The sequence below is a fragment of the Bacillus sp. FJAT-29814 genome, from assembly GCF_001510715.1.
Taxonomy (GTDB): domain Bacteria; phylum Bacillota; class Bacilli; order Bacillales; family Cytobacillaceae; genus Neobacillus.
The window spans coordinates 86,700-143,408 of sequence record NZ_LMTJ01000001.1 but is presented as its reverse complement, the minus strand read 5'-3'; the positions used below and the strand labels follow the sequence as shown (position 1 = coordinate 143,408).

General features: G+C 38.9%; 57 protein-coding genes, 2 pseudogenes and 1 riboswitch (1 of these 60 cut by a window edge). Of the genes and pseudogenes, 14 read left to right on the top strand and 45 right to left on the bottom strand.

The annotated features are described in order from the left end of the window. A partial coding sequence (locus AR334_RS29800) for a hypothetical protein (RefSeq protein WP_172799134.1) occupies positions 1-215 on the bottom strand: 215 nt, incomplete at its 3' end. Positions 216-640: 425 nt separating this feature from the next. Here AR334_RS29800 and AR334_RS00720 point away from each other — a divergent pair. Genes AR334_RS00720 through AR334_RS00710 form a run of 3 tightly spaced genes read left to right on the top strand, consistent with a single transcriptional unit; the run spans position 641 to position 4,361 of the window. Further along, the gene (locus AR334_RS00720) at positions 641-1,732 is read left to right on the top strand and encodes an endospore germination permease (protein ID WP_082692712.1); all 1,092 of its coding nucleotides are present in this window, start codon (positions 641-643) and stop codon (positions 1,730-1,732) included. Continuing rightward, positions 1,722-3,170: a spore germination protein gene (locus tag AR334_RS00715; protein WP_066303855.1), complete on the top strand. Its 1,449-nt coding sequence runs from the start codon at positions 1,722-1,724 to the stop codon at positions 3,168-3,170. The genes AR334_RS00720 and AR334_RS00715 overlap by 11 nt, the downstream gene beginning before the upstream one ends. A gap of 3 nt (positions 3,171-3,173) precedes the next feature. After that, positions 3,174-4,361 (top strand): Ger(x)C family spore germination protein, encoded by a 1,188-nt coding sequence (locus AR334_RS00710; RefSeq protein WP_066303852.1) that lies wholly within the window; start codon positions 3,174-3,176, stop codon positions 4,359-4,361. A 69-nt stretch (positions 4,362-4,430) separates the two neighbouring features. On the opposite strand, the gene AR334_RS00705 is transcribed toward AR334_RS00710, so the two are convergent. From AR334_RS00705 to AR334_RS00690, 5 genes are all read right to left on the bottom strand, one after another. Further along, complete coding sequence (locus AR334_RS00705) at positions 4,431-5,048, bottom strand: hypothetical protein (protein ID WP_066303851.1); 618 nt, start codon at positions 5,046-5,048, stop codon at positions 4,431-4,433. Then, complete coding sequence (locus AR334_RS30545; RefSeq protein WP_301337143.1) at positions 5,015-5,149, bottom strand: hypothetical protein; 135 nt, start codon at positions 5,147-5,149, stop codon at positions 5,015-5,017. The genes AR334_RS00705 and AR334_RS30545 overlap by 34 nt, the downstream gene beginning before the upstream one ends. Positions 5,150-5,217: 68 nt before the next feature. Further along, a complete protein-coding gene (locus AR334_RS00700; RefSeq protein ID WP_066303850.1) occupies positions 5,218-5,580 on the bottom strand; it encodes an epimerase in 363 nt (120 codons plus the stop codon). A 147-nt stretch (positions 5,581-5,727) separates the two neighbouring features. After that, positions 5,728-6,159 (bottom strand): hypothetical protein, encoded by a 432-nt coding sequence (locus AR334_RS00695; RefSeq protein WP_066303846.1) that lies wholly within the window; start codon positions 6,157-6,159, stop codon positions 5,728-5,730. Positions 6,160-6,455: 296 nt separating this feature from the next. Then, on the bottom strand, positions 6,456-6,953 hold the full coding sequence (locus AR334_RS00690) for an ATP-binding protein (protein ID WP_066303842.1): 498 nt from the start codon (positions 6,951-6,953) through the stop codon (positions 6,456-6,458). Between the two features lie 413 nt (positions 6,954-7,366). Between AR334_RS00690 and AR334_RS29265 the strand changes: the two genes are divergently transcribed. Beyond that, positions 7,367-7,528 (top strand): hypothetical protein, encoded by a 162-nt coding sequence (locus AR334_RS29265; protein ID WP_156431134.1) that lies wholly within the window; start codon positions 7,367-7,369, stop codon positions 7,526-7,528. A 1,064-nt stretch (positions 7,529-8,592) separates the two neighbouring features. Here AR334_RS29265 and AR334_RS00685 read toward each other — a convergent pair. From AR334_RS00685 to AR334_RS00675, 3 genes are all read right to left on the bottom strand, one after another. Next, positions 8,593-9,726, bottom strand: coding sequence for an aminotransferase class V-fold PLP-dependent enzyme (locus AR334_RS00685; protein WP_066303841.1), 1,134 nt, complete (start codon positions 9,724-9,726; stop codon positions 8,593-8,595). 133 nt (positions 9,727-9,859) lie between these two features. After that, positions 9,860-10,624, bottom strand: a complete 765-nt coding sequence (locus AR334_RS00680; protein ID WP_066303837.1) for a hypothetical protein — start codon at positions 10,622-10,624, stop codon at positions 9,860-9,862. Next, on the bottom strand, positions 10,624-11,124 hold the full coding sequence (locus AR334_RS00675; RefSeq protein WP_066303835.1) for an RNA polymerase sigma factor: 501 nt from the start codon (positions 11,122-11,124) through the stop codon (positions 10,624-10,626). The genes AR334_RS00680 and AR334_RS00675 overlap by 1 nt, the downstream gene beginning before the upstream one ends. 394 nt (positions 11,125-11,518) lie before the next feature. Between AR334_RS00675 and AR334_RS00670 the strand changes: the two genes are divergently transcribed. Then, positions 11,519-11,713, top strand: coding sequence for a hypothetical protein (locus AR334_RS00670; RefSeq protein WP_066303833.1), 195 nt, complete (start codon positions 11,519-11,521; stop codon positions 11,711-11,713). After that, a complete protein-coding gene (locus tag AR334_RS00665) occupies positions 11,713-11,910 on the top strand; it encodes a YwbE family protein (protein WP_066303828.1) in 198 nt (65 codons plus the stop codon). Before AR334_RS00670 ends, AR334_RS00665 begins: the two co-directional genes overlap by 1 nt. A 269-nt stretch (positions 11,911-12,179) precedes the next feature. Here AR334_RS00665 and AR334_RS00660 read toward each other — a convergent pair whose 3' ends face one another. From AR334_RS00660 to AR334_RS00645, 4 genes are all read right to left on the bottom strand, one after another. After that, positions 12,180-12,599 (bottom strand): GNAT family N-acetyltransferase, encoded by a 420-nt coding sequence (locus AR334_RS00660; RefSeq protein ID WP_066303827.1) that lies wholly within the window; start codon positions 12,597-12,599, stop codon positions 12,180-12,182. Between the two features lie 60 nt (positions 12,600-12,659). Continuing rightward, a complete protein-coding gene (locus AR334_RS00655; protein WP_066303826.1) occupies positions 12,660-12,854 on the bottom strand; it encodes a hypothetical protein in 195 nt (64 codons plus the stop codon). Between the two features lie 599 nt (positions 12,855-13,453). Continuing rightward, complete coding sequence (locus AR334_RS00650; RefSeq protein ID WP_066303813.1) at positions 13,454-14,002, bottom strand: NADPH-dependent FMN reductase; 549 nt, start codon at positions 14,000-14,002, stop codon at positions 13,454-13,456. A gap of 29 nt (positions 14,003-14,031) precedes the next feature. Beyond that, positions 14,032-14,946: an NADP-dependent oxidoreductase gene (locus AR334_RS00645; RefSeq protein WP_066303811.1), complete on the bottom strand. Its 915-nt coding sequence runs from the start codon at positions 14,944-14,946 to the stop codon at positions 14,032-14,034. Positions 14,947-15,281: 335 nt separating this feature from the next. Here AR334_RS00645 and AR334_RS00640 point away from each other — a divergent pair, with 335 nt between their 5' ends. After that, on the top strand, positions 15,282-16,199 hold the full coding sequence (locus AR334_RS00640) for a LysR family transcriptional regulator (RefSeq protein WP_066303808.1): 918 nt from the start codon (positions 15,282-15,284) through the stop codon (positions 16,197-16,199). A gap of 487 nt (positions 16,200-16,686) precedes the next feature. On the opposite strand, the gene AR334_RS00635 is transcribed toward AR334_RS00640, so the two are convergent. The 4 genes and pseudogenes from AR334_RS00635 to AR334_RS00620 form a co-directional block, all read right to left on the bottom strand. Further along, on the bottom strand, positions 16,687-17,442 hold the full coding sequence (locus tag AR334_RS00635; protein ID WP_066303807.1) for a bifunctional 2-polyprenyl-6-hydroxyphenol methylase/3-demethylubiquinol 3-O-methyltransferase UbiG: 756 nt from the start codon (positions 17,440-17,442) through the stop codon (positions 16,687-16,689). A gap of 194 nt (positions 17,443-17,636) precedes the next feature. Continuing rightward, a complete protein-coding gene (locus AR334_RS00630; protein ID WP_066303805.1) occupies positions 17,637-18,332 on the bottom strand; it encodes a hypothetical protein in 696 nt (231 codons plus the stop codon). A gap of 484 nt (positions 18,333-18,816) precedes the next feature. Continuing rightward, complete coding sequence (locus AR334_RS00625) at positions 18,817-19,341, bottom strand: DUF2199 domain-containing protein (RefSeq protein ID WP_066303800.1); 525 nt, start codon at positions 19,339-19,341, stop codon at positions 18,817-18,819. Between the two features lie 156 nt (positions 19,342-19,497). Further along, a pseudogene (locus AR334_RS00620) lies at positions 19,498-19,750 on the bottom strand (CPCC family cysteine-rich protein). Positions 19,751-20,044: 294 nt separating this feature from the next. Here AR334_RS00620 and AR334_RS00615 point away from each other — a divergent pair. Both AR334_RS00615 and AR334_RS30200 read left to right on the top strand, forming a co-directional pair. Continuing rightward, positions 20,045-21,262 carry an IS110 family transposase gene (locus AR334_RS00615; RefSeq protein WP_066303796.1) on the top strand — a complete coding sequence of 406 codons (1,218 nt, stop codon included), beginning with the start codon at positions 20,045-20,047 and terminating at the stop codon, positions 21,260-21,262. 321 nt (positions 21,263-21,583) lie between these two features. Continuing rightward, a pseudogene (locus AR334_RS30200) lies at positions 21,584-21,690 on the top strand (DUF4256 domain-containing protein); the annotation flags it as partial. A 106-nt stretch (positions 21,691-21,796) separates the two neighbouring features. Here the strand turns inward: AR334_RS30200 and AR334_RS00610 are convergent. From AR334_RS00610 to AR334_RS00590, 5 genes are all read right to left on the bottom strand, one after another. Then, positions 21,797-22,720: an RNA polymerase sigma-70 factor gene (locus tag AR334_RS00610; protein ID WP_066303794.1), complete on the bottom strand. Its 924-nt coding sequence runs from the start codon at positions 22,718-22,720 to the stop codon at positions 21,797-21,799. Between the two features lie 360 nt (positions 22,721-23,080). Further along, the gene (locus AR334_RS00605; protein ID WP_066303792.1) at positions 23,081-23,644 is read right to left on the bottom strand and encodes a glycine/sarcosine/betaine reductase selenoprotein B family protein; all 564 of its coding nucleotides are present in this window, start codon (positions 23,642-23,644) and stop codon (positions 23,081-23,083) included. A 307-nt stretch (positions 23,645-23,951) separates the two neighbouring features. Then, positions 23,952-26,555 (bottom strand): phosphoenolpyruvate synthase, encoded by a 2,604-nt coding sequence (ppsA, locus tag AR334_RS00600; RefSeq protein ID WP_066303791.1) that lies wholly within the window; start codon positions 26,553-26,555, stop codon positions 23,952-23,954. Between the two features lie 388 nt (positions 26,556-26,943). Further along, positions 26,944-27,141 (bottom strand): sporulation protein Cse60, encoded by a 198-nt coding sequence (locus AR334_RS00595; protein ID WP_066303790.1) that lies wholly within the window; start codon positions 27,139-27,141, stop codon positions 26,944-26,946. Positions 27,142-27,354: 213 nt separating this feature from the next. Next, the gene (locus AR334_RS00590) at positions 27,355-27,831 is read right to left on the bottom strand and encodes a CarD family transcriptional regulator (RefSeq protein ID WP_066303785.1); all 477 of its coding nucleotides are present in this window, start codon (positions 27,829-27,831) and stop codon (positions 27,355-27,357) included. A gap of 253 nt (positions 27,832-28,084) precedes the next feature. Between AR334_RS00590 and AR334_RS00585 the strand changes: the two genes are divergently transcribed. Continuing rightward, positions 28,085-28,384, top strand: coding sequence for a hypothetical protein (locus tag AR334_RS00585; protein ID WP_066303783.1), 300 nt, complete (start codon positions 28,085-28,087; stop codon positions 28,382-28,384). Positions 28,385-28,554: 170 nt separating this feature from the next. On the opposite strand, the gene AR334_RS00580 is transcribed toward AR334_RS00585, so the two are convergent. The 15 genes from AR334_RS00580 to AR334_RS28605 all read right to left on the bottom strand — a co-directional run bounded on the left by AR334_RS00580 (position 28,555) and on the right by AR334_RS28605 (position 44,361). Further along, complete coding sequence (locus tag AR334_RS00580) at positions 28,555-29,172, bottom strand: AmiS/UreI family transporter (protein WP_066303781.1); 618 nt, start codon at positions 29,170-29,172, stop codon at positions 28,555-28,557. A 101-nt stretch (positions 29,173-29,273) separates the two neighbouring features. Further along, positions 29,274-30,455 carry a NupC/NupG family nucleoside CNT transporter gene (locus AR334_RS00575; protein ID WP_066303780.1) on the bottom strand — a complete coding sequence of 394 codons (1,182 nt, stop codon included), beginning with the start codon at positions 30,453-30,455 and terminating at the stop codon, positions 29,274-29,276. A gap of 63 nt (positions 30,456-30,518) precedes the next feature. After that, positions 30,519-30,917 carry a cytidine deaminase gene (locus tag AR334_RS00570; RefSeq protein WP_066303779.1) on the bottom strand — a complete coding sequence of 133 codons (399 nt, stop codon included), beginning with the start codon at positions 30,915-30,917 and terminating at the stop codon, positions 30,519-30,521. Between the two features lie 68 nt (positions 30,918-30,985). After that, positions 30,986-31,660 (bottom strand): deoxyribose-phosphate aldolase, encoded by a 675-nt coding sequence (gene deoC / locus AR334_RS00565; RefSeq protein WP_066303778.1) that lies wholly within the window; start codon positions 31,658-31,660, stop codon positions 30,986-30,988. 19 nt (positions 31,661-31,679) lie between these two features. Further along, the gene (locus AR334_RS00560; protein ID WP_066303775.1) at positions 31,680-32,981 is read right to left on the bottom strand and encodes a pyrimidine-nucleoside phosphorylase; all 1,302 of its coding nucleotides are present in this window, start codon (positions 32,979-32,981) and stop codon (positions 31,680-31,682) included. A 244-nt stretch (positions 32,982-33,225) separates the two neighbouring features. Next, the gene (locus AR334_RS00555) at positions 33,226-34,440 is read right to left on the bottom strand and encodes a sugar MFS transporter (protein ID WP_066303773.1); all 1,215 of its coding nucleotides are present in this window, start codon (positions 34,438-34,440) and stop codon (positions 33,226-33,228) included. A 221-nt stretch (positions 34,441-34,661) separates the two neighbouring features. After that, entirely contained in the window at positions 34,662-35,588 is a 927-nt protein-coding gene (locus AR334_RS00550; protein WP_066303772.1) for a DMT family transporter, read from the bottom strand. 170 nt (positions 35,589-35,758) lie between these two features. Continuing rightward, a complete protein-coding gene (locus AR334_RS00545) occupies positions 35,759-36,700 on the bottom strand; it encodes an HD-GYP domain-containing protein (protein ID WP_066303770.1) in 942 nt (313 codons plus the stop codon). 171 nt (positions 36,701-36,871) lie between these two features. Further along, positions 36,872-37,930 (bottom strand): glycosyl hydrolase family 18 protein, encoded by a 1,059-nt coding sequence (locus tag AR334_RS00540; RefSeq protein ID WP_253701138.1) that lies wholly within the window; start codon positions 37,928-37,930, stop codon positions 36,872-36,874. A gap of 114 nt (positions 37,931-38,044) precedes the next feature. Further along, positions 38,045-38,677 carry a bifunctional 2-polyprenyl-6-hydroxyphenol methylase/3-demethylubiquinol 3-O-methyltransferase UbiG gene (locus AR334_RS00535; protein WP_066303766.1) on the bottom strand — a complete coding sequence of 211 codons (633 nt, stop codon included), beginning with the start codon at positions 38,675-38,677 and terminating at the stop codon, positions 38,045-38,047. 556 nt (positions 38,678-39,233) lie between these two features. Beyond that, positions 39,234-39,884: a FusB/FusC family EF-G-binding protein gene (locus tag AR334_RS00530; protein WP_066303764.1), complete on the bottom strand. Its 651-nt coding sequence runs from the start codon at positions 39,882-39,884 to the stop codon at positions 39,234-39,236. Between the two features lie 140 nt (positions 39,885-40,024). Continuing rightward, positions 40,025-40,294 carry a CD3324 family protein gene (locus tag AR334_RS00525; protein ID WP_066303763.1) on the bottom strand — a complete coding sequence of 90 codons (270 nt, stop codon included), beginning with the start codon at positions 40,292-40,294 and terminating at the stop codon, positions 40,025-40,027. Positions 40,295-40,660: 366 nt separating this feature from the next. Continuing rightward, a complete protein-coding gene (locus AR334_RS00520) occupies positions 40,661-40,891 on the bottom strand; it encodes a hypothetical protein (RefSeq protein WP_066303762.1) in 231 nt (76 codons plus the stop codon). Positions 40,892-40,919: 28 nt separating this feature from the next. Beyond that, positions 40,920-41,003, bottom strand: a riboswitch (cyclic di-GMP riboswitch). 234 nt (positions 41,004-41,237) lie between these two features. Further along, on the bottom strand, positions 41,238-43,124 hold the full coding sequence (locus AR334_RS00515) for a Xaa-Pro dipeptidyl-peptidase (protein WP_066303760.1): 1,887 nt from the start codon (positions 43,122-43,124) through the stop codon (positions 41,238-41,240). Positions 43,125-43,581: 457 nt separating this feature from the next. Then, positions 43,582-44,361, bottom strand: a complete 780-nt coding sequence (locus tag AR334_RS28605) for a helix-turn-helix transcriptional regulator (protein ID WP_082692711.1) — start codon at positions 44,359-44,361, stop codon at positions 43,582-43,584. Positions 44,362-44,736: 375 nt separating this feature from the next. Between AR334_RS28605 and AR334_RS00505 the strand changes: the two genes are divergently transcribed. Continuing rightward, complete coding sequence (locus AR334_RS00505; protein WP_066303758.1) at positions 44,737-45,171, top strand: PAS domain-containing protein; 435 nt, start codon at positions 44,737-44,739, stop codon at positions 45,169-45,171. A gap of 126 nt (positions 45,172-45,297) precedes the next feature. On the opposite strand, the gene AR334_RS00500 is transcribed toward AR334_RS00505, so the two are convergent. Genes AR334_RS00500 through AR334_RS00485 form a run of 4 tightly spaced genes read right to left on the bottom strand, consistent with a single transcriptional unit; the run spans position 45,298 to position 49,369 of the window. Then, positions 45,298-45,495: a hypothetical protein gene (locus tag AR334_RS00500; protein ID WP_172799133.1), complete on the bottom strand. Its 198-nt coding sequence runs from the start codon at positions 45,493-45,495 to the stop codon at positions 45,298-45,300. A 26-nt stretch (positions 45,496-45,521) separates the two neighbouring features. Beyond that, positions 45,522-46,697 carry a Ger(x)C family spore germination protein gene (locus AR334_RS00495; RefSeq protein WP_066303754.1) on the bottom strand — a complete coding sequence of 392 codons (1,176 nt, stop codon included), beginning with the start codon at positions 46,695-46,697 and terminating at the stop codon, positions 45,522-45,524. Further along, on the bottom strand, positions 46,694-47,785 hold the full coding sequence (locus AR334_RS00490; protein ID WP_066303752.1) for an endospore germination permease: 1,092 nt from the start codon (positions 47,783-47,785) through the stop codon (positions 46,694-46,696). The genes AR334_RS00495 and AR334_RS00490 overlap by 4 nt, the downstream gene beginning before the upstream one ends. Before the next feature lie 24 nt (positions 47,786-47,809). Continuing rightward, on the bottom strand, positions 47,810-49,369 hold the full coding sequence (locus AR334_RS00485; RefSeq protein ID WP_082692710.1) for a spore germination protein: 1,560 nt from the start codon (positions 49,367-49,369) through the stop codon (positions 47,810-47,812). A 226-nt stretch (positions 49,370-49,595) separates the two neighbouring features. Between AR334_RS00485 and AR334_RS00480 the strand changes: the two genes are divergently transcribed. Genes AR334_RS00480 through AR334_RS00470 form a run of 3 tightly spaced genes read left to right on the top strand, consistent with a single transcriptional unit; the run spans position 49,596 to position 53,273 of the window. Next, a complete protein-coding gene (locus tag AR334_RS00480; protein WP_066303751.1) occupies positions 49,596-50,681 on the top strand; it encodes an endospore germination permease in 1,086 nt (361 codons plus the stop codon). Further along, complete coding sequence (locus AR334_RS00475) at positions 50,678-52,108, top strand: spore germination protein (RefSeq protein ID WP_066303750.1); 1,431 nt, start codon at positions 50,678-50,680, stop codon at positions 52,106-52,108. Before AR334_RS00480 ends, AR334_RS00475 begins: the two co-directional genes overlap by 4 nt. Position 52,109: 1 nt before the next feature. Next, a complete protein-coding gene (locus AR334_RS00470) occupies positions 52,110-53,273 on the top strand; it encodes a Ger(x)C family spore germination protein (RefSeq protein WP_066303746.1) in 1,164 nt (387 codons plus the stop codon). 91 nt (positions 53,274-53,364) lie between these two features. Here AR334_RS00470 and AR334_RS00465 read toward each other — a convergent pair whose 3' ends face one another. The 4 genes in view from AR334_RS00465 to AR334_RS00450 are tightly spaced (at most 31 nt apart) and all read right to left on the bottom strand, a layout consistent with a single transcriptional unit that may run on beyond the window. Next, positions 53,365-54,447 (bottom strand): 4Fe-4S binding protein, encoded by a 1,083-nt coding sequence (locus AR334_RS00465; RefSeq protein WP_066303741.1) that lies wholly within the window; start codon positions 54,445-54,447, stop codon positions 53,365-53,367. Between the two features lie 31 nt (positions 54,448-54,478). Then, entirely contained in the window at positions 54,479-55,282 is an 804-nt protein-coding gene (locus tag AR334_RS00460) for a DmsC/YnfH family molybdoenzyme membrane anchor subunit (protein WP_066303737.1), read from the bottom strand. Continuing rightward, on the bottom strand, positions 55,282-55,845 hold the full coding sequence (locus AR334_RS00455) for a 4Fe-4S dicluster domain-containing protein (RefSeq protein ID WP_066303736.1): 564 nt from the start codon (positions 55,843-55,845) through the stop codon (positions 55,282-55,284). The genes AR334_RS00460 and AR334_RS00455 overlap by 1 nt, the downstream gene beginning before the upstream one ends. Positions 55,846-55,857: 12 nt before the next feature. After that, positions 55,858-56,709 carry the final stretch of a molybdopterin-dependent oxidoreductase gene (locus tag AR334_RS00450; protein ID WP_066303735.1) on the bottom strand. Its footprint extends 1,344 nt past the window's final position, so 852 of the gene's 2,196 nt are visible here — the last part of the coding sequence; its start codon lies off the right edge, out of view; its stop codon occupies positions 55,858-55,860.

Genomic DNA, 56,709 nt, shown 5'->3' with positions numbered 1-56,709 from the left:
ACAACCATGATTGGAACAATCATCACCCGCATTCTCATAATAACTGGAACAACCATGATTGGAACAATCATCACCCGCATTCCCATAATAACTGGAACAACCATGATTGGAACAATCATCACCCGCATTCTCATAATAACTGGAACAACCATGATTGGAACAATCATCACCCGCATTCTCATAATAACTGGAACAACCATGATTGGAACAATCATAACCCGTAATCACATAATAACTGGAACCATAATTGTAACAATCATAACCCGCATTCAAATAACAACAGACATGGGTAGTTTAACAAAGTAGTTTTAGATTAGATTCAGAATAAAAAACTATTAGATTAAGAAAACAAAGATAAAAAATATAGAAAACATCAAATTGTTTTATTACAAAATTTGATGATTGGAAATTAAAAGCCCTCTCATGGGCTTTATTTATTCATCATTTGCTTGATAAACGTTAATCAAAAGAAGAACCATTTTATTCCCCTTGGTAATGAGAACTTCTTCAGCTAAAACTGACTTTTACTTGACTAAGAAAAAGGCTTTACTCCATATAAAAGTAGAGCCCCCGTTCGCATAAAAACGCCGGATATGCAAACAATAAAAAAAATCATGCCCATACATTGGTTTGGGTGTAGGTGGTGAAGTGTTTGAACAAAACGAGAGCAAAGGAAGTTCTCTTTCTTTTTATCCTTTCGACCGGGTTATTGAATCATGTCATTATTATACCTGCCTTATTGGAAGCAGCAGGACGAGATGCCTGGATAAGTGTGGTTTGTGTGATTGGTCCTTATATTCTTTATTTATTACTCATTTTTTACATATCTAAAAATATAAAACAGAAAAGTCTCTTGAAATGGATCGAAGAAGAGTATGGGAAATTCACTCTAGTATTATTTTCTGTTCCCATGTTCCTATTATTATTTTCGGATACGTATATTACCCTTGTAGATACGTCCATTTGGGCAAAAACGTATTTTTTACCTGAAACACCCTACCTACTTATACTGTTGATTTTTATTTTCTCTTGTTTTTGGTTATCTACTAGAACCTTTAAGCAATTAACCCTAATGGCAACCATTGTCCTTCCTATTGTTGTGTTTTTAGGATTTTTTATTATGACCGCAAATTTCAAACACAAGGATTGGGAAAATTTATTCCCCTTATTTCTTAATGGGTATAAGCCGATGTTAAAAGGAATCCTGTATTCTTTTTCCGGCCTCATCGAAATATTTTTTCTCTTATTAGTGCAAAATCACTTAAAAAGTACTTTCAAGTTGAAACAAATTGTATTTCTTGGTTTGATCTTCGTTGGGTTAACTTTAGGACCGTTATCGGCCTCAATCATGGAGTTTGGACCCGTGGTTTCATCCAATTTAGGATATCCAGCATATGAGGAATGGAAGTTACTGCAGTTGGGGGATTTTATTTCTAGAATGGATTTTTTGGCAATGTTCCAGTGGATGAGTGGAGCATTGTTTCGAATAAGCCTTCTAATGTTTATTCTTTCAAGCTTTGTAAAAGAAAAGAGTAGAGTCAAATTCCTGTCTATATTTTATCTATTCTTACTTGGTGCAGCGCTCATACCCATTAGTAGGTTCCAGTTACATGGGCTTCTATATAATTACTTTTTACCGATAAGCTTGATAATTATTTTTTCCCTTTCAATTATTCTGTTTTTTTTAGTGCTTATTAATAAAAGAAAGGATCGCTCACAAAATGCAGGATAAATGGAACCAGCAAAAGCTAGACAACCCAATCATACCACTTTTACAAAAATCATTTAATCATTGTGAAGATATAGTATTTAAAAAAATCGACATGAAAGAATGCTCTATCACTCTGATCTACGGGGAATATCTAATTGATCCATCCTTTATTGACAAATATATTATGACTAAGCTGGACAATATCCCCTGCTTTCCCGAGGATATTGATGAGTATTTAATGAAAGAAATTCAATTGGAGAAGCTCACGTATTCAAAGGAAGAGGATATTCAGCTAAAAATCTTAAATGGATATATTTTAATTCATATAAATAATGTCCTGTTCGCTGCTTCCGCTAATAATGTCCCAAAGCGGACACCAGAAGAGCCCACTACGGAGCCGTCCATTCGCGGACCAAGGGATGGGTTTATTGAAGATTTAGGTAGTAATATTGCTTTAATCCGGAAACGGTTAAAATCGAATGAACTCAAAGTGGAAAAATTCCTTATAGGAAAGAGAAGCAATACGACCATAGCCATTTTATATATAAACGACATTATTAATAAGGATATACTCTCTACCATTCATAGCAAAATCAAAAAAATTGATTTAGATATAGTCAGTAGTATTCAACAAATTGAATCAGTGATTTCCGATCAACCCATCGCGCTTATCCCAACCTTTGATACGACTGGGAGGCCTGATTTTGCCGTGGAGTGTTTAAATCAAGGGAAATTTTTAATATTAATGGATGGGCAACCGACAGCATCGATTGCACCCGTTCAAATTGCCAATTTATTCAAGTCTCCAGAAGATGCCAATTTGAATTTTATATATGTTTCTTTTGAACGATTACTACGTTGTTTTTCGTTATTTATTTCTATTTTATTACCAGGAACATGGGTAGCACTCACCACCCATAATATTGAACAAATCCCATATTTACTTGTAGCAACCATTAGTGTCAATCGTTACGGAATCCCATTATCCAGTCCATTTGAGATGTTATTAATGCTTATCTTATTCGAATTATTCAATGAGGCCGGATTACGATTACCACGAGGAGCTGGCCAAACCGTTAGTGTATTAGGCGGCTTGATCATTGGGGATGCAGCCATTAGAGCGGGAATCACCTCCCCTCCCATCCTCATTATGGGAGCACTCACGTTTATTAGTGGGTTTACACTGGTTAATCAAACTCTCTCAACTAGCGTGACTCTGTTTCGCTTTTTTATCTTTTTCCTTGGTGCCATGTTTGGGATTTTTGGAGTGGTATTAGGATTCTTGCTCATCATATCCTATCTGGTTTCTTTAACATCCATAGGCGTTCCGTTTTTGTCGATGGCATACCCATTTACTTTTTCAAATGTCATCCGTTCATTTTTGAAGGAACCATGGAAATTATACAAAACAAGGGGCAGTTTAGCTTCGCCAGAAGATAGAACGCGTCAGGAGGAATAACAGATGATAGCAAGATCAGCCATCTTCATTGTAATTTTCAGTCTGTTCCTGACAGGCTGTTACGGACAGAAGAATATTCAAGATCTTACCTATGTTGTTGCCTTCGGTATTGATTATGATGATAAAAAGGATGAAATGAGGATTATAGCCCTGGCTTTAGATTTCACAAATGTGGCCAAACAAGAAGGTGCGAAATCCCTTCCCCCTCCACCCGAATGGATTGGCGAAGGAAAAGGAAAAACAGTGGAAGAAGCCATCTCTAAGTTATATGAGGACAGCCAGCCCGACTTGTTTCTGCAGCATGTTAAAGCCATTATTATTACCGAAAATGCGCTTACCCATAAATTTAAAGAGATTAATGAGAGTGTAGGGAGAAGTAATTTTTTTCGATTTTCCGTTTTTATGTTCTCAACCAATGAATCACTTGATGACATTTTTAAAACAAAAGCCCTGTTTTTTTATCCCCAAATATTCACGGTATATATTAAACCGCGGAAAGAAGAAGGGGAATCCAACATGTTATCACCAAAAAGCTACAGAGAATTTTTATCGGAATACTTTGAACCAGTAGGAGCAACGTATCTTCCCTCTTTAGGGATTTATCACAATGCATGGGTACAAGACAATAAAAAATATCCACTTGTGCAAATCAATGGAGCCCATTTCTTTGAAAATCAAAACTATCAAGGACACCTATCAATACATGACATCCAAGGAATGAAATGGGAAAATGAGGAAAAAAAGAAGAAAACCTATATTCTCGAAAATCCGTCTCAGAAAAGAACAGTAGTTAGAATATCAACATCCAACCTTACCATTCATACCACAGACCCAACCAAACCATCATTTCAACTACGTGTAAAAGGAACGGCAGAAATATTAGAAAATGTAAACAATCTTTCTGAAAAAGAAATAGAAAACAAAATGGAGAAGTTGATTCGAGAAGAAATAAAGAATACGTATGTAAATGGCCTCAAAATTCACTCAGACCTATTTAGACTCGGTACAAACTGGTTTCGCTTTTATAAAGAAGATTATCAGAAGTTCACGAGAAAACATCCTGGAAACTACTATTTAAAAAAGGATTCCCTCCAAGATATAAAGGTAACGGTCCATATACGAACATCTGATAATTATAAAAGTAAAACCCATTCGAAAATTTATGATACCAAATCAATCTATGGAAAATGAGGGTAGCCACGGGGCGGTTCTCGCGGCTTTTTCAGTCAATCTGAACCGTTCGGGAGCTGCCCCTTCGACCTAGAACAGGAACTTCCCCACACTGATTAAACTACTTAAAATACCTATTCCATTCATCGTGCCTTTTCCCATTTTAAATATGCCATCAAATATTCCCGGCTCGCCACTTCCTCCGTTATTCCCCCATCCCATGGGATTTACTTGTCCCCCCCAGGCCGCAGGATTTCCAAAACCTCCGAAGTTCGCAGGCTTCCCATTGGCACCAAAGGCAAAAGGATTGAAGAACGGTGGCTGTATAGCGGCGAGATGTCCTTGAGGGTACATCCCCTGATGGTTGACCGCTTGTTGTGCCCAAAGGAAGGGTTGATTTTGGGGATTGACACCCACCTGGCCGGGGAATGGAGCCCCACTAGTCGGATGTCCTTGTGTCATCAGCCCTGAATGATGAATTGGTTGCATCGACTGTTTATGGGGGGTCAACCCTGCATGGCTAGCTATTGGAGCCCCGCATAGAGGCTGTCCTTCTGCGAACATCCCAGCTTGGTTCATCGGTTGCGCCCAGGAAGTGAACTGTCCTTTAGTCGCAATCCATTGATGATTGGGAAGCTGCGGCCAAATGACAGGCTGCTCTTGCGACTCCCAATCTACCTGGTCAACGAGCGGCAGTGAATTCCCCATTTTTTTTGAGACGCGGAACCCGCATGGTCAACAGGCTGCGGCCAGTTGTTGGCAGGCTCCACCTTCGACTCCCATTCGTCCTGGTCAACGATCTGTATCAAGTTCCCCTCATTGTGTCCATGAGGTGTAACGTTTTCAATTTCAACCTGTGTGATCCAAGCGGAAGACTCTATTTGTTCTTACTACTGAAACGGGAAATCCAACCGTCTTCCGTATAGAGTTCTCCTGCTAATCCGTCACTAATTTCTTTTATACTTATTTGTTTGCTATCTCCGTTTGCAACAATATCTATCAACTCATTTTGTTCAAATGTCCATAATAAGTGATGTAAAGTTGTATCAACAATTTTAGGAACTAAATCATTAAACAATTCACTTTGACCGCTTGAAGAAATTTGTTTATATAATCTTTGGCTTTCTTCACTTTTCAACTCGCCGTGGATAGTCTTTTCCCACTGTTCAATCGCTTCGTCTCGAACTCTTTTTATCAGAATTTCACCAAATACATCAAGCAACATATTTTTATCCTTCATCTATACTTTCCCCTCATTTTTTAAAATTTTTATCACATTTTACCAAAATCCCTTCTTCAAGTAACCTGCCCGTTAGTACAAAAAGAAAGAGGGAACGCCGCAGCATCCCCATCATTAACTCTTGCCCCCGTTACTTCAATAAGAAAATTAGTTATTTCCTGATATTGTCCCAAAAGATGTTTCATTACCATTATTAAAAAGTTTAATATCCTTATAGCGTTTATCTATATTCACTTTATAGAAAAGCTCGTGTTCTAATGATGAATTTGAATAATCAGATGTTTCATCACTCTTATATAATAAGTTTAATTTGTCATTTTCGCTTTCAATATCAAAGCCAGTAAAGTAGACAGCTTTTTCATCTTGAATAACATTTGACCCATTTAAGTATACAAATACAGCGTTATTCTTTTTATCAAGGTAAAGATGAACTCCATTTTCTTCTTTAACACCTTGAAAAAATGTTTGAATATCTTTGCTGATACTCTCTTGACTTACTTCTAAGAAGGACAAAGATGAGTTTGCATTACATCCTGATAATGTAACAATACTCAACAGTATTATCAATATATTTTTCAATATAATCCCCCTTTATTTTACTTTCATTATCCCCACTTTATGGTGTATATTCTTCATCCAACTTTCATATACCTTCTTCCACTAACCTGCATCGTTACTTCAATAAAGTTCAACAAAAAGAATCGTTAATCCTTCTTGGATCAAAGACCCCGTTTGTTTAAGTGTACCAATTCACAAAGTTACATCGATTCTAACATATATACATTGAAACTTTTCTTACTCACATTTCCTTTATTATCATATAAAGCACCTCCCAGAACAAAAGGTACTCTATACACAAGAATCATTGACTCTTGTTATTCTTTTCCGCTAAACTCTAAAATATTTAAACCCTCGAATGCCTCTGGTGCTTCAAAAAAACTAGTAACATGATTAAACACCGCTTCAGTGTCAAAAGCTGCTCTTTCGGGTTGTTCGTCACGCCTTTGTGCAATTTGACGTAAGCATTGCTCGTTATTTAGATTAAGGAAAATTAGTTGATGGCTTGCATTGACCTCTGACGCGATATCCAACAACCACTTCCGCTGTTTTTGAGTGTTGCCCGGAAAATCCATTACTACATCTATACCGACACTTAATATGTTTTGGACATGCTTTTTCACTAAGGGTTTGAGCTGAACTGAGAATTTGAGATAGTCATCAAATGATGTAATCTGATTGGGATAAAGAGATGAAAGCCATTCATCCTCAGACAACAGTACCGCCTGTTTTTCTATCGCTATTTGTTTTGATTTAGTTGATTTTCCAGCTCCCATTTTTCCACAGAAAAAGTATAGCGTCCCCAATTGTTTCATATTTTTTAACCCCCCTCGATTATTTTAGTTTAAACTTTTTACTTTGTTCATTCCGATAGACATTTTCTCTAATTAATAGTTAGACGTTAAGATTTACCAATTTACTTATTATACCATTTTCATATATATTCCTTCTTTAACAAAGCTCGTTAGTCGAATAAGAAACAATGTTTATATTGCGAATTTAGTTAATCTAAATTACTAATTATGGAACACATGAACAATGGGTGTATGGTAATGGTAATTACCTATACTTTGATGAGGGTATTTTAACTTCAATTCAAAATTAATTACTATTTTGGAGTGGCTTTATATGTCACTCTTTTTACCTTTCTTTTTTCCCAATAGACATTTGAAATGGATATATGGTAAGATTCAGAAAATTAGGTAAATTATGATTAGGAGTGTTCTAGATGAAAAGGATACCTGTTATCTATAAAGGAAAAGAATATTTCTTACTTATTCAGTATGCATCTGGTTACTGTGAAATTGTGGAGGATGAAGAAAATACTTATAATCGTGTGAAACTGGTACATTTTTCTGAAATAACATATAAACAGTTGCAAGAAAATTAAAAATTGCTCATTGTATTTACATACTTAATTCGGATTCATGAACTAAAATAATTTCACCTAGACAACTAATTTCATAGAATCCGTTTCCATAGTTCCAAATGACTTCGCAGTTTAAATTTTTATATAAAACTTCTTTATTCAAAATAAGCAATTCCTTCCTTATATTTAAAATCACACAATATTCATTTTAACAAATTTTTCAGTTTCTTTTAAGAATATCTTTTCGACATTAGAAAGATTTTTTATACCAAAGCATATTATGATAAATAAAAAAATGTTAAAGGAGTGGCTGAACTGCTACTCTTTTTTTAAATTAAAATGCTCTGTTAAAGTTTAATGTTGAAATAAGGTGAAAAAATACCACTTCCAATTATATGGTAGTGGTAATTCGTAGTATAGTCTTATTCAACTATAGCCCCCGTTAAAGAAGGTCTATTAATTTTCATCTTTTTTATATGCTTATTTCAATCTATTATAAAACTAAAATAATGACCTAATAGATAGGAAAATACATATTACAGAAACAGCATAGAAGAGTAAAGCCGTTTTAAAATTCCTCCTAAATTTAATAGCATAAGCACAAAAGAAGATAGCCGCAGCTAATTTGGAACAACTTCGTAAATAAGGATGATTTGAAAAAAATGAATTGCTTAAAATAATTGAAGCAAGGAAAGTTATAGAAATTAGTATTTTGAACCACAAAGGTTCATTCAGGAACATTTTAATCATAAATTTTATCCGTTGCATGAGGGTACAACTCCCTTTAATCTTACTAAGTACGACACAAGTAATAGAGCTATACCAATAACCATTAATCCGTAATCCATCTTTACCCCTCCCAAAACATAATTATTTTTTGTTACCCTTTATACTACATAGAAAGGAAAAGGTTTCCTTTCTTCCACTAACCTGCTCCGTTACTTTAATAAGAAGAACTACTCCTTATTGAAGTAAAGCACCCGTTCGATAAAAGAGTTGTCTAAGCAATCCATGTTCCGCTAAAGCACCCTATAATGGAATAACAAAGCAATCCTTAATTCAGGTTTGTTTGAGTAAGTTTTTGCTTAATCCCCATTTGTTAAGATTACAAGCTCATCTATTGCACATTTTATCTCATCTTTAATGTTATAGAAATGAGGGGCAATTCTTATTACATCTTTTCTTGCAGAAACAATAATTTTTTTGTCTCTTAACATGGCTTCCACTTTCGATGCATTTGCAACATGAAAAGACATCAGGCTCGTCCTATTATCAGTAGATAATGGTCCAATGAGATGTAAACCTTTTTCTTTTCCATAATGTATGGTGAATTGGGTTAGCTCTTTTAAATGGGTTTCAATATAACTTATCCCAACCTCAAGTAGCAATTTTAGTGCCTCATAAGCCGCATAAACACTTATAAAAGAAGGTGTACCTGTTTCAAATCGACGAGCCCCCATTGCAAAAACAGGATTATGAATGTTAAATGAAGATGCTTGTTCTTGTCCCAGCCATCCAGTAACTCTTGGTTTTAATTGCTCTGCTAGTTCTTTTTTTATATACAAAAACGCTACGCCAGGAATTCCTAGCATATATTTACGAGTTCCCGTTGCTAATATATCAATCTCCATCTCTTTCACATCAATCGGAATATGTCCTGCTGATTGGTAAGCATCGACGAATAAAAGTGAGCCTTTTCTATGAGCAATAGCAGCAATCTCTCTAATGTTTTGCTTATATCCATTGTAATAATTAACATGGGGAATACACGTAATAAGCGTATCAGTGGTTATTTCCTTTTCATACTGTTCTAGGGGTATTTCGCCATTGGAAGAACGAATTACGGAAATATTATCCTTAAATGGTTCTTGTGCAAACCATATATGACCGACAGTTGGAAAATCTATATCCGTAAATATGATTTTATTTTTCTCTTGCTGATAAGGAAGGGAAGTTGCAATAGCAGAAATAGCATCAGAAACAGAACATAATACAGCAACCTCATCTGTTTCGGCTCCAATAAGTTCAGCAAATTTCATCCTAGTCTCATCTACTTTACTTATCGCTTCATTCCAATTACTCCCTAACAGAAGTAGGCTATTATGATATTCCTCAATAGCTTTTGAAACAGACTTTGCCAATGCACCTTGGGAACAACTAGCTAGATGTGTGTGGGTAGCTAATGTAGGAAATAATGAGCGATAAAAATCATGATTCAATTCTATTCCTCCCCCTTTTCTTCACATCAAATAATTCTGTCTGTAAATTTTAAAATCCTTCTTCCACTATACTGCCAGTTAGCTCAATAACAAAAAAGCGGAAGACAAACATACAATCTTCCACTTTGAGTCCTCAGTTGTTGATTACACCAATTACATAGCCTTCATACAGATTTTGAACGTCGTTTCCCCAATTAAGACCGACATTCGCCAATAACTCAACGTTTTCAGCTGGAAACTTTCCTGACCTCGATCCGGAATTAATCATTTCCGTTTCAATTTTCTTTGGCTGCGGATCATATACTGCTTCCGTTTTATTGACTTTCGTAATTAAATAGTTAATAGGGTCAATTTCTACAAACATTTGTAGGAGAACCTTACCCTTTTTTGTTTGAATTTGACGAAAAAACAGCTTTTCCTTATCGTGACCAATTGATTCACCGTAAGTGTACAAGGCTTTCCCAGATTCTTTATCCTTGATGTCAACAAAGATGTACTTGTCTGTGGTTCTCTTCGTGATTCTTACATCTTGTTTTTGAAAGGGAATCTCCACATAAAGATCGTTTATAGCCACTTGGTGAACAGTTAATCCGGGAGGATCTATGTATTTGGATACTATTCCTGGCTGTGATTGAGTACTGTGTTCTGGTATACTTCCTGGACTAGAATTCTTATCAGGAATTTGATTAAAGGTCAGAACTGATATAAGGATTATTGCCGCTATTGTTACCGCACCTAAATATAATTTTTTCATAGCATTCTCCCACTTTTTTTGTTTATTGTATTTATTTGAGAAAATATGAATGTGATTAAGCATTTGCTCCTGCTTTTCAGTTGTCAGGACGGGGTGGGGGAGTTCTTTTAACTTTTGCTGAATTTCAGCGTGTTTCTCCGACATTACATAAACCTCCCTTTATCATTTTGTAAAGCCTTTATTGCCCGATGGTAGGAGAGCCTGACCTTCTCTTCTTTCCAGTTTAAAATCTCAGCTGTTTCCTTGATTGACAGGTCTTTTATCCCACGTAGAACAATCACATCCCGATAATTCCTATTTAATTTCTGAATAGCTTGGAACAATTGTTGATTTGTTTCATTTAGTTCAAGAATCTTTTCGGGAGTTTGATCGTCAAACGGCCGTTGTTTTTCTTTTAAAAGTAGGTTTTTGATTCTTCTTCTTTGTTTTCTTCGAATTTCATCAATGGCCAAATTCCTAGCGATACTAAAAAGCCAAGTTTTGGGGGTGGAGCTATCCTGAAATGAATCTTCATTTTTTATGGCTCTGATAAAAACCTCTTGGACCAAATCCTCTACATCAACCGAGCCCAAGTAATAAATCAAAAACTGATAGACATCATTGCTGTATTGGTAAAACCAATCACTTATCCTGCTGTTGGACATTTTTCTAAACTCCCCACTTCTTTAACTACTCATTAGTCGAACAACTCGCTCATTTGTTTCATCTCTTTTTAATTTCGGCGAAAATAAAAATGAGAATTGCCTAACTAATCACTGATAGCCAGCCATTATCCCAACGCATTTTACATATCCATTGTTTTCTCCGCATCACTTGTATAATTCTTTTTTAACTAATCTGCCCCGTTAGTCGAATAAGGAAATAGTTTCTGAACCACTCATTAGACTTTATATTTTTCATTTCTTCCTACTTCGAATCGTAACAATGATTTAAATTATTTAACATAGAAAACCATAATTTTCTTTCGATGTTCTTTCACAAAAAAACGAAAATAGACTATAATGGACTAACCATCATATTCAAAAAGGAGAAATTCCTATGACTGAAAATAATCAATCCGAAGCACAAAAAAAGAAAATCAGCCTACAAGAGGCAATGAAGCAGCAGCTTGAAAACAAAAAGAACCAGACATACTCTGATAAAGGAAAAGCGAATGCCGACCTTTCAACAAAAAAAATGAAAAGCCAGCAAACGAAAAAGCCAAGCAATACCCGCAGAAAAATGGGTGTATAATGAACGGACAAAATCGGAAAGACGTATTACCAGGCATAGCTGTTGATATTGTTTTAAAAAAGGATCAAAAAACGGGAAAGCTTACCAGGGGCATCGTGAAAGATATTCTCACCAAATCAAGCACCCATCCCCACGGTATCAAAGTCAGACTTACAAATGGACAGATTGGACGCATACAGGAAATTCACTTTAAATAAAAGTTGAGAAAAGCATTCAAGGATCAGTTCTCTGAATGCTTTTTTAATTATTATTTTTGAGAGGAACCTCATTTTTTACATTATCTGACTACAATTAGCTCATTTCTATCACCATAAAAATCACAACAAATATCCCTAATTCAACCTTTTTTCATTTTATTAGAAATTTATTTCTCCAATCTTAAACATTATTCTTCAAGTATCCTGCCCTTTCAATAAAAAATGGCTACAAGCCTGATCTTTAATTCTCGCATCCGTTGAACAAGAACTTATTTAGATTTAAAGTAAATTATCTCAGGATCACCTTCATCTAAATTTTCAACATATCCACTTTTGATGAATCCATTTGCTTTAAAAACTTCTTGCATTCTTATATTTGATGTATTGGTTGAGGAAAAAATTTTCTTTGTTGGGGAAATGTTTATTAAATACTCAATAAGTGATGTAGCGTATCCTTTTCGTCTTTCAGTTGGTTTAGTAATTATCAGTGAAATGAAGTTACAGTCAAAGAAATGTGTATCAAATATTAAAAAACCAACGATAAGATCCTTATCATTAGCAATTATACATCTCTCTTCTTCAATGGATTTCTTAATAAATTCACATCTGCTAATGTTACCGATTACTTCTTCATCAATTTTTACTATATCATCTAAATCAATTAATTGAGCCATTTTTAGGGATTCAATAAAGTAGCCTCCTTAACTTTTTAGATTCCTAAATTCGCTACTATATAAAACAAGTCCTTCTTACACTGCCTTTCCTCTATCACCAAATTCAACAGCTTTTCTGTCCCAATTAATTGTTTCAAAATCATTTACCTTAACAAAATCAGGAATACCTTTGGGTAAAATTATCCTACTTTCAACTGTTACAGTTGTTGAGCACCCTACAACCCAAAAAGACATACACAAGAAAATAAATACCATAGACCTTATTTTCAAAAAATCCCCCCTAAAACAAGACATATATTACTTATATTGTCAATTATACCGAATTTACACTGTGTTTCTTAAACTAAACTGCCAGTTATCTTAATAACTTTAACAAAAAAAGCGTTAATCTTTCTTCGATTAACGCCCCTTTTAGCGACACATTGCTTTTATTCGTATAGACCTCTGAAGATTAAATTCGCGGTCACTGGTTCCCGTCCAAGTTCTCGCGCCCTATTGCTGAAAATCTCGTTATTAAAGAGAAGCATCCGTTATTTGAATAATAAGCTCCATGTTTGATTATTTGATAATAAACAAACTATCCTGTTGTTTATACAGGTTTAAAATGAAGTTTGATGAAAATATACCCTCAAACCCCAATTTAGCAAAAATCAGAGCCTGCTTTTGAAAAAAAGATTGATCAAAACAGGCTCTTAATATATTTTTTATGCCAGAAAATTCTTATGAAAAAGTTTGATTATTTTATACTTCTGTGCTTCTATTAAGGACCCAATTCTATACTAGCAGGAGCATTAAGTTATTCAAAACTTGCGCCCAATTGCCTACAAAGAAAGACATATTTTTAACATGCTCTACTATGTTCAGTGTAGCTATAATTTCCTTACTGTTTTTAGAGCCCGGCTCCATAATAGGATTTGATCTAACATCTTGGCGACATAATTAGTATGATAGTCAGCAGGTTTAAACACTTTAGATTTTGTGAAATCGGTAAAAATGGATAAGGTTGGATGGGCGCTAACTGTCGCGACTGATAATTCCCCTAGGATTCCGCGTAAATGCTCAGCGGCACGAGCCCCGCCTGTAGAACCATAACTTACTATTCCTGCTGCTTTATTGTTCCATTCTTCATATGCTGAATCGAGTGCATTTTTCAATGCTCCGGTTATACTGTGATTGTACTCTTGAACGATAAAGACGAATCCATCCATGCTGGAAAGCTTTGTTTTCCAGGCAATGATCCCTCGTTCTTTCCCCGTTCCCGTTCCTAAAAATGGCAAATTATAGTCGACTATATCGAGAATTTCATAATTAACGTCCTCATGTTGCTGAGCTATTTCTTTTACCCATTTTCCGACTTGTGGGCTTACACGACCTTGACGTGTGCTTCCTAAAATAATGCCAATATTTATTTTTTTCATATTACTCCTCCTCGTATCGTATTAACTTTCTAATCCACAGTGAGGACAATTTTCCCTCGAACGTGACCGGTCTCTACAGCTCTGTGAGCATTTGCAGCTTGGTGTAATGGAAATATTTGTGAAATGACAACACGAAGCAGCCCTTGTTCGTACATCTTGGTGAGTTCGGATAACCTTGATACGCTTCGCTTACTACGGATCGGAATGGTTCCAAGCTCTTCTGAAAGATCGAAAGCAACGATTTTACCGATCCGTTTTTTGTCGTGTACAAGTTCTACAGAGGCTCGTAGGGCTTCCTCGCCTGCTGCATCAAGGGCAACATCGACCCCTTTAGGTGCAAGTTCGCGTACTCGTTCAACAAGTCCCTCTCCATATGAGACTGGAATAGCTCCTAATGAGCGCAGGTAGTCATGGTTACGTGGGCTTGCAGTACCTATCACAGTTGCACCCCATGCTCGTGCTAATTGAACGGCGAACGTTCCAACTCCTCCTGCAGCTGCGTTTATAAGTACGGTGTCTCCTTTACTGATTCCGAGTTCCTGCAGTGCCGTATGAGCAGTCTGCCCTGAAGCGGTGAGTACACCAGCTTCTTCCCATGGCATATTTTTAGGCTTTCTAACGAGTTGAGATGTTGGGACGACCACATATTCAGCATAGCTAAATAGAAGAGACCAACCAATAACTTCATTGCCAACAGAAAAGCTCTCAACCCCATCACCAACCACGTCGATGATACCAGCAAATTCATTTCCTAGTATTTGAGGGTATCGGATTTCCACTCCTGGTGGACTAAAACCTTGCCCTCGAATCGCACAGTCAGCGGGCTGTACGCCGGCTGCTTTTACTTTTACTCGAACTTGCCCAATCCCCGGAACAGGAGGATCAAATTCCATTATTTGCAATACGTTCGGTGTTCCTGGTGAATGAAAAGCTACTGCCTTCATTTTCATCAGCTCCTTAAATTTTTTTATGTTAATTTTGTTGATAACTCAATGGTGTTCTATATCCAAATCTAATGATGTAAATCAAGATCAAGCCTACATATGAAAGCGAGAGAATCAAATAAAGATTGCTATAAATTAGTTCGATTGTTGATTCTATCACGTTTGTAGGTACTGTTCCCCATGTATCACTTCACCTAACTGTTTACCTCCTCCCATGTATAGCAGTACTGTTGTTGGCTAGCTACCTTCATTATATAATTGAAAATAGATAATCAAAAATACATGTTTTGCTATATGTGCATATACTGAATGTAATGAATAGGAGGGAAAACTGGATGGAACTTCTACAACTTAAGTATTTTTTAACCGTGGCTAAATTAGAACATATGACTAGAGCCGCACAAGAACTTCATATCGCCCAACCTGCCTTAAGTAGAACGATTCAGCGCTTGGAAGAGGACTTAGGGGTACCATTGTTTGATCGTAAAGCAAGGCAAATTCGTTTGAATCCTTTTGGAAAGGCATTTGAAGCAAAAGTGAAGGCCGCAATCCATTTGCTCGAAGAGGGGTGTCGAGAAGTAGAAGATCTATCAGGCTTAAAACAAGGTCGTATTTACCTGGCAGTTATGAATATGGAACAGGTTAGAGAACCTTTGCAGAACTTTTTGGCTGAACATCCAGAGGTTAATTTCCGGATGTTTCAATCGTCTATGGAGGATTTTGAGAACATAGAAACAAACCATGAGGTAGACTTCTATTTAACTTCGTTTTCGATTCAACAAGAAGGATTCAGTGAAATTCCATTGGTAAAGGAAAAGCTCTATCTCGCTGTGCCGCACGGACATAAATATGCAAACAGCAAAGCAATTAACCTTAGTGAAGTATCAGCTGAACCTTTTGTTGGATACAAAGAAAATTCTCCTTTACGGATTATGAATGATGACCTTTGTGATAAAGCGGGTTTTCGTCCGAAGATGGTGTGTGAAACAGAAGATCCAGCTAGTATCGTAGAACTTGTTCGTTCTGGATTTGGTGTTTCCATTGTCGGTGGCTGTAAAAGTGGAGAGGAGCTGAACTTAGTGAAACTGCCAATCGAAGATCCTGCAGGTGAAAGGATTTTTCGGATAGCCTGGCAGAAAGATCGTTATTTATCACAGGCAGCGATTGCATTTCGAGATTTTATCGTCACCTATTTCAGGGATGAAGAACACACAGTAGGAAGCGAGGGTAGGAAAGCATTGAAGTTACGATAGAAGATGACCTATTAGGGCTCGCGTCAGAAAATGCCATTATTTAAAAGCCCAATTTATTGAATATGAGAAATTGGGCTTTTTGTTACTTCACAAGTCAGGCCTGATTGTTGAACACAAGTTAAACAACACTCTTTAACTATACTGCCCGTTCAATAAAAAAGGCTGCCGTATTGACAGCCCGATCTTTAACTCTTGCACCCGATAGTTGAACAAGAAAAATTACTCCAAATACTCATCATTTAGATTTGCATTTGAATACCTTGCCATTCCAGTTTTCAGCTTTTTTAATCCAAGTTTTCGATAAAATCCCTCATTACCAGTTGTTGATATTAAATGTAAACAAGAAATATTACTTAATTTATAAAGTAAAAACCCCCTAATTTTTTTAGCAATTTACGCCCCCATATAAATGGCATACCATAGTTTATAAATTTTATCATAATTTCCGCATCTCTTATTGAACTAAACTGCCAACTCAAAAGGAGGATCATTCTTTAATGCATTTGATAATCATAGTAGTCGGAAATTTCCTTGCCTTGTATAGAGAATAATAACGATTAGATATTTCTTCACCAACTGTTTCAAATTCAGTTGAAACATCACTTTCTATGACAGACTCAATTGTAAAACCTGCTCTTATTAGCTCATTTATGTAAGTCGCCATCTTTCTTTTAGGAATTACAACTGGTGCATCTTCTCCCTTAAAGTTGGAATATCTAATAACCCCTTCATCTTGATAAGAACCAATAAGATAGATTTGACCGTTCTGACTTTTTAAATGAGCGTAGAGAGGATGATCCCAACTAAATATAAAGTATCCACCAGGCTTCAGATAAGAATGGATAAGCCTAAAAGTAGCAGCAAGATCTGTCGTCCATCCAATAGCATATATCGAATAAACCACGTCAAAGTATTGCTTAGGTATCCCAATGTCTTCTTCCATCGGAGCACAGAATAAATTGACTTTTACATCCTTAATAGTATCTTTTGCTGCTTTAATTTGAGCTTCCGATAAATCAATACCCCAAAGTTCACTGGCACCTTTATCTGCCATATATCTCAATGAATGACCGCTTCCACAACCAATATCAAGAACTTTTTTATTTTTTATTTCATCAAAGAGTCCTATCTCGTCTTCAGTTTGTGCAAAAGGACCATAACTAGGTAATGCATCCTTCCCATTAAAATGATGTGCTACTTTATCCCAGCTTTTTTTGTTTTGTTTAAGAATTTCAGTGGACAATCAACTTCCCCCATTTATTAACTTCATATATTAACGCCTCATTTATTAACTCAATTTGTAATTGACAACCACATTTTTTAAAAATATTTTTCACAATCCTGGTAATTTTCGGATAATAGTAACCACTTAAACGTTTTTATTTAATAACCCCTATTACTCTGCCTTGTAAGAAATAAGTAACATATGCCATCTCATTATTTAAGTATAAATTTTCTTTTCCCATTATCATTCTGCAATTTAAATAATGTTGGTTTACTAACGAAGCGCTCTAGAAGTTCATAGGCCCTATCATCCGTTATTTCATCAGGAATAGTAATACCGCTAAATGACGTAGATGAAATTAATGTATGAAAATCATATCTGAACTCGTAATCACCTGTATAAACGAGAGCCACCTTACCCTTCCAATCAATTTGATAAGACTGGTCTTCTACCTTAGTAAACTTAATATTATGAAAGGCTGTTGCATCGTGACCGAGCAAATAAACATCAAATGCAGTCAAATCTAGATCCAAGTTTTCCTGTTTATCCTTGGATAAATAGTCAATTGCATATTCCTTCCCATCTAGTGTTTCTAAGTCAAATGGTGCCTCATCACTTCCTACACGAAAACCTTTATTATCCCAGTATTGAGATGACATGGTACAACTATGATAGTTGCCCCATACAATCTTAGCGTGCCAATCGTCTACTCCTTCGTATTCTTCGCTTTCAGCCTCATCTAAATCTTCTTCATAATATTCCGCAGTCTTCAGATGTAAATCAAAATACAATCCTGTTCTTTCTTTCAATTCTTCCTCTTCTTCATATTTAAAATGTGCACTCCACTTAAAGTTGATGATTCGATGACCATTAGACCAAGGGTTATCTACAAAATAAATTCGATCCAAAATAATACGCTCCCTATCATAATAGTAATTGGTCTATCCTACCTTGTGTCCTCTTATTAAACTACTACGCAACTTAAATTAAACAACTAACTTTCCTACAAAGATCCAATTGACTTATTAATGTAACTGCTTCGTTAGCTTAATAAGAAAAAGCTGCCAGAAAGACAGCTGTTTTTTGCAATCGCCCTCATAGCTCTATTTCGACTAACTGCTTCACCAAATGTTTCCTATTAAGCGAATGATCATTCTTGGTATAAACATTAAGATATTCCAAACCACTTCAAATATAAACTCAATTAGGGTATCTTTAAAAAAGCCGTCTTTATTTCTTTTATGATTTCTCATCATCTAACTCCCAATTAATCAATCGTTGTTTAACTATTCTGACTCGGCATAACAAATTCAATCCTTAAAAATAAATTCTACTTTTATTTTCTATTTCCTTCTTCAGCTAATCTGCCTTTAGTTGAAGAAGAATGGGGTATTATTGTTCCTCCTCATTACAGAGCTCTTCAGCAATCTGCTTTATACGCTTCATTGTTATCCCTTTTCTTTGTTCAATAGCTAAGGGATGCTTGGTCGGTTCTAACTCAATGTAAGGTCGTTCTCCTAATGAACGAGTATGGACATTTGTTTTTAAATTTATTGTTTCGGGATAACAAGGAATATCAGTTGATAACCAGCCAAACATCGGTTCCAGTTTTTCTTCTCTTCCTTCCACATCCCAATAGTCATTGGTAATATTAAAATTTGTTTCACTTAACGAAACCCAGACATCCCAAATAAACGGTCCTTCTCCGTCTTTTACAGGAATTTCAATACATCCACGTATAAAAAAATGTTCATCGTCGATGATGCACAAATCATCATTCATTTCTATCCGTTTTTCTTTCTCTTCTGATGGTATATGGTAACAATAGTCAGGAACAGGACTACCATAACTCATAGGGAGTTCATCGTGAAACTTTCCACAACATCTACATAAATAACCTTCACTATATTTACTCATTATATATCCTCCATAAAATCGATATTTAATTAATACGATATTATATCAACTGTTTCCTTCTTAAACTTAACTGCCCCTTTCATTGAATAAAAATGGCCACAGTAATGGCAGCCGGATCTTAAAGGGACGCCTCCGTTACTTGAATAATGTACATAATCATAACGGCTTCCAGTTCGGGTCTTTAGTGTCTTCTTGATTTGGTTGTCTTACAAACCTAATACTGCCTACATCACAAGCCCCAAATTTAATAAAATTTTGTTGTGCTTGTTTTAATGAAACCCCATTTGCACCACCTTCATAATCAGGGTCTATATATTGAACTCCAAAAACAAATACCGCAAATATCATATGTTCCTGGTAGTTCTTCATCTAATGTTTTATACCCACAACAAGGACAAGTATATTTCACAAACTTCACCTCTATTAAAGAAATGCCCCCTATAGCCATCCATGAATCGCCAAAAATCAGCTTTTCACCACAAAGAATGAAAATGTATTGAATCCGTCCATACTTGTTCTAAGGCTGGGAGAGGAAGGTCGATAAACTATGGTGCCTTAGAGCCCATCCTATAGTCTGACTCCAACGACCACGGTGCATCACAAACTGTCGCTCCCTTGCGGGAAGCACTCATGGTAGATTAATCCTTATTCTGATTGTTGCACCAGCCCTCCAACTTTTTTTGCCTAGAAAGGAAGATTTTCAATGGACGTAATCATTGAAAGAGCGTGTGGTTTAGATGTCCATAAGGACAATATCACTGCTTGTATTATGACACCCGATGGAAAGGAGGTCCAAACGTTTTCCACAAAGACTGTTTTTCTATTAAAGTTATTGGATTGGATCAAGGAGAATTCTTGTACTCACGTTGCCATGGAAAGCACAAGTGTATACTGGAAACCTATTGTTAACTTATTAGAGTCTGAAGGAATAGAGTTTTTAGTTGTGAATGCCCAACACATGAAGGCACTCCCCGGTCGTAAGACCGACGTAAAGGATGCAGAGTGGATTGCGCAACTCCTTCGCCATGGTCTTCTCAAAGCTAGTTTTATTCCGAATCGTACTCAACGGGAATTACGGGAACTAGTTCGCTATCGCCGCAGTATTATTGAGGAACGCGCTAGACAACATAATCGAATTCAGAAAGTTTTAGAAGGAGCCAATATCAAACTTGGATCAGTTGTATCTGATATTATGGGCGTGTCAGCTAAAGATATGCTTCGAGCTATCGCGGATGGTGAAGAGGATCCTGAAAAACTAGCAAATTTCGCCCGGCGTACGATGAAAAAGAAAAAAGAAGAGCTTGAATTAGCACTTCAGGGCTATGTTAATCCACATCAACGATTAATGCTCAAAACGATTTTAGCTCACATTGATTTTCTCACCGCCCAAATTGAAATGTTAGATCAAGAGATAGCAGAACGTGTTAACTCGTATGAAGAAGATATTGAAAGACTAGATTCTATTCCTGGAATAGCCAGAAGAATGGCTGAACAAATCTTAGCTGAAATCGGCACTGATGTTAAAAGTCAATTTCCAACTGCCGCTCATCTTTGTTCATGGGCAGCTCTCGTACCAGGTCATAACGAAAGCGCAGGGAAAAGAAAGTCCACTAGATCTAAAAAGGGGAATAAGTATTTAAGATCAGCATTAACTGAAGCAGCTCAATCAGTGAGAGGTTCAAAAAACTATCTTGGTGCGTTGTATAGACGAACAGCAGGACGAAAAGGCAATAAAAGAGCAGCTATTGTAGTTGCCCATGCGATATTGCGGATCGCATATTACCTATTAACTAGAAAAGAAATGTATGTAGACTTAGGTGAAGACTACTTTGATAAGCAAAGACAGGTATCAATTGTCCGCCATTCGGTTCGAAGACTAGAAAACTTAGGCTATACGGTTACAATAACAGAAGCTTCCTAATCCATTAAACAAATTAAAAACACCAAAGATCAGACGCTCCACCCTTTTTAAAAAGATGAATGAGCTGCGTCTATTTAAGTATTGCGATTTTTCGGATCTCACAGAAGTTTAATTTTCATGGTAGTTTAAATAGAAATCTTCACAATCTTTTCATTACCCTAACAAGATTTAATCTCTTAAATGTGTTGAGGCATTACAAAAAGACGCCCTCTTATTAAAGAAAAGCGCCCGATAGTGGAAGAATAAAATAGAAGCCATTCCCTAGGTGATTCGTTCTTAAATTTTGTGATCGCTCTATGAAATGGAAAAACTGACAGTGGACCAGATGTTGCTGATCATGATAAAAAGAAGGGTGGGATTGTTCAGCGGAAAGTCCTAAAGGTCACAGAAGTGTTTGTTACGTCGGTGATGGGCTAGGGTCAAGGAAAATTCAGTATTAGCTTCAACTTTGCTTTGTCTTTACCCCATTCAACCCCTAATGCGGTTCATGTATTTCACAAAACGGACTTTCAATGATTCACTCCCACTGTCATTTCAGCTTTTTTTCAAATGCTTCAGTTTATCTGGATTAACTATGTTGTATAAAGCAGAAAGTTTATCGTCATCGAATTGAAATGCCAATACATAAAAAATTTGATCGTCCGCCTTCAAAATAATTCCCGGTTGTCCGTTCACATCCGCTTCCATGACAATCAAATTGGATGGGATTCTACTGTTGAAACCCTTTAAAGCGGCGACGGCTCGTTTAATTCCAAAGATAGGACGCAAGTTTGCTTTCACTTTACCTCCCCCGTCGGAATAAATAGTGAAGTCATCTAATAAAACGGACAAAAGTTTTTCGGTGTTGTTGCTTTGAACTGCCTCCATAAAGTCACGCACAGTTTCTTCTTTTTTATTCCTATCTCCCCCCTCTTTGGGGGATAAATCGCCGACTTTTTGTTTCGCTCTGCTTTGGATTTTTCGGCTGTTATCAGGAGATTTACCTATTAATTGCGCAATCTCATCGTAAGAATAAGAGTAAACTTCCCGCAGAAGGAATACCGCTCTTTCCACCGGATTTAAATTTTCAAGTAGATGTAAAAAAGCGATGGATAACTCCTCATTGGCAATCACCCTGTCTGCCGGATCCGCCCCCTTTCCGTTAATGATCGGTTCCGGTAACCAGGAACCGACATACACTTCTCTCCTCTTTCGGGCAGAACGCAGGAAGTCAATGCAAAGGTTTGTTGTGACCTTCCATAAATAACTTTTCACATGATGAATCGAATGCAAAGAAACTTGATTCAAATTCAAAAAAGCTTCTTGTACGATGTCTTCTGCATCGGTCACACTTCCCAACATACGATAAGCAAGCGAAAAAAGAGCCGATTTATAAGAAGAGTAAACTTCGGTTATATCAGCCATATTGGTCATATCATCATCAGGTGGAAGATGTTTAGATTTAGAGCCGTCCGGCATTCAAAGCACACCCTTTTGTTTGTGAGCACCCTGCATTACACTCTTTTCTATATTTTACCATAAATTTCAGCCCAATAGGGCTATTCTATCCGTTGAAACGAGATTGTTTCATCTCGTCCCGGTGATCATCTCCCCTTTTTTTGCTTTGCCCAATGCATCCAAACATTGTAACAAAGCAGAGTACTGTTCCTCCTTTTTGTTGGCACGACCGATCGGACTCCCAAGTTTGTTGGGGAAATAAATCGATCGGGGTACTCCCAAAGCATTTGTCGTTTCTGGTAACAGGGTTACTGTGATTGTCGCTATTCCCTGTTTTTCCAATTCTCGTGCGATCAGTCCCACGGACCGATGACAGTGGCTTCAGGCAGGAGTCAGAATGGCCAAATCCACCTGGTCCTTCACAAGACTGCGCGCAACTTCTGGTCCTGTTTTTTCAACCAACGGAGAGGGATCATGAATTCCTCCCTGAAAACTGAAGTGACGCGGAGCGATACTCCCTACTTTACCTTCCCGTTGCAAGCGGTGTAGAGTGGCTAAGGGGAACATGATTTCCAAATCAACCTTTACATCGCTATGATCATAAAATAAATGACTGATCACCGTTTCACTTGAGGGTGTATCTGAGGGAATCACACGATAGGAGCAATCCCCCTTGGAATCGTTCAAGTCAAATGGGGGTTGGCTTTTCAGGATAATGCCTCCCGTGGTAATGAGAGCCACCCGACTTTCCTCAATCGGCCTTTTTAATGGAGTCCAGGGAACATCTCCACTCCTTTCACTGCCCAATTTCATACTTTTCATACTGATTCGATCAATAAATTTGGGGTATTTCTCGATCAATTTACCCATCAATTTCGATTGAGCCAGCTTGAATGCTACCCTTCTACCAAAGCCAACCTTGGAAGATGAATGAATATTTGCCATCAAATATGCCTCCTTTTCATTTTCAACCTGTTTTATCTTTCACACATAGGGACGAAATAGGAGAGGGATTTGTGACATGGCTATGAGGATTTAATAAAAAAACCTATCATCAGATAGGATCTTTAAAACAGGTAATACTTTAGATTCAGCTTTTATTTGTTATTCGACGAAACGTTGCACATAATGGCTCTTCTACGCAAATAGCTTTTTCAACAATCTGGTCCGATTGTTGAACACAAGTTAAATATCGATCTTCATACCAGGCACCACCCATTTTCTGGAGAGTGCCTGACACTTTATTTAGACATTACACTATTTCGATATAGCCATCTGTTCCATGCACGCGGATTCGTTGCCCATCTTTTATCAGTTTGGTCGCATTTTCTACTCCGACAACCGCTGGCAAGCCATATTCACGTGCAATCACGGCTCCATGAGTCATCAGCCCGCCCACTTCGGTAACTAGGCCTTTTATCGATACAAATAACGGTGTCCAACTAGGGTCGGTAAAGGTGGTGACTAATATATCTCCCTCTTCTAAATTAGCTTCTTCCATGTTTAAGATGACACGAGCGCGTCCCTCTATCACGCCAGATGAAACAGGTAGACCCGCAATCGCTTGTGCTGGGAGATTTCCCCGTTTGTACTTACCAGCAATGATTTCACCGTGAGACGTGATCACGCGTGGTGGAGTTAATTTTTCATATAATTTGTACTCATCTTTTCGTTTGCTGATGGTCTGGTCACCTAGTTTCTTTGTGGTTACGACATCGCGCAGTTCTTCAAAAGTGAGATAGTAAATATCTTCTTGTTCATGAATCACACCCGCTTGCACGAGTTTTTGTGCTTCTTTTAACAGTGCCTGCTTATAAATGAAGTAGCGATTCACCATGAAGTATTTTGGATATTCCCGGTATCCAATGAAGTTCCGGATGAGGTCTATCTTTTCCTTTGTTTCTTTCGCCTTTTGTTCACCATCAGGCAAACTTTTCAATCGTTCTATTAACTCCTGTTCTTTTTTCAACGCTTCCTTTCGCCCTAGCTCAAATTTGCGATGCCCTTCATTAGGCTCAAAGTTTTTGATGTTACCCAGAATCATAGGGACAAGTGTGGTTGGTTTCTCGCTCCAACGCGTTTTCGTCATATCGATTTCTCCACTGCAGCGCATTCCGTATTTATTGAGAAAATCATAGATCGCTACTTGGACTTCCCTTCCACCTTCAAATTTCACCAGTTCATCCAAAAAGGTATCATCTTTTACATGCTGTAAATAATCAATTATATCCGGATAGGGACGAATTACATCGGCAACGTCCAATAGCGCCAAACCCATTTCCGAAGTAATATTGTTTGGTACAGACTGAGATATCGTATCTGCTGCGCTTTTTTCACCTAACCACTCGTTCATTTTTTCATTGATCCAAGTCGAAGCATTCATAGCCGCCATAAATACGGCTGAACTTTGTGGGTCAAATAAAATCCTCTTTAATTCCTGAATATCTTCTAGAATAAAATCAAACAATTCGGATCCTGCTTTACTTTGGATGTTTTGTTTTAACTCTTCTATGGATGTTTGACTACGTTTTATCAAATCAGAAACGATGGATGGATTATTTTTGATTTGTGCCAGGTTGTCAGTATTGCCTCTCTTGGGACTCGGTACTGTTTTATTATCATTTGGTAATGATGTTTTAAAATCTCCACGTTCAATGATGTTCATAAGTGCGTCTTTCATGAGCGGATCGTGTTGTCCCATGGCATTTAATAAAATGTTTCGACTGACAGGTGAAGTTAGTTGATGTGTGACATCAACAAACAACCTCCCACCAGCTTTACGCATAGGTGCAGGAGTTGTTAACAGGTAAAAAGACAATCCCAGTGGTTTGATGGGGTCTGTCATCATTTGTTGATGACCAACAGATATATAAACCCGGTTTTCATGATCGCTCGTTTCAGGGATTGGGAAAAGAGTAGTGATTGTCCTGCTCTGGACAATATAAAATGCATCATCCACCAAACACCATTCGATATCTTGAGGGCAGTCAAAATAAGACTCGATCTGTCTTCCGATGCGAGCTAGTTGAAGTATTTGTTGGTCAGTCAGTGTTTGCGTGTTTTGCTGTGAAAGATTGATTGTCTGTGTCTCTGTTCCACCGTCTTTTCGCGGCCAGACCGCCAACTTTTTGACTGTAATCCTCTTATCTACGATTTGATTTTCCCGAACTTTATAACAATCAGCCGAGACCAAGCCTGAGACCAGTGCTTCCCCAAGCCCAAAACTGGCATCGATGGATAGGACCTTTCGGTTTGAGGTAACCGGATCAGCGGTAAATAAAATCCCTGAAGCTTGTGGGAACACCATCCTTTGAACGATAACGGATAGGAAAACTTGTCTGTGGTCAAACCCATTTTGCATTCGGTAGATGACTGCTCGTTCCGTAAAAAGAGATGCCCAACATTTCTTGATGTGCAGCAGGATGGCTTCTTTACCAATGATATTTAAATAGGTGTCCTGCTGGCCGGCAAACGAGGCATATGGCAAATCCTCAGCAGTGGCACTAGAACGCACTGCATATGCATCCTCATCACCAAGTTGGGAGAGAGAATGAGTAACTGCTGTCACAACACCCGAAGGAATTTCCACTTCCAAAAGGATTTGTCGAAGCTTCCTGCTGATCTCACCGATTTGCTCACGGTCCTCTGCTTTTAGCATGGCCAGTCGGTCCAATAGAGCTTGATACGTTGCGTTTTGTTCAATGGCTTTTCGAAATCCCACTGTTGTCACACAAAATCCTTCTGGTACTTTGATTCCTTGAATTTTTGATAATTCCGCTAAATGTACCCCTTTTCCGCCGACGAGCAAAAGCTGTGTATTTTCGACCTCCTGAAAGCCGAGAACGAAAGAACTCAATCAACATCTCCCCCTAACCATTTATGTTCTATTGATTTTAGCAGTAGGCATTAAAAATAAACAGTCTGTAATAACCATTATTTTCATGTTATAATTAAATTAGGAGGAGTTCATACTCCATTCGATGATTAACAAATTCTTTTAAAAATAGTAAACAACAGAAAAGCGGTGCCCTATTAGAGCATCGCTTTAGTTATGAAATAAACTAAACCATCCAGTAGCGTCTTATACCACTATTCACAACCCTAAAACCCCCATTTTGAGCTGCAGAGCGGCTCAGTGCACCACTTATCAGCGGCTTGATTTGAAACATGAATGAATCAAAAAAAATGTGCCAGTCACCTCCCCATAATTGGGATGGTGCCTGGCACATTTTTAAAAATAGCCGTTATTTTTTGAATATGATCAATGCCGTATATTTTGAATCTGGATAAACTCCGTATTCCGTATGACTACTAACGTCTAGAGGCGTGGCATTGTATTTGATATCAATCAGTTTACCGTCCTCTAATGTGCCTAGAAACTCATTTACATTACGAATTAATTCCGCAAAGTCGATACTTTGGAATCCTTCTACCTCGTACATTGGTTTCTCCTCCCTTCAGCTTTCATCATCACCAACGGACCGCCTAGCCTTAAAGTCAACCTATTAACGCTATAAAAAAACATCTTGTGAAAAGTAAACGTGTTGTAAAATTTGTAGAAATGTTCAATTGAGTGAGGAAAATGAAGAATAAGATGTATTGTATTATTTAATGTTGATTATAAGAGAGCAGGTTCGACTCTCTTAAGTACGAAATTAGCTGACCTGGTCATTTAACATATCGGCTGCCTGATGATCAGTGAGTCCTTTTATGAGACCAAGTTCACCAATAAAGATCTTCCGCGCACTTTCGAGCATCTGTTTTTCGCTTGAATTAAGCGACTTTTTTTTATTTATGCGCAATAAATCACGGACTACTTCCGCTCCATCTTTCATTACGCCGGTTTTCAATTTTTCGGTATTAATTTTGTATCGTTCTTTCATTGAGAGTTTTGTATTGGTTTCCCCATAATGAAATACGTCCATTACTTCTTCGAGTGTATCATCGTCTGAGACGATACGAATCCGTGCATTTTTTTCTTTCCCAAGCGGAATCATAACCTGCATTTTAACAATTTTCATTTTTATTATATAGTATGGCCGTTTCTCACCGAGGACTTCCTTCTCTTCTATCGCTTCAATAACCCCGGCACCCTGTGTTGGATAAACAATGTAATCACCAATTTGAAACAACTAAACACCTCCGAAATTTGAAATCCTCTTTATTATATCACATATATTTTTTATATCAAACTTATTATTTTATCACCCCTAATTATTTATTGTCAATATTTTTATTGCCCTTTTTCAAACAAAAATGCGATAAAATTTGTATTTCATTTCGTAGGAAGTTTTTTAGAAATTTTGGCCCGAAATAGGACAATTAAAATTTATTGTTCCAGATTCAGTTTCTTCGCATAAAGTTAAGGATAAGGAGTGGAACAATATGATAAACGGACAAGTAAAGTTCGATATCGATACATTGAAGATGATCAAAAATAGACTAGATTACATTTACTCCATTGCGAGAAAGTACAACAATGACAATCCTGAATTAATGGACACTATTGAAGGGTTGGCTGTTATTGCCAATATGTTTGCAACGAATCAATTAGAGGAACTAAAAGGTACTGAAGCACCATCGAGCCCTCAAGGGGCCATTGTGAGCAAGCTAGGAAACCCATACTCCAGGATGAAGGAATATGAAAACCAAAAAGACAATGACTTCCCTTCTTGGAAGCTTTAATCATTGACTGATTATTTGCATTTGATTTTCTAGAACCATTATTGGCCTTAAAAGCAAACAGGCCCTGCACAGTAAAAAAATCCCACGATTTCAACTGTGCAAGGCTTTTGTTTGAACCATTGCATTTTGCCAAAAAAATACACCCAAAAGGTTTATGCCACTTTGTCTCTTTATTCTTTTTCTGTATGGGCAAACGGAATAAATAACCTAAATTTAAATAAACCCAGGCAAAAATAAACGATGGATCCGATTAAAACAATCAGCCATATTTGATTGACAACAGGTGTATTCCATATACCCAAAAAATACAATAAGGCCGGGATCGTTAGTGTGACCCATGATTGAATGATAGCAACCTTCCCAAGATAATGGTCAATCTTCATTTGCAGTGAATTGGACAAAAAGAATAAAAACCACAGAAAAGCCCACATTCCCCATGTAATCGCACTAACGGCATCATGGAATTGGATGATCGATGTTAACGTATAGACAACCGCTATGATCGCCACCCATAAACTAAACCAACCGAGTCCCCTGCCATCAAGTCCTTTCAACGCGGTAACCCCAACGTACAAAAAGGTTAAACCAAATAAAAAGATCACGCCATTACTATATAAGTCCCAATGATTTTGATCCGAAACCATAAGTAAATAAAACGGAATAATCACTTGTATGACGCCTACAAACAGATTAAAGACCCCAACACTTTTTGCTTCTGCTTTGCCTGTTAGCATCAAACCATTTAGAAATAAAACTGCTCCCGAAAGAAATAATCCGACGAAACTCATATTTTTTGTTGTGGCAAAAATTTCCCCACAACCTTCCCTCCTTCAAAAAGGAAAAAGCAGTTTTCAATCCTTTAAAGGATGAAAATTGCTTTTTCTCTAATTTATAAAACGATACTTACTACGACACCCGATAATACACTTACTAAAGTGGCACCATATAAAAGTTTTAAACCAAATTTGGCCACAACGTTACCTTTTTTCTCATTAAGACTTTTTACTGCTCCAGCTATAATTCCGATTGATGAGAAGTTGGCAAATGAAACAAGGAAAACAGAAATAATTCCTAATGTACGAGCGCTAAAGGATTCAGCTACTTTTGCCAGGTCCATCATAGCTACAAACTCATTCGTTACAAGCTTAGAGGCCATGATCCCGCCTGCTTGTACCGCCTCTGAAAATGGAATTCCCATGATAAACGCAATCGGTGAAAAGATATATCCTAATATCTCTTGGAATGTAATATGGAAAACTAAATCAAAAACATTATTAATCGCAGCCATTAAAGCAACAAATCCAATTAACATGGCACCGACAATCACGGCTACTTTAAAACCATCCAAGATGTATTCACCTAACATTTCGAAAAAGCTTTGCTTTTCTACGTCCTGAATCTCCAGAATATCCTCGCTTGGATCCACCTTATAAGGGTTAATAATAGAAGTGATAATAAAACCGCCAAATAAATTCAGAACAAGTGCAGTGACCACGTATCTTGGTTCAATCATGGTCATATAAGCACCGACAATTGACATAGAAACGGTGGACATCGCGGATGCACAAAGAGTATATAAACGATGGGCAGGCAAGAGACCCAGCTGCTTTTTCACCGTAATAAACACTTCAGATTGACCAATCATCGCCGAAGCAACCGCGTTATAAGATTCCAATTTCCCCATGCCATTCACTTTGCTGAGTAATAAACCAATTAGTCTCATAATAAACGGCAGGATTTTCAAGTACTGGAATATTCCAATTAGCACCGAAATAAACACGATCGGCAGCAATACATTTAGGAAGAATGGAAAAGCTCCTTCATTGGTCATTCCGCCGAACACAAACGTTACCCCGGCATTTGCATATTCCAATAATTTATTAAAGACCCCGGCAAATCCTTTAATTAATCCTAGGCCCAAAGTGGTATTTAATAATAACGTTGCCAATATCATTTGAATAATGACCATAAGAATAATCGGTTTTATTTTGATGTTCTTCCGATTATTGCTTACCAAGTATGCCAGTGCAAAAACAACAAGCAGTCCAATAATTGCAATAATGTATTTCATTGTTAGTCCTCCAAAAGGTGTAATAATCTATAGTTGTATTCGCTTCCATCATGAACAAAAAATTTATTTTGTTAAGTCCTTAGAAGAAAAAAAGCCAGGCAGCAATTCATAAATGGTTGTCTCTACTTTTTCACCATGTAAATTAGCTAAAATAATTTTCGTGTCTTTATCACAGAATTCGGCCATTACCTGGCGGCACGCACCACAAGGTGAAACAGGACCCTCTGTATCGGCAACAACAACGATTGTATCTATTTCTTTTTTCCCCTCAGAAACCGCTTTAAAAATAGCTGTTCTTTCAGCGCAATTGGTCAATCCATAGGAGGCGTTTTCAATATTGCACCCTTGAAAGACTTGATGATCTTTTGTCAGGACTGCTGCGCCTACATTAAATTTTGAATAAGGTGTATATGCTTTTTTCCTAGCTTCGATCGCTTGATCAATTAATTGTTGCATATCCATTGTTTCGTCATCCTTTCAAATATGTTTGAGTAACCAGGCTGGCCATAAGACCAGCCTTTAGCTGTTTTCTAGTAAGCAGATGATGATGTTTCTCCATTTACGATCTTCACACCTGAACTGGCCCCAATTCGTGTAGCCCCCGCTTTGATCATGGCTTCAGCGTCTTCCAGGCTTCTGATGCCCCCGGAAGCTTTTACGCCAATTTCCGGCCCAACTGTTTTTCTCATAAGAGTGATATCTTCTACCGTCGCGCCGCCAGTGGAAAAACCGGTAGAAGTTTTGACAAAGTTGGCCCCAGCTTTTACGGCTAATTGACAAGCTTTTACTTTTTCCTCATCTGTCAAAAGGCATGCTTCTATAATCACTTTCGTTAATGCATTCCCTTTCGCAGCATCAACTACTGCTTTGATGTCCTTTTCGACCAAATCATATTGTTTATCTTTTAATGCGCCAATATTGATCACCATATCTACTTCTGTGGCGCCATTTTCAATCACATTTTTTGTTTCAAATGCTTTCACTTCAGGCGTTGTTGCCCCGAGCGGAAAGCCAATAACCGTGCAGACTTTCACTTCCGGAGTAGCACGAAGAAATTCTGCTGCTGTTTTTACCCACGTTGGATTAATGCAAACGGAGGCAAATTTATATTGTTTTGCTTCTTCAAGCAATGTAGTGACTTCCACCTCTGTGGCATCCGCTTTTAATAAGGTATGATCGATCATTTGTGCTATATTTTTTGTCATGCTTCTCTTCCTTTGCAGATTAATGAATTTCTGTATAGATGAGTGTAGGTTGTTCTACTTTTTCATCTGTCACTTTATAAGCCGAGTAAATTTTTTCGATTACTTCCTGAACGTTTTCTTTGTTGCTATGAATCGTAACCAGGGATTCTCCTGCCTCGACCTGATCTCCTACTTTCTTATGAAGAACAACGCCTACTGCCAAATCAATGACAGATTCTTTTGTAGCACGTCCAGCACCCAACATCATGGCCGCAGTTCCAACTGTTTCCGCGGTGATTTCGGCTACATAGCCTGAGGATTTAGCCGGAACTTCAATCATATAGGAAGCTGTTGGAAGTTTAGTGGGATCATCTACAACCGATGCATCTCCTCCTTGTGCCGCTAGGAAGGTTTTAAAGGTTTGTAATGCCTGCCCGTTGTGAATCGATTCTACTAGCATTTTACGCGCCTCGTTGAAATCAGTAGCTTTTTCAGCCAATACAACCATATGGCTTCCAAGAGTCAAACAGAGTTCATGTAAATCTTCCGGTCCTTGCCCTTTTAGCGTGTCAATGGCTTCCTTTACTTCAAGAGCATTGCCGACTGCAAATCCGAGCGGCTGGCTCATATCGGATATGATCGCCTTTGTTTTACGGCCGACGCCTTTACCGATTTCTACCATCGTTTGGGCTAAATCTTTTGCATCGTCAAGATTTTTCATGAATGCTCCGCTACCTGTTTTGACATCCAGAACAATGGCATCCGCCCCTGCGGCAATTTTCTTGCTCATGATCGAGCTGGCAATCAGCGGAATGGAGTCAACCGTTGCGGTTACATCTCTAAGTGCATATAGCTTTTTATCCGCAGGTGTTAAATTCCCGCTCTGACCAATGACAGCTACTTTATTTTGATTCATTAATTGCATAAATTCATCGTTTGATATTTCCACATGAAATCCCTCAATGGATTCCAATTTGTCAATGGTACCACCAGTATGGCCTAAGCCTCTTCCTGACATTTTTGCTACTGGTACGCCAACAGAGGCAACAAGCGGTGCCAGCACAAGAGTTGTTGTATCGCCAACTCCACCGGTGCTATGCTTATCTACCTTGATGCCTTCAATTCTTGAGAGGTCAATTTGATCACCGGATTGGACCATCGCCTCCGTTAAATAAACGCGTTCCTCTTTCGTCATTCCCTGAAAAAACACAGCCATCGCAAAGGCTGACATTTGGTAATCAGGAATATCGCCTTTTGTAAACCCGTTTATTAAGAATTGAATTTCTTCTTTGGTTAATTCGTAACCATCCCGTTTTTTCTCAATTACATCAACCATTCTCATGGAAGCGCACCTCTTTTTAAAAAAATCATTTGATGTTGTATAGAAATTAAATACCAGAATTCAAAGGTTAGATGTCAGACGTCTAACTCGTTTTGCGAACAACTACATTCTACCCCTATCCTACTATTGCTGTAAACCCTTTCTTTTTTGTAATTAATGGTAAAGCTTTTTAATAATATCAAAAAAACTTGCCGCAGAATGGCAAGTTTCCTATTTCAAATTGTGAGGCTATGCGGTTATTTCATCATTTGCTAATGGACGTGTTCAACTCTTCAGTAACATACTTCTTACTTAATAAACTGTTTAATTTTTCTGAGCTTAGCAGCATGACTGCCACAAACATTACCATGCAGATTGGGAAAATTCCAATCGTTGAACGAGACGCAATGAACCCTAGAAGTGGCGGCAAGAAGGTAGTTCCTGTATAGGCAACTGCCATTTGATAGCCCATAATCGTCTGAGAATGTTTTTTCCCGAAACGTGCAGGTGTTTCATGCAGCATACACGGAAAGATTGGTGCCAAACCCAGTCCCACGATAATAAAACCAACTAGAGAAAAAGTGGCCGGCAATGGTAAAAATAGAATAATCGCACCCGTTAATGCGAGCATTTGTCCCCCTCGAATAAGGGTTCGATTCGTCGTTTTAAAGGTAATAAAACCGGTTACGAATCTGCCAATTGTGATTCCGGCGTAATAGAAGGAAACCCACTGTGCAGCAGTTGCCGCGCTTAAGCCTTTGATATTAACCAAGAAACTGCTTCCCCAAAGTCCCATTGTTGCTTCAACCCCACAATAGAACAAGAAGGAGGCAAGAGCCAGTTTCACGCCTTTTATTTTTATTGGTTTCACATTTTCATCCACAATTATACTTGTTTCAACTTCGGACTCTACCGTGATAGAGTTGTTTTTTGCCACTCTGTTCCATAGGGGTAGAGTGGCGAGAAGGATGATGACTAACCCAAACTGAATTCCAGCTATAGAAAAATATCCACTTCTCCAAGCATCTTGACCTGACATAAACTGAGCCATAATGATTGGCCCAAGTGTAGCTCCGACTCCCCAAAAACAATGTAACCAGCTCATGTGATGGGCTTTATAATGGATCGAAACATAATCGTTTAAACCCGCATCAACAGCTCCTGCTCCCAGTCCCAGTGGGATGGCGCATACAATAAACCAACCAACTGAGGGCGCAAAATGAAACCCCAGTAGCGCAGCTGTTGTCATGAAGACGCTCACTACGGTGACTTTGCCGGTACCGAACCGTTTCAGTACCTTCCCACTAACTAAGCTCGAGAGTATGGTACCACCCGCAATCGTCATAAAAAGTAGTCCCGCCGTCTCAAGTGGCGCCCCTAGGTCCGTTTGCATCACAGGCCACGCAGCCCCCAACAAGGAATCAGGCAGCCCTAAGCTGATAAACGCCAAATAAATAATGATTAAAAGGATGGTTGTCATATGTAAGCCTCGCTTGTCGTTAATATTTTTGCAAAACTAATTCACTCATTTGATTCACCTCTAAAACTTATTAAACCCCTTTAATAAGTATGCAATAAAATAGCTTATTAAAATTGTTTAATAAGTTATTTTTTACTATAGCATACAACCAATGGGTCTATCAATAAACAAAAAAATGCCAGGCACCTACTCATTTTCTGGGTAGCGCCCGGCACTTTTATTTATATAGGAGGACTGACGTTGTTGACCCCTTGCGTTTCGATTGCAGGGGATTGTTGTTTTGAACCAAGCATGTTGATCACGATGACACCCGCAATGGCAATGATTCCGCCAATGAGAGAAGCGGCGTTTGGCCATTCATTCAACCATAGCCAGGCAACCAGGATGACAATTAGCGGTTCAAGATATAACATACTTGTGACGGAGCTGGATTTCCCGGCAGACAGAGCCATCCCCCATGTGACATACGCGATAGCGGTTGGGAAAAGCCCGATATAAAGTGTGGATAGATGTGCCGCTACTGTGGCATGTTGAATCTCATGGAGCAGCCCCGGAAAAAAGATGACAAAAGGAATCGTCCCAATCCAAGTAAAATACGCTGTTAATTCCATCGATGAATAACGGCTTAAAAGCGGCTTCTGATACGCGAACAGCACGGCAGTTGCGGCAGCCGCCATCAGAAGCAGTAGAACACCCAGTGTACTCCCGGAGGCAGGTCCTGATGACCCAATCGAAATGACGCCAATGCCGATAAATCCGAGCATCAACCCTAGCCAGCCGAACACACCCATTCGTTCTTTTAAAATAAACACCGCAATGAGCGATGTAAAAATCGGAGCTGCAGCGACCAGCATTCCTGCTGTTCCTGCTGATACGTATCGCACCCCAAAGGTCGCCCCGATATGGTATACACTAATCCCGACTAATCCTAAAATCGTAATCTTTAAAAGATCCTCTTTTTGAGGCAACCGAATTTTCACCCACGGACTCAGGGCAAAGATCACGAAGAGTGCAGATGCGATTAGATATCGACTGAGAATGAGCGGCCCCGGTGTATATCCTCCCTGGAATACCGACCGGATCACGGGAAACGATGACCCCCAGATGATAATCGTAATCGATGCCATCACAAATGCTTTAATGTTCAAACTCCTCATCCCCATCTACATTTCACATATTCTCAAGATTATCACGGCAAAAGAATAGTAGCAACAATTATCGAAATAGACTGGCAAATAAAATCAGGGGAAATTAACCACTAAATAAAGTGCCAGCCACCTTCCTTTTTTCCTGGAGGGTGGCTGGCACTTTATTCTTATTATCGTAAGGCTGCCCGTTTTGTGTGATCATACTCTATTAGGTGCTCCCCTTTTATGCCCTGTTCTTGAATTATTCTAAGGAACGCATCCACTACTTCAGGATCAAATTGTGTTCCTTTATTTCGGCGCATCTCATTAAGGGCAACAACCAAATCCGATTTATTTCTATAAACACGTTTGGACATCATCGCATCAAACGCATCAGCTACATCGACAATTCGAGCAGCCAATGGAATATCTGTGCCTTTTAATCCTTTTGGGTAACCTTTACCATCATATCTTTCGTGATGATATAAAACAATATCTAACATACCATTTTTCTTAAAACGTTCAACATGTTTGAGCATATCATAGCCAATGACTGGATGTGACTTAATTATGTTATATTCTTCTGAAGTTAATGGAGAAGGCTTGGTTAAGATGTTTTCAGGAATTCCAATCTTACCGATGTCGTGCAATAAGCCCCCTGTCTGAATGACATGGCACAGCTCTTTAGAAAGGTTCATCTTTTCAGCTATTTTAACAGCGTACCTGGAAACATTTTCAGAATGGTCAGAAGTATAAGTATCCCTAAAATCTAAGGCATTAATAAGCGACTTGGTTAAATCTAAGGCATCCTTTTTGACTTTCTGAACATAATACATCGCACCCGCTGAAATAAAGGAAATTAAAAAATAAGAAACTAAATGAATAATAAAACTCTCTTCTGCTAATGGCAATAGATTAAACCTGAAAATAACCACTAGAACCGTAAAAATCATCAAAAAAACAGGTTTATTATAAAAGCCAATCCCTAAAAAAATCACGGAAATAACAAACATGATAAAATTATCATTATGAGGAAAAACAATGCTAAGTAATAAACTTAATGATAATAGTATAAAAAAACCATAGCGAAAATACATATAATGCCCTATTTTCCCAACAAGTTTATCTAGCATATAGTTCTCCTTTATCTATAATATAGTAAATTTGGAATAAAACTTCCTATAAAAGATACCATATTATTTCTTGTAAAGGACCCTTTTCAAAATAGCAAATTTTTTCAGATTAGTTAACCCTTACAAAACCGAAGTTAATATAAGAATTATGCAGAAAAGGAGTAATCGAATTCACTTTTTCACTGTTATTTCCTCCGGTATGGTCTTCCAATACGTTGGGTCTTCCAAGCCTAGCCGCCAAATCCCGATTCCCCGTAAGTTATATTTTTCTACAAGGTCTAGCTTATGCTGCAGACTATCGCTATTTTCAAACCAAACCTGGTGACTGTGATTTTTTTCATCTACATAACTGAAATGAGGCGTTTGCGAACGGGTATCCCAATTCACCTTGGCTTTATATTTTGTTTTCAGGCCGATTAACTCTTCATAGGAGCTATACTTGGCTCCGCCAGCGGTTGTATCCCAGTCCCATCCATAACCAGCGATACCGAGCAATATTTTTGATGGTGGTACATCCTGTTTCAAAGCATAGCGAATCGTTGCTTCCGTCCAATCGACTGATGCTGAAGGCCCAGGTTTTGTTCTAGGATTATGTTCATCGTACGTCATAATCATTAATCCATCTGAATATTGACCAAGCTTTTCGTAATCAAACCATAGTGACCAGGGATTGGCACGGGCATCACCTGTGTTGGCCGGAACCGAAACAGTCACTATTTTTCCATCACGATGTAGGGTATCCGTTAATTTTTTAATCATCAGACTAAAAGAGTCACGGTCAGTCAAATTCAAATTTTCCATGTCAATATTGATTCCGTCATATTTAAATTGTTCTATTTCATTAAGTATGGTCTGAATGAAAACATCGCGGTTATGATTGTTGTCGAGTACATTACTTGCTACCTGCTTGCCCGTCTCCACGGTTTCATAAAATAGATTATGTACAACCATATATACCTTCAGTTGTTTTTGATGAGCATTCTGAATCACCTTTTTTTTATGTTCTGCTGTAACGGAGTCTATAAGACTGCCAGGACGTTTATCATCAAGCTTATACCAAAAAGGGGCAATGCTGCTTAAACTGGTGTATTGCGTGTCAACTGTAGGTTGGGAGCTAGGATACGTTCCTTCCTGTTCTGTATAAAACCCTAACACTTCACGAGGGGTTTTTTCCTTTTTGACTTCCTGTTTGCTTTTCCTTTCGCTTTCTGGCCGACTACAGGATGACATTAGTAATAATCCTATGCTTAAGGAAATGATAGTAAGTGATCGAAACCAATTTTTTGCCATACTACACCTTCTCTCAATTGCTATATTTCTTAAGTTGCTGAGAAGGGGTACAACTTATTCATTATGATCCTTTTTACACTTTATAATGAGAAAGTTTATGGATGGTTTATTTTTCATGTTCTTATTTGGCTCATCTATTTCTGAAACCTCTATTAGCCCATAATTCCCAAATTCCTGTTTGATGGAGTCTGTATCATAAAAAAACATTTTGACGCCGTCCGGTGTCTCAAAATAGTCTTGGTCCAACTGTTTGCCCTTGGCATACATTGGGGCTTTTTTTGACACAGTCGTAAAAATCATATATCCACCCGGCTTTAACTGATAATAGGAATCTTTGATGAACTTCTCCCGCTCGCTGCTATTCAATAAGTGAAGGAGTGCATGGCTAAAGATGCCGTCATAGAGTTTATCTTCAAAAGGCATGTCAGTTACGGAACCATGAAAAATAGGAATATCAATCCCATTTTGCCTCGCCAACTCAATCGCGGTTTTTGAAATTTCAATTCCTGTCACCTTTATTCCATTGTCTATAAAAACCTTAGCATTTCTCCCGTATCCAATCCCTGGTATCAGGATGTCCTTCGCGTTCTTCTCTAGGAAAAAGTCCTTTGCTATGATGGCTGAGTCTGTAGGTTGTATTCCCCACATCGTTTGTTTTTCGATAAAACTTGATTCCCAAAATTCCATTTTTTTCTCCTTAAGTTTAATCTAATGGATGCTATGTATCATTACACTTTCTCCAAAGGATTTTCTTAGTTTTGCCTCTATTAAAAATAGGCTCTGATATAGCTGAATGTTGATTAAGCTGTGTTTGAAAAATAAACGGAGAAATTCCGGTTAAACTGGGAAATATCCATATTTCCCTAAAAATAAGGGGAGTTTTTCCGCTTATCTTATCCAAATCTTTGAATTTTGCCTTATTTAGAGCATTTAACCGGAATTTCTCCGCTTATATCAGCTTCTTGTGCTTCCCCTATATACATTAACCGGAATTTCTCCGCTTATTAATTCTCATCCCTATACCAAAATCAACAATAAATAATAACAGATACTAAAAATAAAAAAACCGCCGCCTCAAAGGGCGAAATTTAAGGTCTGAAGCCGTGGCACAGGCTCAAGCGGCCATTGCTGCTTCCGGCGAGAAATTTGATTCAAATTTATTGTCTATGCCGGTTATGATGAATCCAGCGTATGTCAGGAACTTGATGGCTCCTTGAACCCGCCAGAACCGTCCCCGTGGTACTTACACCCCTAGTGAATCCTTTAGAAAAGTTGTTAAGTAGTCTACATCGGAAATTTTTTTATTGCATTCACTGCTATCTGCGCAAATAAGGTTGGCGATGGACCTGTAGTAATCTGGATTTTTTAATTTTTTTGTTTTGGTTACAGTAGAAACGTAGGCAACCTCACTAAAACTATGACAGAAGGAACAGAAATTCTTCTTACTAGTTGGGGTAAATTCACATTCAATACCGACCATTTTTCCTTCCAAATCATATACGATAAATTTTTTATTGGATCGTAAGTCATTCCAGCTTAAATAAGTCAACTGGTTATGATTAATATTTGATAAATCAGGCAGCTTTAATTTTTTTTGCTTCGGAAACATCTTTTTCAATTGCTGCTCGGTTATTTTTGGAAAGGGCAGCAGGTAGTCCATAAGATTCTGGATATATGTGTCATACTCTTTATCATTTTTTAGTTTGGAAATTTCCAAAATTCCCTGTTGCTCCAATGTTGCACCTGGAAAGAGGTCCAGGATTTTGGCATTCGCTAACTCGATTGTAGCAATCAAAACGTTTTGAGGTACGCTCTTATTGATGTTTTCCTTAATGAAATCTATTTGCTTTTTTATAAAATTTAATTGCTCATTTTTAATAAATTGTTCGGTCATCTTCATACTCCTATCTTGTTACTGCAGTCTTCATACCTTATATTATAAAAAAAAGGTAAAAATTTAATATGTAGAAAATGACTTAGAACTATTTTTTACATAAAAAAGCACTGATGAAGATATTCACCAGTGCCGTACTTCTATTTCTTATGCGAATATACAATTTTTTTGATTGTTTCAGGCGAAAGATAATATTCTTCGGCCAACTGCTGGATTTTGCTTCCGCTAATAAAAGAATTTCGAATAGCGGTATTTCGACTTTCCAGTATCCGTCTTCCTCCGCTGGAAGCACCCCATTTACGATATTCTGTTTCCTGTTTCGGAATATAAAGGGTTTCCCCTTGGATATACTTTTGAATTTCCAATATTAACTTCTCAGGTAAAACTTTGTTTGCATTCACGTACTTCAATTTCGCTCGCCCCTTATTTAAATTTTAAATAATAAGGTGCAAAGCCAAAATATTAGAAAAGCTTGTTTAGCGATAAAATTAATTGTTTCGCCCCATGCAAAGTATCGCCTTTCCAATTATAGGCTTTGCATGAGTGGAAGAAGTACCAGATAACCTAATGTGATTCTCCATCTGTAAGCACCCCCTTTAATCTACGATTATAACAAAATTAATCAAATATTTGAATTACCCGATGTATTTCGTGTTATTCATTCATTTTATTAGAGTTCTCAAGAAGTAAGCAACTTATATTAATCCCCCAGCTCCCTTAAAAAGGAAAGGCTGCCGATTAGCAGCCAGTCCTTTGGTTTTTTTATATGTACTTTTTTATTTCACAAAACTATAAGGACTGTTGCTTAATCGAAAAACGCTTTTTTTATAATCATACCATTCTAAAGCAGTTAAAAATAATCTTCTTTCCAATAATTCTTCTTCAAATAACCGTAAGTTTTTTTCATATTTTTCCAGAATGGCCGTAACATATAACTCTACTAAATTTTCATCACTAATTTCTTTAATATCAAAAAATTGTTCTTGTTTATAAGCTAGAGCTGACACAGATATACACTCCTAAAATATGTCTATTTTAGGCAACTCAGCCGTCATAGTATGTAACCTTAGACCTGGAGCTTTGCGTCCCAATCTTTCGAATGGTTTGCCTTTATCTATTAAATATATGTTTTTATAATAATATTACATACTTTGAATTTTTTGTAAACAGAATATAATCATAGATAAAATTTGTTTCCCCTTTTACTTGCAGATAAACTGTTTCTATTTGCGGTTTTAAGCAGATTATTTGCGCAATTGCGGTTTTTATATGCAGTTTTGACTATTTTATTTGCGGGGGACAAAAAACGGCCGCCAATTCCTGGAATCGGCGACCAGATTTGCGATGCTATTTTTAGAAATTAACTGCTTTTTTACCACCGACAATTGGTAAATTGATAAAGCTTTGGCCGAGGTCGACTTCAAATGTAGCGCCGGTTGTCGATGGAAGCGTTCGTTGACGGGAGCTGCCGGCGATGATGACACCGATGCGGTGGCCCTTCTTGAACACGTAGTCGTGCGGCAATGCGCCCCATTCAAATTTATAACTTCTTCCCGGGCTTAGTGGATCTGTTTTCTCGATTGACTTCCAGTTTTGTGGATCAAACCAGCCGCGTGTAACCATTTCGTATGGTGCAGTATAGGTGTTCTTCACGGTATCCCGATAACAAGCATCATCGGTATCCGAACTTTCTCCCCAGCACGATTCGGTTTGCAGCGTTCGGATTCCCTCGCCGCTTGCACGGTAATTGACTCTTGTATCCATACCGTAATCGACAATCATCACCGTAAGATTAGAATTTTCCTTATCCACGTTTGCCCGGAGCGATATTTCTGGCATCCCACTCATGTGGACGTCATCACTTAAAGGTTCTGACAGGAACACAAGCCGGTCGCTTCTGACCGTCATTTCATTTGTAACCATTTGTACTTCGGTTTGATTTGGGTTGTCCGTAAAGCTTTGGGTAAAGTTGCCTCTTACAGGACCAGTGGTCAGTACGCCAGGTGATGTTTCGTTTTCCCCTGGGGCAAGTCGGATTTTGAAATTTTTCGCATCCGGTGTTGGCCAGGCAGGCTGTGTTTCCCACACATCTGCTCCTCGTTCAATATCAACGGCCGGTTCGTTCATAATGCCATTGTCGATGCCCATCAGCCAGTAATCAAACCAGCGGTGCAGGGTATCAACCCATTCTGCTCTTCGGAAATCAAATGGATCAACGTGGCCCGTTTGTGTCAGCCAAAGCTTGCGTGGAACCTTTTCCTTATTTAACGCTTCCCACCAATCGTTAAAATGGTTCATTTTCACGTTTAAGTCATTCAAACCGTGGACGGCGAATACACTTGCTTTTACCTTTTTAATATCCTTCACATAGTTTCGCTCATCCCAGAAGGCATTGTAATCGCCAGTGGCATCGTCTGCTTGTTCGTTCAGACGGTCAAAGACAGGCTTACATTGTGCGATTCGTTTACTGTTGGCCACCCTGCTTGCCAGCCCGCCAGGTCCGTTATTATAGTAGGTTAGCCCAGCATAGCGATAGTAGTTATACCAATTGCTGATGGCGCCAATTGGAACAATCGTTTTTAACCCCTCTACGCCTGTTGCGGCGACACCATTTGCCAGCGTACCATCGTAGGATTTCCCGATCATCCCAACATTACCAGTTGTCCAATCGGCCTTGACTTCTTTATTATTTTTATCAACGGCTTTTGCCTTGCCGTTAAGCCAGTCAATGACAACTCTAGCACTCTCAATTTCTTCATATCCTCCGGTTGTCGGACAACCATCCGATTGGTTGGTACCCACCATATCCGGCAAGACGACTGCATAGCCCCTTGGGACAAAGTAGTTGTCATAATAAAGCGGAAACTTCTCATTGATTCCGTCTTTATCCTTATCCTTGACTTCACTTTCATTGCCTCGGCCCAAACTCTCGTAATAAGGGCTCGCGTCCATGATGACCGGAACCTTTAGATCCCCATTGGATTCCTTCGGGCGGATGATGTCGACGGCAATTTTATCGGGTACACCGTTTTCATCCGTGTCCAGGCTTGACTGGACAAAGACTGTTTCACGAATCGCATCCTTGTAGGAATACTTCGGTTCTGTCTTTAAGACTTTGAGATTAGATGGCGCATCATTCTTCTTTGTTGTCTCCGCATATGTATAGTTCATCGATGATAGAGTTAATGCAGCTGTCGTTAATAGTGTGGTCGCTACTGCAAAAAACTTTTTCTTTCTCATTTCATTCCTCCTCTCCTATTAAACTAATTGTAGGATGTGGACGATTTTACCAGTAGTGCAAAAATACCCATTTTTTCCCATAACTAAAATCCTAGTAATTTCTCTTTTTAACCTAGACACCTAGTTAATTCTAACTATTTTTAAAAATATGAATATTCAATATTCCACATTTAACTTCCTGGTGTTATGATGATTTTGAATGTGCATTTTAGAAGGTTGATAGATTGAAGCAGTTAAAGAGGCCATAAATACAATAAAAAAGGCTGCCAGATGACAGCTTCATAAAATATATAATTATCTAATGTAGTGGATTAGTTTCTGTTCAGTTTTTTACAATAATTTACTTTTCTAATTTGACATATACGGATGCGCTTTCAATTAAGATAATTTGTAAGGGGGAGTATTTTTTCAAGCGTGCTCCTTTCCTTTCCTTATAAATTGATAGGAAGGAAAATTTTTATAAGTCATCTTGAATGTAAAGTGAAGGTAATATTGTTGATGTTTTGTATAAAGGTGAATCTACAATCTCCTTATCCGTCATCAGGTATGGGTATTTTCTCATCAAATCAATATGGCTACTTGCTGTAAGCATAGAGCTGTTGTATGAGACTACAAACAGAGTAATCGTATTCAAACAGTCTTTATTTAAAATAGAAGCAAAACAGTTCGGATTTCCATGCACCCATACACATATATGTTTTCCATGCTCAGTATTTGATAAATCTAGGATATTAACAATATTCTCCAGTTTACTATGGCTAAATTCCTCTAGATTAATAAGCTTTACATAACATCTTTTGTTTTTATCAAAGATTTTATTGACATATTGATGAAGATTCTTCACGTTCTCTTTATTGTCAAATAAGAAACAATAACGACCATTTTCAACCCCTGTAAGTAAAAATTTTATCGCGTGTTGATAATATACATCTATATGATTAAAAAGGTAAAGGATCAGCCCTGTTCTCGTCTTAAATGTCTCAGGAATATTCTGATTTAGCACGCTTCCTTTATGTGAAGAATGTTCTTTATTTGCCTGATCAATATCATCTTGAAAAAATCTAATTGGATTAAAATCCAATACATCGGCAATACTCTTAGCTACTGCAAAACTCGGGCTACGTTTTCCACTTTCAATTTGTGCATAGTAAGCTCTGTTAATAAAAGTAACAGAGGATACATACTCTTGCGTCATCTTTTTTGATTTTCGAAGTTGGATTAACCATTCTCTTTTCATGATTCCTCCCACCCATTAGCATGAAAACATGAGAAAAATATTATATAGATAAAAACATTTTAAAAAATATCATATATTAATATAATCATATGTCATCGGGTAATCCTATGGTACATGTTTGAATTTTTTGATACTAATGGAATTAATTTTTTTGAAAAATATATCAATCACAAATCTGAATAATTGTTGCTAAATGCCACTATTCATTCTTAATAGTGTCTTCCATGAAATTGATAGGGTACAGCCCTTTTTCTAGTATAAACTTCTTAGTTTCAGTAAAAACGTGGCGGTTTGCTACATTTTTGCAACCCTAAAATATATTAAAATGTTTCCATACAGTTCAATTTAAAAAATATTAAAAAACGGGGTTTTAAAATGGGCATACAGAAAAGGACACTCGATTCACCGGATATGGATCGTAACCATACGATGGGTTTCATCCATATTGGTGTTTGGGATTATGATGTGATAGAGGATGAAGGGTTTTGGTCCGATAAAACATATGAAATATTTGGGATAGATAGAGGCCAAGTGCCTACATTGGAATTAGTATATAACCTAATCCATCCAGATGATCGTAATCGGTTTATCAATCAAGTTAATAAGGCTATTGAAGAAAAACGCAGCTTCCTTGACAATTGGAGAATTATAAAAAATAACAATATGGAACACATGATAACCGTGTACGCCAATGTCATCCTGGATGAAAATCAATACGTAGTTCGTTTAATTGGGTACGTTGTAGATGCATCCTTTCAAGAACAATTACTACAGCAAGCTTTTGAATTTGGGAACCCTTCGGATGTTTGATAAGGTACTAAATTATGTAAGCGCGTTCCCGTAAAAGTGGTAGATTCACTATTTTTCAAATAACCCGGTGTCATTCAACCAACAAAAGGCGATGCCTTTATTCAAACATCGCCCTTTTATAAGCCCCTACTCCATGATTCTGCCTAAAGGGCCAAAAATGTATTGAAGAAGCGTGATCGGTCCTGGTAATGTTTCTAGGTTAAAAAACGACATCAAGGCTGTCAAAGTCAGGATAACAGCAAATGTTAGCCTGTCAGCCTTAGAGGCCTTTTTCAGTCGTTTCCACTCGAATATTACGATGAGCCAAATTAAGACTTGCACCATCAATACTGTACTCCCATTCCATTGCATTATTCCCTTACCTCATCTCTTGGAAGCGCTGCCGGCGGGCCAATATAACCAGGTCTTCTCACCTTGGCATTCACGCTAATTTTGACCTCTACTTCCGGGAATTTTTCATCCCATCTGTGCCATACTTTCTTCCATTCCTTCGGGTATTTTTGATGAAATCTCCTTCCAAAATCCATCACATCTGTTTTCAATTCGTGTTGGAGCGTTTTGGTTGTTTCGGCTACTCGTTCCTTTAAGGCTGATTCGTATTCTTTTTTGACCTTCATCATGACAGCCTCATTCAATAGATTTACATGTGTTTCGTTCTGAACAATATCTCCTTCAATCTCCATGTTTAGATTCATGATCCAGCGATTTTCTATGATTTTTGGGGTATAGCTGATTCTTCCGAGCGTCGGTGTCATCGTAATTTCTCCGTCTTCCCCCTTCAGTTTAATCGAGATTGTGCTTCTTTTTACCTTGTCCTTTAACCACAATAAACCCCGTGTCTCTCTCATGTTTAACATTCCGACCATTTTATCTTTTTTAAAAACTGCCGTTCCCTCAATGACGGGAATCGTTTGATAGGATTTTCTTGTTTTTTCTTGTACCCCCAGCTTTTTTATATAAGGCATAGACACACTTTCGCTCTCCCCCATTAAGGCCATATCGACATCCCGTAAAGTAGTAATCGTTCCGTATTCATCCTGTGTTAATTTTCTTAAGGCCTCCCCAGAATATCGTTCTAAAGGTGGCACTAATGTCAAGGCTTCCTTTGCTTCCCCAGCACTTACAAATAGTAATGATTTTTCTCTGGGACGTGGATGGCGAGCCAAAAAGTCTACTTCATCGCGTATGCCTTGTTTAGCGAGCTCGTGTCCAAAAATAAATATTTTACATTGGCCCCAAAACAATCTTCTCGGGACATTGATTTGAAGCTTTGAAATCGCATTGGCAAGATTATCTCCTGTTCCTTCTCGGACAAAAGTGGGAGCTAAGCTTGGATTCTCTCCTGTTTCACCGCTTGTAATGGCACGAGGGATGAAGAGCTGAACGGAGATTCTCGTTTCACCATTGTCTAAACGGTCGATCGCTGCCGCAGTAATAATGGCGAGATCTGGCAATTCTACCCGGTCCCAGCAGCCGGAAAGGATCGGGAAACATAGGCACATAACGAAAAGAAGGTTTTTCTTCAACCGCTCTCGCTCCTTTTCCTGCGGGCTAAGGCAATCAGTAGTAAAAATAGTGGTAGAACCGTCTGAACAATGACGAAATAAAAAGGCTGGATTTTTGTCATATAGTTTACTAAAACGACAATATTAGGGATATCCCAATAACTAAATAAAATGATAAGAAGACATAAAGGAAACACAATCAGGCGATAGTCTGAAAGCCTGAATAGTTGGGCAAGGCCTAAGCTGCACACATATAAAAAAACGGTTACTTTCACAAAATTCCCCAGAACCCAGAAAGCCGTAATAATCACTTCAAAGTTCTCGAAAAATCCCATTACAGAAATCGCCCGAATGATCGTGTAGACAGGATAAAATTGATTGACACTTGAAACGCCTAAAAAGGTGAGTACAAAAAAATTAGCATATGAGAGAATAATCATGACGTAAAGGGACGATTTCATTCCGGACTTTAGACCGTTTTTTTGATTATGGATAAAAGGAAACAGGAAGGCTAAAAGAAAAAATTCACTGTACCATGGTGAATGCACAAATCCTCCCTTTATTATGGGGACCACCCCATTTTCTAGAAAGGGAAGCAAATAGGTAACATCGATATCCTTGATTAATAAAAGGAGAGAGACGGCTCCACTCAGGTATATTGTCGTGCAAATAACGGCGGATCTGGCAATCCCTTCAATCCCGCCCCTCACCGCTACTGCGCTGACAAACATGATAGTGATGGAAAACACCACGCCAGGAGTCTCGAACATCACATTACCAGTGATGAAATCAGAATACTGTCTAATGACTACCCCTGAATTATAAATATAAAAGGAAACGAGAAACAGACTAAATAGCTTTCCGGCTGTTTTCCCAAGGATATTTTCACTATATTGGATGGGGGTCAGCTTCGGAAACAATTGATGGAGCTTCCAAGCGATGTATACCGTTATAAAACCAATGATAGAGCCTACAATTGGCGTCATCCACATGTCATGCCGCGCTATCCTCCCAGCAATGGATGGGATGGAGAGCACAGCTGTAGCAATAATGGTCGTAACCATGATAAATTCCATTTGCAGGGCCGATATTTTTCCCTTTTCCAGCACGTTCCTTTTACCCCCATTCTCGCCTTAATCACCTCCATTATTGGGATCAGGCTTTAGGTTTCTTCCTTGTCTTGAAGCATTGAATTCCCCTGTCAAATGCGGCCGTTTATTCATCTTCCATAAAGGGGAACGAATAAACGTATCCTGCATGGGATGTTTTTGCAGAGTGGCGATTGGACTCAAGTAAGGAAGCCCAAAAGATCGTAGTGTTGATAAATGGATGATAATTAGGATTAACGCTAGCATGATACCAATTAATCCCAAAAAGCCTGCCAGGATGATAATCGGGAACCTTAACAATCGGATGGCGAGGCCAATCGAATAGTGTGGAACCATAAAGGAAGCAATCCCTGTTATACTCACCACAATAATCATGGGTGCCGAAACAATCCCCGCCTGAACAGCTGCCTGACCAATGACAAGTGCCCCCACGATACTAACTGCTGAACCCACCTGTTTCGGAAGACGTATTCCCGCCTCCCTCAAGGCTTCAAAGGCCATTTCAATCATAATCGCCTCCACAATCGCAGGAAATGGGACACCTTCTCTAGAGGAAGCAATACTTAGCAGCAAGTCTGTAGGAATCATTTCCTGATGAAACGTTGTAATGGCCACATACATGGATGGCAGGAATAAAGAAATGGCTAAAAAAAGAAACCTGAGCGATCTGATCGTGCTCCCCACCCAAAACCGTTCATAATAATCCTCATGCGATTGAAATAAGCTAAAAAAACTTACGGGTGCAATCAAGGAAATGGGTGTCCCTTCTATCATCAAAACGGCCCTGCCCTCTAGTAAATTAGCGGAAGCCACATCAGGACGCTCCGTATACAAAACTTGCGGAAAGGGAGAATAAGGGTTATCCTCGATGAATTGTTCAATATAGCCACTCTCTAGCACCCCGTCAATTGTAATACGATGCAGACGGTTTTCGATTTCCTCTATCAACGTTTTATCCACGATTCCCTCTATATACGAAATCACGACTTTGGTTTTTGTATATTGACCGACATGGACGGTCTTCATCTTCAAACTCGGATCTTTAATGATCCGACGCACCAAAGATATATTGACACTAATAGATTCAGTGAACCCCTCTCTCGGACCACGAATGGAGCTTTCAGCCTGTGGCTCTTCAATCGAGCGCTTTTCAAATTTTACTAAACCTAGGGAGAATGCCTGTTCAAACCCATCAAACAACAATACTGGATTCCCATGGGCGATTGCATCGATACAGGCAGAGAACGTAGAAATCCTTTTTATATTGGAAATCGGTAAGCGATTTTTTATCGAAAGAAGGAAGTCGGATTCATCAAATTCGTTTCGATCCAATAATGTATCCAGCACCTGTTGGTCCAATTTTTGTGTATCACTTAAGCCTTCTATATAGATAATGACGGCGTCAATTTCACTTACAACAAACGTACGAAAAATAACATCTGAACTTTCCTGATAGAGAGAGGAGATGAATTGAACATTCTCATTAAGCTTTTTCGATAAAGGGATGTCCTGTGATGAAGCCAGTTGTGGCGCTTGATGTTCTTTTGGTTTTTTCTTTGAAGGACGCCTTCTTATTCGAATCACTCCCTTTTCCTCCTCTCCTTCACGTCATATTTACATTTCCATATATTCTCAAAAAGTATGCAAGTAGCTTAAAAATTTGATATGGCCAGAAACAATCAGCCAACAACTCACACTGTAGTAGATCCCACCAACCCTTTTAGCAGTTTGTTTTGTTGCTATGCTATGCATAATTTGGCAGCACAGACTAAACCTAACAATAGCATGAATTTTTTTGGTGGTGTGGTGCATGCAATTTTCTCGAACTCAATTCTTTTTTGTTCTCATCCTTTTTATTGGTATTTCTAATCATGTGCTCATCATTCCTCATTTGCTGGCAACTGGAAAGCGGGATGCATGGATATGCGCCTTGGTTGCCTATGTCTTCTTACTCATATGGGGATTGATCCTTTATTTAATCATGAAAAATAATCCACAGCGACTGTGTCTTTTTGACTGGATCAAGGTACGAACTAGGGGTGGAATTTCTTTTGTTTTCATCAGCATCCTTGCAGTTTATGTTTTCACTATAAGTGCCATTTCTTTTTATGATTTGATTCAATCTGTTCATATTTATTTCCTGCCGCAAACGCCAGCCTTTGTTGTGATGCTGCCTTTTCTGTTGATTAGTGCTTGGTCAGCCTATAGTGGCCTAAAATCGATTGTCTATGTATCAGCGGTTTTATTGCCGATTGTTTGGCTGCTTGGGATTTTCGTCGCTTTGTTTACCCTTCCGGCAAAAGACTATTCCTACCTATTCCCTGTCCTTAGTAATGGCTACCACCCCATTTTTAAAGGGACCATCGTCATTCTTGGGGGAAGCGCGGATTTGCTTGTGCTGTTGCTTCTGCAGCACCATTTAAAAAAATCGTTTACCTTGGCAAACCTTTTCCTTCTCATTACGATTCTGGTTGGTTTGATTCTTGGACCCACGATGGGTTCTTTGTCCTCATTTGGTCCAACGATTGCGGCCGGTATGCGGTTCCCGGCCTTTGAACAATGGCGGCTGATCAAGTTGGGTGCCTATATTTCCCATGTTGACTTTTTAGCCGTGTTTCAATTATTAAGCGGCGAGATTATCCGCATTTCACTAGGTTTTTACCTGCTTGCGAATATGCTGAAAGCTGAAACGTCTGCTTCTAAGAAAAAGTACGTGTTTGTTCTTATTTCCATTCTTTTGGGAATATTGACATTCGTTCCACTAAGTGACATGTGGGTGCAAACAATGGTCGGCAAATTCTTTTATCCGGTTGCTCTCCTATTTGCCGTGTTCATTTCGTTGGCCTTATTGATCATTAGTTATCTGCCAATGAAGAAAGGAACCCAAAACATATGAACATGAAACGATTTGATCATGCTTTAGAAAAAGGAGCATTGTCCTGCGACGAGATGAGAAGTTTTTTTCGTCATTATGCGGATATTGCTTTTATCCCCATTGAAAAAGACGAGAAGCTTCAAGCTTTTTATTGCAAAGGAATGCTTGACTCCATACAGTTAAATGAATATTTTAACCGGATTCTTCTAAGCATCGGCAGCGAAGAACCAAGAATAGATTTTGACGTGCTTCCCCCTGTTCAGCACATAAAATGTATGAAGGAAATGGTTAATCTTGTGTTTTCAGGTTACCTGATTGTGTTTCAGGAAGGGACTCCGTTTTTTCATGTGTTTAATATTAGCAATGTGCCACAACGGAAACCGCAAGAATCGACGACAGAGGTTTCGATTAAAGGACCGAAGGATAGTTTTACCGAGGAGATGAACATAAACATTTCGTTGATTCGTAAAAGATTGAAGTCAGAACAGCTTTATTGTGAGTCCTTCACTGTTGGTTCGCTGAGTAAAACAGAGGTTTCCCTGCTTTATTTAAATGATAAAGCCAATAAAGACATCATCGAGGAAGTCAGAAAGCGGCTTGCTGACCTTCAAGGTGAAAGTGTTGTCAGCAGTGGTCAATTGGAACAATGGCTTTCTGATCGATCATTGTCTTTGTTTCCTTTATTCGATTATGTCACGCGTCCTGATTTTGTCATTGAAAGCATGCTGCGCGGAAGGTTTATTTTAATTGTAAATGGGTCCCCTTCCGTGTTAATTGGACCGATCAATTTTTTTGAGCTTCTTAAATCACCTGAGGATGTCCATTTTCCTTACCATCTTGTTCTGTTTGGGCGTATTATTCGGATTATCGGTTTCGTTGTCGCGGTTTTCCTTCCGGGTTTTTGGGTGTCGCTATCTTCTGTCAATATTGACCAACTGCCGTTTGCCCTGTTGGCTACCGTTGTTGTTTCGCGTGAAGGCTTGCCCTTGCCCATCGGTCTTGAAGCAATTTTTATTCTTGCTTTGTTTGAATTGTTAAGAGAAGCGGGAGTTCGAATGCCGACCGTTCTTGGCCAAACGGTTTCGATTGTCGGAGGTATCATTATTGGGGACGCCGCGATTCGAGCTGGACTTGCCTCCCCCACAATGATTGTGATCATTGCGTTATCAGCGGTCGCTAGCTACACGTTAGTGAATCAATCATTGGTTGGAGTGGTAAGCATCCTCCGGCTTTTCACCTTACTAGTATCGATTTTTTTAGGGATCTACGGACTTTTTATCGGCTTTCTAAGCATTCTTATCTATCTATCTACATTGGAGTCATTTAAAGTAGCCTATCTTGAACCTATAGCCTCGTTATCATACAAAGAATTTTTAGCAGCATTGTTAGTGAACCCGTTTGATCGAAAAAAATTTGGCATTTCATTTTTGCAGAAGCGGAGAAAGTAGTATGAAGCGACGTTTACTAATGGCTTTTTCTATCCTTCTTGTTCTATTACTTGTCCCGGCTTGCGGCCATGACATCGGGGAGATTGAAAATCAAAACTTTGCCACCGCCGTCGGAGTTGATTTTCGTGATGGGAAATATCATGTCTATATTCAAATGCTGGGATTGACCTCTGTAGCGAAAAGAGAAGGCGGTGCCAAAGTACCGTCTGAAGTTTATGTTTCTGAGACGAGCGGGGCAACGTTTATCGACGCCTTTTTTAAAGCCTATTATACAGCGCAGGAACGGTTTCTGTGGGCACATGTCACTGCGATTGTTTTGAGTGAGGACGCGTTGAAAAAAGGACTGGGCAGTATTTTTGATGGCTTGACGCGTTATTATGAATTCCGGCCGACTCCTTGGATTTTTGGAACAAAGGACTCCATGGTTGACATTCTCTCTACTGGCGGATTTTTTAATCAAACCTCGTTGAATACAATTTTGCATAGTCCGGAAAGTACGTATGAACAAAGCTCCACCATTCATCCGGTAAAGCTGAATCAATTCGCGCGTGAGTTTTTTGAACCTAGTTTCACCACCTACATTCCCTCGCTCACCATCAATGATAAACAATGGAAGAAAAATAAAAAGAGCGAGGGGAAATTAGCGATTAATGGAGCCTTTTTTATTGATAACCAAAAGTACAAAGGGTATTTTCCATATAAGAAATTAAAAGGTCTACGCTGGCTGACCCCGGAAACCGTTCGCGCTTCCTTACTTTTGCCAAACGGAAAAAATCCGGAATTTCTTACGGTGCTCGAAGACCAAATGGTTAGCATACACCCCGAAAAACAAAATGGAAACTTTCGCTTTACTATCGTCTACCGTGCCAATGGGATTGTGAGTAATCGCATGAAAAACAACACGATCAGCGTACGAGCGATGGATGAATTCGTAAAAAAAGGAATCATTACTGAAGTGAGGCAATTATATCAATTAGGGTTAGAACATAAGATTGATTTTTTAAACTTAGAACACCAGGTATACAGAAAACATAATACTGAATGGAAAAAGTTAAAAGATGAGAACACCTTGCTTCGTGAAGATAGCGTAAAGTCCATTGAAGCGCATATCACGCTAGAGCATTCTGGGTCATTTAAAAATCGGAAAATCAGGATTAAGGAATGAGTTTCCAGGACGCCACGGGAAATAATAAATAGGGTTAGCCCCATGTACTTGGAGTCTAACCCTAGAATTCAGACATTTATTGTCATTAACCTCAAAAAAGCACCGTTTCCCTGCCCCGTTCCATTAACAACTCGCGATTCTCTTTTTCTACCAATTTTAATTGTTGGAAATAGCAGATTTCCTCACAAAGTTTGCAGTCTACGCAATTTTCCGGATTAAGCTTGATTTGCGTGACGCCGTTCATTGTTTCTTGGATCAGTGCATCTGTGGGACAGAGAATGGAACAGGCTCCGCAAAGGGTGCAATCAGACAAGATCATGGGAAGCCGAACATTCTTACTAGCCTGCAGGTCCTTATTTTTGCGTATTTTCTCCAAAAACAGGTTTCGTTTCACCTGATAGGGGTAGGTGGATTCATTGAACACCTTTTCCATTACCCCGTTAGCTGCCTCATTCCATTCTTTTCGTATAAGGGAAGCACGATCATTCTTGAGCTTTTCCTGGTACGTTTTGATTTCGCCGGTACCAAGCGTTTCTTTCACCGCAAGCTTGTGGACGGCCTTCCATTCACTCCAAATGGAATAGAATAACGACCGCTTCCGCTGATCCAATTCGTCCATTCCCCTTGACTGCATCACGGCCGAAACGACGGATAGACGGTTGCCGCTCATCGTTTCTCCAAAAGACAATTCTCTTTGCCATACTGGTTCCCCCTGTTTTATGACACAGTCGGCGCAGCCCCCATCAGGTAGGTAAACTATCAGATTGTCACATTCCTCAAGAAAGCTAAGCCAGGCTTCTCGTGGTATGCTGCCAAGGCAGGGAACAGCGACTGCTGCCACCCCTTCCTCTTTAATCGGATATTTAGAGCAATGTAAATAAACCTGTTCGTTTTCCTTGCTGTTGTGCAAAACCGTTTGTACCAATTGCTGGAGAGAAGGCCGATTGGAGGAAAGTGCGTTAGTTGGGCAACCTGTTGCACAAATGCCACATTCCATACAAGAATCACTGACCTCAATGGTATCTTTTGTAAAAGTAATGCAGTTTGTCGGACACACTTCAACACACTGCCGGCAGGTACTTTTTGGCGATATCAACCTTGTACAAAGATTCGGCTCCATTACGAGCGCGTTTGTTTTTTTGTCAATCGCCTTTGCCCAGGTTAGAAGATTCATCCAAACCAGCCTCCTCTCATGCTATTAATCCCTACAAATGAACAGCTGTTTCGTAAAATTGCAGGCGGGCGAAAAACTCGCTGATCAAAATCAGCACGAACACCACAGAAAAGGTGATGCCTGACTGTTTTTGTTTGCCAATAGCGGTAATCGCAACAATGGCAAAGGCAATAATAAAGGTGAACAGTCGAACCCAAAAGAGGATATGCCCAGTTGCCAATCGCAAGCTCTCAGCCGCTTGCGGCAGTCCCCCTTGAAGTCCGGAAAAATAGAGCAGCATCACAATGGCCGCAGCAATGAAACCAAATAGGACAACGGTTGTTATGTTCATCGACAGCTCCCCGCGAATGACCAAGAACACCCCAACAAATAATGGACCTAATAGAATCGAAGTTAAAAAGAACATAAACATGGTCGTCATGCCGTTCCAGGCAGGAATGGCCGGTATCATATAAATCTTGGCTGAAGAGAAAATCGCAAGAAAGCCTAGGATTGCAGCGACCGCCCCAATAATGCCACGCCGGACGGGTACATCTTTAAACCAAAACCAGCTGTACAGGATGCTCATCCCGACAAAAGCACCATAAAAGGTCACTTCACGGCTGAGCCATGAGACCTTGATATTTAAAATTGCCCGATAGGCAGCAAATGGATGTCCTAAATGAAACAATGATACAAGGACGGCGATTCCGCCGATGACGACAAGTGAAAGCGAGATCAGCAATCCGGTTTTCCGTTGAATCGTGCTCTTCCGGTCAATCCACCAAAGGGTCACGAACCCGCCAACAGCAAGCTGTGATAATACTGTAAAGATGACAAGCGGCATATCATGCATTACGATGACCTCCTTGTTTGTTTCCCCGGCTTTGGTAAAATAAACTGTGTCGTTGGATGAGTAATCGAAGGGTCGGCAAATGTCGGAACGATGCTGACCCCATTTTCCGGTTGGACCTCATTATAATCGACAATTTGAATTGCCTCCAACGGACATTTTTCCACACAGATTGGCAATTGCCCTACATCCAGCCGCTCATGACACATGCTGCATTTGTCCATCTTTCTTTTGACAGGATTATAGACGGGAACTTTATAAGGACAGGCTTTTCCGCACATCTGGCAGCCAATGCACAGCTCCTGATTGTGGACGACAATCCCGTCCTCACGCTTCGTATAGGCGCCAACCGGGCAGGCTTTTTTACAGGCCGGATCGTCGCAGTGATTGCAGGCGGTGGAGACGAAGGCCCGAACTGGCGTGCCGACTAGATCCTCCGGCAATTCCGTCACTCGGCGCCGACGCATCTCCGGTTCGAGCTGGTAAAAACTTTTACACGATATTTCACAAGCGTGACAGCCGATGCACCGCTCGATATTTACTAAAAACCCAAGCTTTTTAGCCATAGTTGCTCCTCCTTACGCTTTTTCAATGTTGACAAAGTTATCGTGAAAGGCAATTCCGCGCTGCCCTTTTTGATATTCACCCATATCTTCTGCCAACGCCTTAACGGTAAAATTCTCCGTGTAATTGACGCCCTTCCACCAGCCCTCATACATAACGACAGTATCTGACGGCACCATCTTCGTTAACTTGGCAGGGAGTGTCATGTAACCTGTTTCATTGATGATTTTGACAAGATCGTTGTTCTGAATTCCCTTTTGCTTTGCCAAATCGGGATGGATTTCGAGGAACGGATGATCCTGAATTGCCATCAGCCAATCCTGATGCTGGAATTGACTATGAATCCCAAATTTCCAATGTGGCGACATACAACGAATCGGATATTCCTTAGGCGCTTTATACTCTTCCGTAAAAACAGGCAGCGGGTGATGGCCGTATTCAACCGCTTTTTTGGAATAAAATTCATATTTGCCCGATGGCGTTCTGAACTTTAAATCCTCCCAGGCTACCGTAACCTTTTCACTTGCTTTAGCCGTGCCGCCCTTTTTCCTGAGGTCTTCCCAGCTGTCAATATTAAACAATTTTTTAATGTCATCATTTAGCTCTTTTTCGACCCATTCCTTCGGGTCTCCAGAGGTTGGAAATGTACATGACTCCGGCTCGAGCTCATTTAATTTTTTCGATAAGCCCATTGCGATTTCCAAGTCGCTCTTTGTTTCATAGAGCGGTTTGATCGCTTGTTCGTTGACATTCAACCAATAATGCCAGTAGCTGACATTGATCCCGACTGACTCAAACGGGGTGGTTACCGGCAGGACGATGTCTGAATATTCCACGGTTTGGTTCATGTATAAATCGGCGGTCAC

What these genes read in the sequence shown, in the direction of transcription:
- AR334_RS00715 (WP_066303855.1), top strand. Translation starts at nt 1,722, where the DNA reads ATGCAGGATAAATGGAACCAGCAAAAGCTAGACAACCCAATCATACCA.
- AR334_RS00710 (WP_066303852.1), top strand. Translation starts at nt 3,174, where the DNA reads ATGATAGCAAGATCAGCCATCTTCATTGTAATTTTCAGTCTGTTCCTG.
- AR334_RS00705 (WP_066303851.1), bottom strand. Translation starts at nt 5,048, where the DNA reads ATGGGGAATTCACTGCCGCTCGTTGACCAGGTAGATTGGGAGTCGCAA.
- AR334_RS00700 (WP_066303850.1), bottom strand. Translation starts at nt 5,580, where the DNA reads ATGAAGGATAAAAATATGTTGCTTGATGTATTTGGTGAAATTCTGATA.
- AR334_RS00690 (WP_066303842.1), bottom strand. Translation starts at nt 6,953, where the DNA reads ATGAAACAATTGGGGACGCTATACTTTTTCTGTGGAAAAATGGGAGCT.
- AR334_RS29265 (WP_156431134.1), top strand. Translation starts at nt 7,367, where the DNA reads ATGAAAAGGATACCTGTTATCTATAAAGGAAAAGAATATTTCTTACTT.
- AR334_RS00680 (WP_066303837.1), bottom strand. Translation starts at nt 10,624, where the DNA reads ATGTCGGAGAAACACGCTGAAATTCAGCAAAAGTTAAAAGAACTCCCC.
- AR334_RS00675 (WP_066303835.1), bottom strand. Translation starts at nt 11,124, where the DNA reads ATGTCCAACAGCAGGATAAGTGATTGGTTTTACCAATACAGCAATGAT.
- AR334_RS00670 (WP_066303833.1), top strand. Translation starts at nt 11,519, where the DNA reads ATGACTGAAAATAATCAATCCGAAGCACAAAAAAAGAAAATCAGCCTA.
- AR334_RS00665 (WP_066303828.1), top strand. Translation starts at nt 11,713, where the DNA reads ATGAACGGACAAAATCGGAAAGACGTATTACCAGGCATAGCTGTTGAT.
- AR334_RS00650 (WP_066303813.1), bottom strand. Translation starts at nt 14,002, where the DNA reads ATGAAAAAAATAAATATTGGCATTATTTTAGGAAGCACACGTCAAGGT.
- AR334_RS00645 (WP_066303811.1), bottom strand. Translation starts at nt 14,946, where the DNA reads ATGAAGGCAGTAGCTTTTCATTCACCAGGAACACCGAACGTATTGCAA.
- AR334_RS00640 (WP_066303808.1), top strand. Translation starts at nt 15,282, where the DNA reads ATGGAACTTCTACAACTTAAGTATTTTTTAACCGTGGCTAAATTAGAA.
- AR334_RS00625 (WP_066303800.1), bottom strand. Translation starts at nt 19,341, where the DNA reads ATGAGTAAATATAGTGAAGGTTATTTATGTAGATGTTGTGGAAAGTTT.
- AR334_RS00615 (WP_066303796.1), top strand. Translation starts at nt 20,045, where the DNA reads ATGGACGTAATCATTGAAAGAGCGTGTGGTTTAGATGTCCATAAGGAC.
- AR334_RS00610 (WP_066303794.1), bottom strand. Translation starts at nt 22,720, where the DNA reads ATGCCGGACGGCTCTAAATCTAAACATCTTCCACCTGATGATGATATG.
- AR334_RS00605 (WP_066303792.1), bottom strand. Translation starts at nt 23,644, where the DNA reads ATGGCAAATATTCATTCATCTTCCAAGGTTGGCTTTGGTAGAAGGGTA.
- AR334_RS00595 (WP_066303790.1), bottom strand. Translation starts at nt 27,141, where the DNA reads ATGTACGAGGTAGAAGGATTCCAAAGTATCGACTTTGCGGAATTAATT.
- AR334_RS00585 (WP_066303783.1), top strand. Translation starts at nt 28,085, where the DNA reads ATGATAAACGGACAAGTAAAGTTCGATATCGATACATTGAAGATGATC.
- AR334_RS00580 (WP_066303781.1), bottom strand. Translation starts at nt 29,172, where the DNA reads ATGAGTTTCGTCGGATTATTTCTTTCGGGAGCAGTTTTATTTCTAAAT.
- AR334_RS00575 (WP_066303780.1), bottom strand. Translation starts at nt 30,455, where the DNA reads ATGAAATACATTATTGCAATTATTGGACTGCTTGTTGTTTTTGCACTG.
- AR334_RS00570 (WP_066303779.1), bottom strand. Translation starts at nt 30,917, where the DNA reads ATGGATATGCAACAATTAATTGATCAAGCGATCGAAGCTAGGAAAAAA.
- deoC (WP_066303778.1), bottom strand. Translation starts at nt 31,660, where the DNA reads ATGACAAAAAATATAGCACAAATGATCGATCATACCTTATTAAAAGCG.
- AR334_RS00560 (WP_066303775.1), bottom strand. Translation starts at nt 32,981, where the DNA reads ATGAGAATGGTTGATGTAATTGAGAAAAAACGGGATGGTTACGAATTA.
- AR334_RS00555 (WP_066303773.1), bottom strand. Translation starts at nt 34,440, where the DNA reads ATGACAACCATCCTTTTAATCATTATTTATTTGGCGTTTATCAGCTTA.
- AR334_RS00545 (WP_066303770.1), bottom strand. Translation starts at nt 36,700, where the DNA reads ATGCTAGATAAACTTGTTGGGAAAATAGGGCATTATATGTATTTTCGC.
- AR334_RS00540 (WP_253701138.1), bottom strand. Translation starts at nt 37,930, where the DNA reads ATGTCATCCTGTAGTCGGCCAGAAAGCGAAAGGAAAAGCAAACAGGAA.
- AR334_RS00535 (WP_066303766.1), bottom strand. Translation starts at nt 38,677, where the DNA reads ATGGAATTTTGGGAATCAAGTTTTATCGAAAAACAAACGATGTGGGGA.
- AR334_RS00530 (WP_066303764.1), bottom strand. Translation starts at nt 39,884, where the DNA reads ATGACCGAACAATTTATTAAAAATGAGCAATTAAATTTTATAAAAAAG.
- AR334_RS00515 (WP_066303760.1), bottom strand. Translation starts at nt 43,124, where the DNA reads ATGAGAAAGAAAAAGTTTTTTGCAGTAGCGACCACACTATTAACGACA.
- AR334_RS28605 (WP_082692711.1), bottom strand. Translation starts at nt 44,361, where the DNA reads ATGAAAAGAGAATGGTTAATCCAACTTCGAAAATCAAAAAAGATGACG.
- AR334_RS00505 (WP_066303758.1), top strand. Translation starts at nt 44,737, where the DNA reads ATGGGCATACAGAAAAGGACACTCGATTCACCGGATATGGATCGTAAC.
- AR334_RS00500 (WP_172799133.1), bottom strand. Translation starts at nt 45,495, where the DNA reads ATGGTGCAAGTCTTAATTTGGCTCATCGTAATATTCGAGTGGAAACGA.
- AR334_RS00480 (WP_066303751.1), top strand. Translation starts at nt 49,596, where the DNA reads ATGCAATTTTCTCGAACTCAATTCTTTTTTGTTCTCATCCTTTTTATT.
- AR334_RS00475 (WP_066303750.1), top strand. Translation starts at nt 50,678, where the DNA reads ATGAACATGAAACGATTTGATCATGCTTTAGAAAAAGGAGCATTGTCC.
- AR334_RS00470 (WP_066303746.1), top strand. Translation starts at nt 52,110, where the DNA reads ATGAAGCGACGTTTACTAATGGCTTTTTCTATCCTTCTTGTTCTATTA.
- AR334_RS00465 (WP_066303741.1), bottom strand. Translation starts at nt 54,447, where the DNA reads ATGAATCTTCTAACCTGGGCAAAGGCGATTGACAAAAAAACAAACGCG.
- AR334_RS00460 (WP_066303737.1), bottom strand. Translation starts at nt 55,282, where the DNA reads ATGCATGATATGCCGCTTGTCATCTTTACAGTATTATCACAGCTTGCT.
- AR334_RS00455 (WP_066303736.1), bottom strand. Translation starts at nt 55,845, where the DNA reads ATGGCTAAAAAGCTTGGGTTTTTAGTAAATATCGAGCGGTGCATCGGC.